Origin of the sequence: Arthrobacter sp. zg-Y769, assembly GCF_020907405.1 — a bacterium.
In the GTDB taxonomy this organism is placed as follows: Bacteria; Actinomycetota; Actinomycetes; order Actinomycetales; family Micrococcaceae; genus Arthrobacter_B.
In genome coordinates, this window is sequence record NZ_JAJJOE010000016.1 from 1 (window position 1) to 56,373 (window position 56,373).

53 protein-coding genes (1 of these 53 only partly in view) are annotated in these 56,373 nt (G+C 66.2%); 30 read left to right on the top strand and 23 right to left on the bottom strand.

Annotation, left to right across the window (positions count from 1 at the left end):
* Nucleotides 1-13 precede the first annotated feature (13 nt).
* From mmsB to LOC60_RS14490, 4 genes are all read right to left on the bottom strand, one after another.
* Nucleotides 14-1,192, bottom strand: coding sequence for a multiple monosaccharide ABC transporter permease (gene mmsB / locus LOC60_RS14475; RefSeq protein ID WP_230026506.1), 1,179 nt, complete (start codon nt 1,190-1,192; stop codon nt 14-16).
* A 23-nt stretch (nt 1,193-1,215) separates the two neighbouring features.
* Nucleotides 1,216-2,763 (bottom strand): multiple monosaccharide ABC transporter ATP-binding protein, encoded by a 1,548-nt coding sequence (mmsA, locus tag LOC60_RS14480; RefSeq protein WP_230026329.1) that lies wholly within the window; start codon nt 2,761-2,763, stop codon nt 1,216-1,218.
* A 67-nt stretch (nt 2,764-2,830) separates the two neighbouring features.
* Nucleotides 2,831-3,946 carry a multiple monosaccharide ABC transporter substrate-binding protein gene (gene chvE / locus LOC60_RS14485; RefSeq protein ID WP_230026330.1) on the bottom strand — a complete coding sequence of 372 codons (1,116 nt, stop codon included), beginning with the start codon at nt 3,944-3,946 and terminating at the stop codon, nt 2,831-2,833.
* Between the two features lie 249 nt (nt 3,947-4,195).
* Entirely contained in the window at nt 4,196-4,999 is an 804-nt protein-coding gene (locus LOC60_RS14490; protein WP_230026331.1) for an AraC family transcriptional regulator, read from the bottom strand.
* Nucleotides 5,000-5,102: 103 nt separating this feature from the next.
* Between LOC60_RS14490 and LOC60_RS14495 the strand changes: the two genes are divergently transcribed.
* Complete coding sequence (locus LOC60_RS14495) at nt 5,103-5,636, top strand: VOC family protein (protein WP_230026332.1); 534 nt, start codon at nt 5,103-5,105, stop codon at nt 5,634-5,636.
* Between the two features lie 62 nt (nt 5,637-5,698).
* Here LOC60_RS14495 and LOC60_RS14500 read toward each other — a convergent pair whose 3' ends face one another.
* Entirely contained in the window at nt 5,699-6,133 is a 435-nt protein-coding gene (locus tag LOC60_RS14500) for a VOC family protein (protein WP_230026333.1), read from the bottom strand.
* Nucleotides 6,134-6,264: 131 nt separating this feature from the next.
* A complete protein-coding gene (locus LOC60_RS14505; protein WP_230026334.1) occupies nt 6,265-6,654 on the bottom strand; it encodes a hypothetical protein in 390 nt (129 codons plus the stop codon).
* Nucleotides 6,655-7,074: 420 nt separating this feature from the next.
* Between LOC60_RS14505 and LOC60_RS14510 the strand changes: the two genes are divergently transcribed.
* On the top strand, nt 7,075-8,469 hold the full coding sequence (locus tag LOC60_RS14510; RefSeq protein ID WP_230026336.1) for an FAD-binding oxidoreductase: 1,395 nt from the start codon (nt 7,075-7,077) through the stop codon (nt 8,467-8,469).
* A gap of 4 nt (nt 8,470-8,473) precedes the next feature.
* Here LOC60_RS14510 and LOC60_RS14515 read toward each other — a convergent pair whose 3' ends face one another.
* Entirely contained in the window at nt 8,474-8,677 is a 204-nt protein-coding gene (locus LOC60_RS14515; RefSeq protein WP_230026337.1) for a hypothetical protein, read from the bottom strand.
* 233 nt (nt 8,678-8,910) lie between these two features.
* On the opposite strand from LOC60_RS14515, the gene LOC60_RS14520 reads away from it, so the two are divergent.
* The 4 genes from LOC60_RS14520 to LOC60_RS14535 all read left to right on the top strand — a co-directional run bounded on the left by LOC60_RS14520 (nt 8,911) and on the right by LOC60_RS14535 (nt 15,129).
* A complete protein-coding gene (locus LOC60_RS14520) occupies nt 8,911-9,669 on the top strand; it encodes a LamB/YcsF family protein (RefSeq protein ID WP_230026338.1) in 759 nt (252 codons plus the stop codon).
* The gene (locus LOC60_RS14525) at nt 9,666-11,348 is read left to right on the top strand and encodes a 5-oxoprolinase/urea amidolyase family protein (protein ID WP_230026339.1); all 1,683 of its coding nucleotides are present in this window, start codon (nt 9,666-9,668) and stop codon (nt 11,346-11,348) included. The genes LOC60_RS14520 and LOC60_RS14525 overlap by 4 nt, the downstream gene beginning before the upstream one ends.
* Nucleotides 11,345-13,156, top strand: coding sequence for an acetyl/propionyl/methylcrotonyl-CoA carboxylase subunit alpha (locus LOC60_RS14530; protein WP_230026340.1), 1,812 nt, complete (start codon nt 11,345-11,347; stop codon nt 13,154-13,156). The genes LOC60_RS14525 and LOC60_RS14530 overlap by 4 nt, the downstream gene beginning before the upstream one ends.
* Nucleotides 13,157-13,548: 392 nt before the next feature.
* Nucleotides 13,549-15,129 carry an HNH endonuclease signature motif containing protein gene (locus LOC60_RS14535; protein WP_230026341.1) on the top strand — a complete coding sequence of 527 codons (1,581 nt, stop codon included), beginning with the start codon at nt 13,549-13,551 and terminating at the stop codon, nt 15,127-15,129.
* 109 nt (nt 15,130-15,238) lie between these two features.
* Here LOC60_RS14535 and LOC60_RS14540 read toward each other — a convergent pair whose 3' ends face one another.
* Together LOC60_RS14540 and LOC60_RS14545 are read right to left on the bottom strand one after the other, a co-directional pair.
* Nucleotides 15,239-16,540 (bottom strand): NRAMP family divalent metal transporter, encoded by a 1,302-nt coding sequence (locus LOC60_RS14540; RefSeq protein ID WP_442860425.1) that lies wholly within the window; start codon nt 16,538-16,540, stop codon nt 15,239-15,241.
* 161 nt (nt 16,541-16,701) lie between these two features.
* Nucleotides 16,702-17,136 (bottom strand): hypothetical protein, encoded by a 435-nt coding sequence (locus LOC60_RS14545; protein ID WP_230026343.1) that lies wholly within the window; start codon nt 17,134-17,136, stop codon nt 16,702-16,704.
* 262 nt (nt 17,137-17,398) lie between these two features.
* Between LOC60_RS14545 and LOC60_RS14550 the strand changes: the two genes are divergently transcribed.
* The 8 genes from LOC60_RS14550 (at nt 17,399) to LOC60_RS14585 (ending at nt 24,383) form a co-directional block, all read left to right on the top strand.
* The gene (locus LOC60_RS14550) at nt 17,399-17,767 is read left to right on the top strand and encodes an ArsR/SmtB family transcription factor (RefSeq protein WP_230026344.1); all 369 of its coding nucleotides are present in this window, start codon (nt 17,399-17,401) and stop codon (nt 17,765-17,767) included.
* A complete protein-coding gene (locus tag LOC60_RS14555; RefSeq protein WP_230026345.1) occupies nt 17,764-18,270 on the top strand; it encodes an SRPBCC family protein in 507 nt (168 codons plus the stop codon). Before LOC60_RS14550 ends, LOC60_RS14555 begins: the two co-directional genes overlap by 4 nt.
* Nucleotides 18,270-18,761, top strand: coding sequence for an SRPBCC family protein (locus LOC60_RS14560; RefSeq protein ID WP_230026346.1), 492 nt, complete (start codon nt 18,270-18,272; stop codon nt 18,759-18,761). Before LOC60_RS14555 ends, LOC60_RS14560 begins: the two co-directional genes overlap by 1 nt.
* Before the next feature lie 9 nt (nt 18,762-18,770).
* Nucleotides 18,771-19,208: a VOC family protein gene (locus LOC60_RS14565; protein WP_230026347.1), complete on the top strand. Its 438-nt coding sequence runs from the start codon at nt 18,771-18,773 to the stop codon at nt 19,206-19,208.
* A 212-nt stretch (nt 19,209-19,420) separates the two neighbouring features.
* Complete coding sequence (locus LOC60_RS14570) at nt 19,421-20,794, top strand: amino acid permease (RefSeq protein ID WP_230026508.1); 1,374 nt, start codon at nt 19,421-19,423, stop codon at nt 20,792-20,794.
* A gap of 452 nt (nt 20,795-21,246) precedes the next feature.
* Entirely contained in the window at nt 21,247-22,185 is a 939-nt protein-coding gene (gene gluQRS, locus LOC60_RS14575) for a tRNA glutamyl-Q(34) synthetase GluQRS (protein ID WP_230026348.1), read from the top strand.
* Nucleotides 22,186-22,194: 9 nt separating this feature from the next.
* Nucleotides 22,195-24,009: a glycoside hydrolase family 15 protein gene (locus tag LOC60_RS14580; protein WP_230026350.1), complete on the top strand. Its 1,815-nt coding sequence runs from the start codon at nt 22,195-22,197 to the stop codon at nt 24,007-24,009.
* A gap of 35 nt (nt 24,010-24,044) precedes the next feature.
* Entirely contained in the window at nt 24,045-24,383 is a 339-nt protein-coding gene (locus LOC60_RS14585) for a CAP domain-containing protein (RefSeq protein ID WP_230026351.1), read from the top strand.
* Between the two features lie 80 nt (nt 24,384-24,463).
* Here LOC60_RS14585 and LOC60_RS14590 read toward each other — a convergent pair whose 3' ends face one another.
* Complete coding sequence (locus LOC60_RS14590; RefSeq protein WP_230026352.1) at nt 24,464-25,471, bottom strand: GmrSD restriction endonuclease domain-containing protein; 1,008 nt, start codon at nt 25,469-25,471, stop codon at nt 24,464-24,466.
* A 164-nt stretch (nt 25,472-25,635) separates the two neighbouring features.
* Here LOC60_RS14590 and ppk2 point away from each other — a divergent pair, with 164 nt between their 5' ends.
* Together ppk2 and LOC60_RS14600 are read left to right on the top strand one after the other, a co-directional pair.
* Entirely contained in the window at nt 25,636-26,673 is a 1,038-nt protein-coding gene (gene ppk2, locus LOC60_RS14595; protein WP_230026353.1) for a polyphosphate kinase 2, read from the top strand.
* Between the two features lie 92 nt (nt 26,674-26,765).
* A complete protein-coding gene (locus LOC60_RS14600) occupies nt 26,766-27,566 on the top strand; it encodes an alpha/beta fold hydrolase (RefSeq protein WP_230026354.1) in 801 nt (266 codons plus the stop codon).
* On the opposite strand, the gene LOC60_RS14605 is transcribed toward LOC60_RS14600, so the two are convergent.
* Nucleotides 27,563-28,138 (bottom strand): GNAT family N-acetyltransferase, encoded by a 576-nt coding sequence (locus LOC60_RS14605; RefSeq protein ID WP_230026355.1) that lies wholly within the window; start codon nt 28,136-28,138, stop codon nt 27,563-27,565. The two genes, LOC60_RS14600 and LOC60_RS14605, sit on opposite strands and share 4 nt — an antisense overlap.
* A gap of 225 nt (nt 28,139-28,363) precedes the next feature.
* On the opposite strand from LOC60_RS14605, the gene LOC60_RS14610 reads away from it, so the two are divergent.
* From LOC60_RS14610 to LOC60_RS14620, 3 genes are all read left to right on the top strand, one after another.
* On the top strand, nt 28,364-31,705 hold the full coding sequence (locus LOC60_RS14610) for a DEAD/DEAH box helicase (RefSeq protein WP_230026357.1): 3,342 nt from the start codon (nt 28,364-28,366) through the stop codon (nt 31,703-31,705).
* A gap of 218 nt (nt 31,706-31,923) precedes the next feature.
* Nucleotides 31,924-32,184: a hypothetical protein gene (locus tag LOC60_RS14615; RefSeq protein WP_230026358.1), complete on the top strand. Its 261-nt coding sequence runs from the start codon at nt 31,924-31,926 to the stop codon at nt 32,182-32,184.
* 124 nt (nt 32,185-32,308) lie between these two features.
* On the top strand, nt 32,309-32,761 hold the full coding sequence (locus LOC60_RS14620) for a MarR family winged helix-turn-helix transcriptional regulator (RefSeq protein WP_230026359.1): 453 nt from the start codon (nt 32,309-32,311) through the stop codon (nt 32,759-32,761).
* Nucleotides 32,762-32,925: 164 nt separating this feature from the next.
* On the opposite strand, the gene LOC60_RS14625 is transcribed toward LOC60_RS14620, so the two are convergent.
* Both LOC60_RS14625 and LOC60_RS14630 read right to left on the bottom strand, forming a co-directional pair.
* Entirely contained in the window at nt 32,926-33,576 is a 651-nt protein-coding gene (locus tag LOC60_RS14625) for an FMN reductase (RefSeq protein WP_442860426.1), read from the bottom strand.
* A gap of 166 nt (nt 33,577-33,742) precedes the next feature.
* Nucleotides 33,743-35,413, bottom strand: a complete 1,671-nt coding sequence (locus tag LOC60_RS14630) for an FAD-binding dehydrogenase (protein WP_230026361.1) — start codon at nt 35,411-35,413, stop codon at nt 33,743-33,745.
* Between the two features lie 194 nt (nt 35,414-35,607).
* On the opposite strand from LOC60_RS14630, the gene LOC60_RS14635 reads away from it, so the two are divergent.
* Entirely contained in the window at nt 35,608-35,751 is a 144-nt protein-coding gene (locus LOC60_RS14635; RefSeq protein ID WP_230026362.1) for a hypothetical protein, read from the top strand.
* A gap of 116 nt (nt 35,752-35,867) precedes the next feature.
* On the opposite strand, the gene LOC60_RS14640 is transcribed toward LOC60_RS14635, so the two are convergent.
* On the bottom strand, nt 35,868-36,104 hold the full coding sequence (locus LOC60_RS14640) for a YegP family protein (protein ID WP_230026364.1): 237 nt from the start codon (nt 36,102-36,104) through the stop codon (nt 35,868-35,870).
* Between the two features lie 126 nt (nt 36,105-36,230).
* Here LOC60_RS14640 and LOC60_RS14645 point away from each other — a divergent pair, with 126 nt between their 5' ends.
* Genes LOC60_RS14645 through LOC60_RS14655 form a run of 3 tightly spaced genes read left to right on the top strand, consistent with a single transcriptional unit; the run spans nt 36,231 to nt 37,694 of the window.
* The gene (locus LOC60_RS14645) at nt 36,231-36,752 is read left to right on the top strand and encodes a very short patch repair endonuclease (protein WP_230026365.1); all 522 of its coding nucleotides are present in this window, start codon (nt 36,231-36,233) and stop codon (nt 36,750-36,752) included.
* An 11-nt stretch (nt 36,753-36,763) separates the two neighbouring features.
* Nucleotides 36,764-37,456 (top strand): HAD family hydrolase, encoded by a 693-nt coding sequence (locus tag LOC60_RS14650; RefSeq protein ID WP_230026366.1) that lies wholly within the window; start codon nt 36,764-36,766, stop codon nt 37,454-37,456.
* A 19-nt stretch (nt 37,457-37,475) separates the two neighbouring features.
* Nucleotides 37,476-37,694, top strand: coding sequence for a hypothetical protein (locus LOC60_RS14655; protein ID WP_230026367.1), 219 nt, complete (start codon nt 37,476-37,478; stop codon nt 37,692-37,694).
* 8 nt (nt 37,695-37,702) lie between these two features.
* Here the strand turns inward: LOC60_RS14655 and LOC60_RS14660 are convergent, their stop codons facing one another.
* Both LOC60_RS14660 and LOC60_RS14665 read right to left on the bottom strand, forming a co-directional pair.
* Nucleotides 37,703-40,168, bottom strand: a complete 2,466-nt coding sequence (locus tag LOC60_RS14660) for a Tex family protein (RefSeq protein WP_230026368.1) — start codon at nt 40,166-40,168, stop codon at nt 37,703-37,705.
* 54 nt (nt 40,169-40,222) lie between these two features.
* A complete protein-coding gene (locus tag LOC60_RS14665) occupies nt 40,223-40,516 on the bottom strand; it encodes a DUF503 domain-containing protein (RefSeq protein ID WP_230026369.1) in 294 nt (97 codons plus the stop codon).
* 78 nt (nt 40,517-40,594) lie between these two features.
* Here LOC60_RS14665 and LOC60_RS14670 point away from each other — a divergent pair, with 78 nt between their 5' ends.
* The 5 genes from LOC60_RS14670 (at nt 40,595) to LOC60_RS14690 (ending at nt 45,061) form a co-directional block, all read left to right on the top strand.
* Nucleotides 40,595-41,083: a DUF2243 domain-containing protein gene (locus LOC60_RS14670; protein ID WP_230026371.1), complete on the top strand. Its 489-nt coding sequence runs from the start codon at nt 40,595-40,597 to the stop codon at nt 41,081-41,083.
* The gene (locus tag LOC60_RS14675; protein ID WP_230026372.1) at nt 41,076-41,861 is read left to right on the top strand and encodes a cytochrome c oxidase assembly protein; all 786 of its coding nucleotides are present in this window, start codon (nt 41,076-41,078) and stop codon (nt 41,859-41,861) included. Before LOC60_RS14670 ends, LOC60_RS14675 begins: the two co-directional genes overlap by 8 nt.
* A 77-nt stretch (nt 41,862-41,938) precedes the next feature.
* Nucleotides 41,939-43,138 carry a type III polyketide synthase gene (locus tag LOC60_RS14680; protein ID WP_230026373.1) on the top strand — a complete coding sequence of 400 codons (1,200 nt, stop codon included), beginning with the start codon at nt 41,939-41,941 and terminating at the stop codon, nt 43,136-43,138.
* Nucleotides 43,139-43,155: 17 nt separating this feature from the next.
* On the top strand, nt 43,156-43,866 hold the full coding sequence (locus LOC60_RS14685; protein ID WP_331460834.1) for a class I SAM-dependent methyltransferase: 711 nt from the start codon (nt 43,156-43,158) through the stop codon (nt 43,864-43,866).
* Nucleotides 43,856-45,061 (top strand): FAD-dependent oxidoreductase, encoded by a 1,206-nt coding sequence (locus LOC60_RS14690; protein ID WP_230026375.1) that lies wholly within the window; start codon nt 43,856-43,858, stop codon nt 45,059-45,061. The genes LOC60_RS14685 and LOC60_RS14690 overlap by 11 nt, the downstream gene beginning before the upstream one ends.
* A 3-nt stretch (nt 45,062-45,064) precedes the next feature.
* On the opposite strand, the gene LOC60_RS14695 is transcribed toward LOC60_RS14690, so the two are convergent.
* The 4 genes from LOC60_RS14695 to speB all read right to left on the bottom strand — a co-directional run bounded on the left by LOC60_RS14695 (nt 45,065) and on the right by speB (nt 50,065).
* A complete protein-coding gene (locus tag LOC60_RS14695) occupies nt 45,065-46,738 on the bottom strand; it encodes an MDR family MFS transporter (protein ID WP_442860427.1) in 1,674 nt (557 codons plus the stop codon).
* A 41-nt stretch (nt 46,739-46,779) separates the two neighbouring features.
* Nucleotides 46,780-47,292 carry a MarR family winged helix-turn-helix transcriptional regulator gene (locus LOC60_RS14700; protein ID WP_230026376.1) on the bottom strand — a complete coding sequence of 171 codons (513 nt, stop codon included), beginning with the start codon at nt 47,290-47,292 and terminating at the stop codon, nt 46,780-46,782.
* 128 nt (nt 47,293-47,420) lie between these two features.
* Complete coding sequence (locus tag LOC60_RS14705) at nt 47,421-49,100, bottom strand: thiamine pyrophosphate-binding protein (protein ID WP_230026378.1); 1,680 nt, start codon at nt 49,098-49,100, stop codon at nt 47,421-47,423.
* Nucleotides 49,097-50,065 (bottom strand): agmatinase, encoded by a 969-nt coding sequence (gene speB / locus LOC60_RS14710; protein WP_230026379.1) that lies wholly within the window; start codon nt 50,063-50,065, stop codon nt 49,097-49,099. Before speB ends, LOC60_RS14705 begins: the two co-directional genes overlap by 4 nt.
* Before the next feature lie 124 nt (nt 50,066-50,189).
* Here speB and LOC60_RS14715 point away from each other — a divergent pair, with 124 nt between their 5' ends.
* Nucleotides 50,190-51,884, top strand: a complete 1,695-nt coding sequence (locus tag LOC60_RS14715) for an FAD-dependent monooxygenase (RefSeq protein ID WP_230026380.1) — start codon at nt 50,190-50,192, stop codon at nt 51,882-51,884.
* An 18-nt stretch (nt 51,885-51,902) separates the two neighbouring features.
* Here LOC60_RS14715 and LOC60_RS14720 read toward each other — a convergent pair whose 3' ends face one another.
* Genes LOC60_RS14720 through LOC60_RS14730 form a run of 3 tightly spaced genes read right to left on the bottom strand, consistent with a single transcriptional unit; the run spans nt 51,903 to nt 55,456 of the window.
* A complete protein-coding gene (locus tag LOC60_RS14720; RefSeq protein WP_230026381.1) occupies nt 51,903-52,478 on the bottom strand; it encodes a helix-turn-helix domain-containing protein in 576 nt (191 codons plus the stop codon).
* Nucleotides 52,479-52,485: 7 nt separating this feature from the next.
* Nucleotides 52,486-53,652, bottom strand: a complete 1,167-nt coding sequence (locus LOC60_RS14725; RefSeq protein WP_230026382.1) for an AI-2E family transporter — start codon at nt 53,650-53,652, stop codon at nt 52,486-52,488.
* Between the two features lie 16 nt (nt 53,653-53,668).
* On the bottom strand, nt 53,669-55,456 hold the full coding sequence (locus LOC60_RS14730; RefSeq protein ID WP_331460835.1) for a long-chain-fatty-acid--CoA ligase: 1,788 nt from the start codon (nt 55,454-55,456) through the stop codon (nt 53,669-53,671).
* A gap of 331 nt (nt 55,457-55,787) precedes the next feature.
* Here LOC60_RS14730 and LOC60_RS14735 point away from each other — a divergent pair, with 331 nt between their 5' ends.
* Nucleotides 55,788-56,373: the 5' portion of a VIT1/CCC1 transporter family protein gene (locus LOC60_RS14735; RefSeq protein ID WP_230026383.1), read on the top strand. 545 nt of this gene lie beyond the right edge of the window; only the first 586 of its 1,131 coding nucleotides appear in the window; it begins with the start codon at nt 55,788-55,790; the stop codon falls past the right edge of the window.

Consider the following 56,373-nt stretch of genomic DNA (forward strand, 5'->3'; position numbering starts at 1 on the left):
CCCCCCCGGGAACCTACCGCGCGTTCCGCCGGCGACTGAACCCGAATGCCACCGCCGCCAGCAGCACCAGGCCCTTGATGATCTGCTGCCACGCGGCGTCGACGGACAGGATGGACAGGCCCTGGTTCAGCACGCCCATCACCAGTCCGCCGATCACGGCACCGACCACCGTACCGACGCCGCCCTGCACCGAGGCACCGCCGATGAACACGGCGGCAATGGCGTCGAGCTCAAACCCTGCGCCGGCCCCGGCCACCGCGCTGCCAGCCCGGGCGGTACTGACCACGGCAGCGAGTCCGGCTAGGAAGCCCATGTTCACAAACACGAGGAAGTTCACCCACTGGGTCTTCACCCCGGACATCATGGCGGCGTTCAGGTTCCCGCCCATGGCGTAGATGTGCCGGCCGAAGACGGTGCGGCCCAGCAGGAACGAGTACCCCAGCACCAGCCCGGCCAGGATGATCAGGATGATCGGCATACCGCGGTTGTAGGCCAGCAGATAGCAGAGGTACATGATCGCGAAGACGGCCACGGCCATCTTGAAGACAAACGACGCCGTACGCTCGCGCGGCAGGTCCAGCCGGCGCAGGTCCGCCCGCCCCTTGAGCTGCTGCGCCACCAGGGCAACCGAGGCCAGGGCACCGATGCCCAGGGTCAGCAGGTCCGGCGTGCCCGTGGAGGGCAGGGTGCCGGAGCCGATCGAGTTGTACGGCCGCGGCAGGCCGCTGATGGTGCCGTCGGAGAGCAGCACCAGCGCGACGCCGCGGAACACCAGCATCCCGGCCAGGGTGACAATGAATGCGGGTATCCCCACAAACGCCACCCAAAACCCCTGCCAGGCGCCGATCAGCGCGCCGACCAGCAGCGAGAGCACCACGGCCGCCCACCAGGGCATCCCCCACTCGTTCATCGCCAGGGCCGCAATGGCACCGACGGTGGCCACCACCGATCCCACGGAGAGGTCGATGTGCCCGGCAATGATTACCATGACCATGCCGATGGCCAGGATCAGCACGTACGCGTTCTGCTGGATGAGGTTGCTGACGTTGCCCGGATACAGCAGCCGTCCTTCGGTGAGCACCTGGAACAGCAGGATGATCACCACCAGTGCGGCGAGGATGCCGTATTGGCGCAGGTCCACCCGGCGTCGTTTTTTGGGCGCTGTGCCCGATGACGGCGGCAGCGGCGCCATCGCCTGTTCTGGAGTAGTGGTGGTCACGTGGCTTGTGCTCCTTGGGTCCTGTCGGCGGTCATGTGGCGCATCAGCTCTTCCTGGGTTGCCTCGGCGCGGGGCACTTCTGCGGTGAGGCGTCCTTCCGCGATGGTGTAGATGCGGTCACAGAGCCCGATCAGTTCGGGCAGTTCGCTGGAAATAACGATCACGGCTTTGCCCTGGGCCGCCAGTTCGTTGATGATTCCGTAAATCTCGTACTTGGCGCCGACGTCGATCCCGCGGGTGGGCTCATCGAGGATCAGCACGTCCGGCCCGGAATAGATCCATTTGCTGAGCACCACTTTCTGCTGGTTCCCGCCGGACAGGTTGCTGACCGTCGAGGTGACGCTCGGGGTGCGGATGTTCATCCGCTGCCGGTACTCGTCCGCCACGGCGTATTCGCGGTGCCGGTCAATGACCCCCAGCCGGGCCAGTTTCCCCAGCGCCGCGGCGGAGACGTTCACCGCGACGCTGCCGATCAGGTTCAGCCCGTACCGCTTGCGGTCCTCGCTGACGTAGGCGAGGCCGTTGCGGATGGCCTCCCCCACCGTCCGCGTGGAGATTGCGACACCGTCCTTGTAGACCCGCCCGGAGATGCCGGTGCCGTAGGAGCGGCCGAAAATGCTCATGGCCAGTTCGGTCCGGCCGGCGCCCATGAGCCCGGCAAACCCGACGATCTCTCCGGCCCGGACGGTGAAGGAGGCGTTCTCCACTACCACGCGGCCCGGATCCACCGGATGATGCACGGTCCAGTTCTCCACCCGGAACTTCTCCTGGCCGATCTTCGGGTCGCGGGGCGGGAACTGGTTATCCAGCGGGCGGCCCACCATGGCACGGATGATGCGGGTTTCAATGGCGTCGGTGTCCTCCACCGGGAAGTCTTCGATGGTGCGCCCGTCGCGGATCACCGTGACGGTATCGGCTATTGCGCGGATTTCCTTGAGCTTGTGGGAAATGACGATCGAGGTGATGCCCTGGCCGCGCAGCTGGTCGATCAGGCCCAGCAGGTGTGCGGAGTCGTCGTCGTTCAGTGCTGCGGTGGGCTCGTCGAGGATCAGGATCTTCACCTCTTTGGAGAGGGCCTTGGCAATCTCCACCAGCTGCTGCTTGCCCACGCCGAGTTCAAGGATCTTCGTGGCCGGGTTTTCGGCCAGCCCCACGCGTTTCAGCAGTGCCGCGGCCTGCAGGTTGGTTTTATTCCAGTCGATCACCCCGCCGCGGGCCACCTCGTTGCCCAGGAAAATGTTCTCGGCAATGGACAGGAACGGACTTAGAGCCAGTTCCTGGTGGATGATCACAATGCCGTCGCGCTCGCTGTCGTTGATCGAGCCGTAGCTGACGGGCCTGCCTTCAAGCGTGATGGTTCCGGAGAAGCTGCCGTGCGGGTACACGCCGCTGAGCACCTTCATCAGGGTGGATTTGCCGGCGCCGTTCTCGCCGCAGATGGCGTGGACTTCGCCGCGATCAACATTGACGGACACCTCGTCCAGGGCACGGATGCCGTTGAACTCCTTCACAATGCCGTCCATGGACAGGATGACGTCTGTCATATGGTTCTCGCTTCAGTGCCGGGGCAGCACGGCGCGGCGGCAGTCCGCCGCCGCGCCTCGCTGCGGATCAGAGACCGACCTCGCCGGCTTCCAGGAAGCCCGAGTCCACCAGCTGGGACTCGACGGTGTCCTTGGTGACCACCACGGGGTCGAGGATGTAGGTGGGAACCACCAACACCCCGTTGTTGTAGGTCTCGGTGTCATTGACCTCCACATCCTCGCCGGCCACGAGCGCGTCGATCATGGTTTCCACCTGCGTGCCGAGCTCACGGGTATCCTTCCAGACGGTCATGGACTGCCGGTCCTCCAGCATCGCCTTCACATTGGCGACGTCGCCGTCCTGGCCGGTGATCAACGGCCAGTCCGATCCGGGCTGGTATCCGGCGGCATCCAGGGAGGCCTCGATGCCCAGCGCCAAGCTGTCATTCGGCGATAGGACGACGTCGACCTTCTCGCCGCCGGTGTAGAAGGACTGCAGGCGGTTATCCATTTCCGCCTGGGCGTCGGCCGATTCCCAGCCGAGGATGCCGATGGATGTCCATTCGTCATTGCTGGCCGGGGACTTGCCGGACGGCACTACGAGCTGGCCGCTCTCCACGTAGGGCAGCAGCACATCCCATGCTCCGGAGAAGAAGAAGGAGGCGTTGTTGTCATCGGGGCTTCCGGCGAAGGGCTCCAGGTTGAACGGGCCCTCACCCTCGGCCAGGCCGAGTTGCTCTTCGATGAACTCGCCCTGGAGCTGGCCTACCTTGTAGTTGTCGAACGTGGCGTAGTAGTCCACGGCTTCGGTGCCGTTGATCAGGCGGTCGTAGGCGATGATCTGCACGTCCTGGCCCTTCGCGTCTTCGAGCGTGGGGCCGAGGGTTTCGCCGTCGATGGCCGCGACCACCAGGATCTTCGCGCCGCCGGCTACCTGGTTCTGGATCTGGCTGATCTGCTGGTCGGTCTTGTTGTCGGCGTACTGCAGGTCAACCGTGCAGTCCTTGGCTTCGAGTTTTTCCTTCAGCCCTTCGCCGTCGTTGATCCAGCGCTCGAGGCTGCGGGTGGGCATGGAGATCCCGACGTTGCAGGAGCTGGCTTCGCCTTCCTCTTCTGAGTTGGAGCCCGCCGGCGCGCAGGCGGACAGGCCTGCCGCCAGGCCAACGGCCAGGAAGACCGCCGAGAGATTCTTAGTTCTGGTCATGCTGGAAACCTTCGAAAAGGATCCTGCCGCTGCGGAGCCGTCCCTTGCTTCCTGCCGCGGCACGCGGCGGGCAGTAATGGATTCATCCTGGGGCTGGATCGAGCGGATACAACGCTGTAGCGCCCTGTTGACGTCGCCATCAACAATTTGCAGGCGATGACAACATGTCCGCCGAACCGCCAACTGACAAGAGAAATTAGGAAACTTTAGCCACAGAACCCGTCCTGGCCCGTACGGAGCTAAACGTGCCTACCGGCCCGCGGAGCGCCGGTAGCCGCTGGGCGTGAAGCCCAAAACCTCCCGGAACGCGTTGGCCAGATGTGCATGGTCGGCGTACCCGAGATCGGCAGCGACATCGGCAATGGAAACTCCAACGTTCTCGCGCAGCCGTTCCGCCGCCTCCTGCAACCGGTAGCGGCGGATCATCGCCAGCGGCGGCAGGCCCACAAACCGGTGCGCCAGACGCTGCAGGGTCCGGACGGAGACGCCAAGCTGTTCAGCTGCCTGGTCAACCCGGGTCAGCTCCCGGTCGGATCGGATCAGGTCCTCCAACCGGTTGGCGGCCTCGGCTTCGGCTGTTGGTACCGGCACGCGCGCTTCCAGCCAGGCGCTGGCTATCGATGCTGCGTGCTCCCGGCGGTGGACACCGTCGTCGTCATTAATTCCGACGCCGCAGCACATGGCGGCCGTCACTGCGGCATGCAGGTCCGGGGCGTGGAACGGGATTTCCGTGTCGCGGAGTCCGCCCGGGTCATCAGTAAAAACCGGTACGGCGGCCGGACGCAGCAGCATCCCGACAGCCCAGCCCCGCCCCGCCAAGTCACGGAAGGAGCGCCGCGTGGCGGGACCGGAAAGACTGACACCGTCCTCCTGCACCACTAGGTTCAAGGCCGGGAACGGCAGGATCTCCTGCCGGGAGACCTTTCCGGGCGCCAGGTCCCATTCCGGAATCCAGATCCAGCCCAAGCGGTCCCGGAGGGCGTCCGGCGGAAGCAGCCGGTGGAACGCAGGCAGCCGGGCGGGATAAAGCAGCCCGCGCCACTGGTCCTCCATAGCCTGCTCATTTCTCCGGGTATTCGGGTGCTGTCGGGGGTCGTGAATCCTATTGTCGCGAATCTCCAAGCGCCACCCTATTGCTGCTGCCTAGCCTTGCAGCATGACATTCACAGACAACACCACTTCAGACGAAACCGCTGCCGGCCTCACCGGTGAACACACCACCGGCGGGATTCCGCACGGCGCCACCAGCCTGACCCCGTTCCTGGCCGTCCCGGACGCCCGAAACGCCATCACGTTTTACCGCGACGTGTTCGACGCGCGGGTGGTGGACGTAACCGAGATGGACGGCGTGGTGGTGCACGCCGATCTCGACTTTGGAATGGGCCGGCTGCAGTTGGGCGAGCCCAATCCGGCTTTCGGGCTGGTGCTCCCCCCGGAAGGGGACAACGACTGCTACTCGCTCGGGCTCTACTGCGCCGATGTGGACAAGACCGTCGCGCGCGCGGCGGCGGCCGGTGCCGTTATCCGCGAACCAGTGACAACCTTTGTCTCGGGAGACCGCTTCGCCAGTATCCGTGACCCGTTCGGGGTCCGCTGGTCAGTGATGTCAAGGGTGGAGGACCTTTCCGAAGAGGAAAGCGCCCGCCGCGTCGCAGAGTGGGCGGCGCAGCAGTCCGGCGGGGGCAGCTGAGCCGCCGCCGTGCGGGCGGCGGCCCCTGTGCGCGGCGGCGCGCACGCCAGACGGGTCGGGTTCTAGGAGTCCTCAGTCTCGATGCTGATCATCCAGCTGGTTCCGAACCGGTCCGTCACCATGCCGAACACGTCACCCCAGGGTGCCTTTTCCAGCGGCAGGGTCATCTGGCCGCCGTCGAGCAGCTTGTCCCAGTAGCCGCGCAGCTCGTCACTGTTGTCACCGCTCAGGGCAATGGCGTAGCCGTTGCTGGAATCAGGGGCCACGCTTTCCGGCCCGGCCATGGCGTTGGGCGTATCCGAGGCCATCAGCACAAAGCCGCTGTCCGTGGTGAGCGTCGAGTGCATGATTTTGTTTGCCTCGGACGGATCATCGGACATGTTCATTTCCGCAAACGTGGAGCTTTCCAGGGTGCCGCCGAAGACCTCCTGGTAGAAGGACATCGCTTCCGCAGCGTTGTCCCGGAAGTTGAGGTAGGGGTTCATGTTCGAGGACATAGCGGTCTCCTTACGGGGAACGGATCGAATGCTCCCGAGTATGCGCCGACGGCCATCCCTGCGGAAGCCGCCGGGCCTAATTCCGCCCTGCGCGGTCCGGCCCGGCGGCTTCCCTGCCTTACTTCCCTGCCTTACTTCCCTGTCGGCCGCCCTCGCACGGCAGACCATTCGCTGCTGAGCACGGTGTCGCCCACCGGCTCCCAGTCGTTCGTTTCGAAAAGGGAAGCCACCGTGTCCCGGTTCAGATCCGGGGCACCGCCGTCGACCTCCGCCGTCGGATAGCAGACCCAGAGGGATCCGCCGGGCTCGACGGCGGCAGCGGCTGTGGCCAGCTCATGTGCCAGGTCGGCAGCGGAGGCTACGAACAGCAGCACGACGTCGGCCGGGAAGCGCCCGTCATCCTCGGCGAGGAACGCGGAGGCCGGCAGCAGCCCGGCCACCTCGGGAAAGTTCTTCGCGCCGTAGACGGTGACGCGGTCCGCAGCAGAGATTTCAAACGGCTGGGCTGATTCGGAAGGCACTTCGGGGGGCTCCATTCACGGGCATGAGACTCTGGCGGTACGGGCGGCCCAAACAACTAAGGCGCCTTCCCTATTATTTCAGTTCCCTACTTCGGATTACCCCGGTTTTGGCCGGCCCGAGGCACCAACTGTGTAACGACGGAACCTCCCGAGTGACGCCCGGCACTTTCCTGTCTGCGACCCACAGACAAAAGGCACCTCCCACCGGAACGGCCGAAGCCGTCTGGGGCAACCAAGGTTGGCGGTATCGGTTTCGCGGGGACGGAATTTGTTCCGCGCACCTATCGCCTGCAGCGGCCCGGACCCTTGTTTCCCCCGGGCGGCAGGCGAAGAATTTTCTCCTAGGGGCGGCGGGACGACCTCAAGGACCGGGCACCATCCGGGCGTCCGGCGGCTGCCGTCCGAAGGCGGTGTAATCCCATGGATCCCCAGCTTCCCCCGGATGCCGTAGCGGACCTGCGGGCGTCCCTGACCGGTTCCGTCATCCTGCCGCAGGACGAGGGCTACGACGGCGCCCGCCGCGTCTGGAATGGCATGATCGATGTTCTGCCGGCGATGGTGGTGCGTGTTGCTTCCGTCGACGACATTGCCCAGGTGCTCACCTGTGCCCAGCTGTGGAACCTGCCGCTGGCGGTCCGCGGCGGCGGGCATAACGTGGCGGGGAACGGGACGGTTGCGGACGGGATCGTACTGGATATGGGTGGCCTGCGGGACGTCAGCGTAGACGTGGACAGCGGTACCGTTACGGTGCAGGCGGGAGCCACCATGGGCGACGTCGACGCCGCCACCGAACCCTATGGCCTGGCGGTTCCCATGGGCGTCGTTTCCGGCACGGGGGTGGCCGGGCTGACCCTCGGCGGGGGTGTCGGCTGGCTGACCCGCGCGCATGGACTGAGCATCGACAATCTGGAGGCTGCCGACGTCGTCACCTCTGACGGCGAGTCGGTCCACGCATCCGCCGATGACCATTCGGAACTGTTCTGGGGGCTGCGCGGCGGGGGCGGGAACTTCGGCGTCGTTTCTTCCTTTACCTTCCGGGCGCATCCGCTGCCCGCGCAGGTCCTCACCGGGAACCTGGCGTACGGCAACATGCACTGGCACCAGGCGCTCGCCGCCTATGACGCGTGGGCGGCCGATCTGCCCGATGAGATGACCACCATCATCAGCTGCCTGGTACCGATCGAGGAATGGGACATGGGGGACCAACCGCTGATGGTGATCGGACTCGCCTGGGCGGACCCGGATCAGGAGGCCGGGGCCGCGCTGATCCGGCAGCTTACCGCGGCAGCTCCGCCTGACATGGAGGCAGTGCAAGCGGTGCAGTGGTCGGACTGGCAGACGGCCATGGACTCAACATTCCCGCCAGGCTCACGCGCCTACTGGAAAAACGCCTCCATCGACCGACTGGATGACGCCGCCATCGACACTCTGGTCCGCGCCGGGTGTGAGCAGACCTGGCGCGGGACCGGCTTTGACATCCACCATCTGGGTGGCGCCTACGGCCGGGTGGCGGACGACGCCACCGCCTTTCCCACCAGGGATGCCCCCTACTGGCTGAACATTTACGGCTACTGGCAGGACCCGGCGGACGACGCCGCCCGTACGGCTTTTGTCCGCGGGCTGGCGAAGGCTGTGGAACCGTTTTCCTCCGGCGCGCAATACGTGAACTTCATGGGCGCCGAGGATCCGGTGGCGCAGGGCACCGCCCCGTCCGTCTACGGGACGGACAAGCTGGCCCGGCTCACGGCGCTGAAGACCGCCTACGATCCGCAGAATCTCTTCCGGCGGAACCACAACATCGTGCCGACCGGTTAGCGGATTAGGGCGTATCCCGGGAGACTTTGTTCTGCATGGACGGATGTGCGGAGCACTCTCCGTGCAGGGTTATTCCCCGGTGGGTCGAGCTGGTGGCATAGATGATTTTGAGCCCGCTTCCTCCCCGTCCGGTGGCATCCCAGGCCACACCCTCGGGATAGGACGGATCCCCGAAGACCCCGCTGATCTCCAGCCCCTGGTCTTCCATGTACCGGATCACAGCATCCCGGTCGGCTTGGGGGTCATCCGTGCCCGGCCCAAACAGATGCAGGGATATCTGATTCGGAGAAACGCAATGCATTAAGCCCCGTCGGCATAAAAGACGGCAGGGTCCGCCTGTCCGCCTGATTATTGAACACGCTGATCGAACCGGGCACACTGTTACCGGACGCTCCCACCACGTTCCCCATCCGGCGTCCCCATCAGCACGGAGGTTCCACCATGCCTGTCATCGATCTGAACAGTGACGTAGGCGAATCCTTCGGCAACTGGACCATGGGCGACGACGCCGCGATCTTCGAGTCCGTTTCCAGCGCCAACGTGGCCTGCGGCTTCCATGCCGGAGATCCGTCCACCATCGCGCAGACCTGCCGCGACGCGGTGGCGGCAGGAGTCACCATCGGCGCGCACGTGGCCTACCGGGATCTGGCCGGGTTCGGCCGCCGGTTCCTGGATTGCTCCTACACCGAGCTGCTCGACGACGTGCTGTACCAGCTCGGCGCACTGCAGGGCCTGGCCCGCGCGGCAGGGTCCGAGGTCCGCTACGTGAAACCGCACGGTGCCCTCTACAACACCATCGTCCGCCACGAGGTGCACGCCCGCGCCGTCGTCGACGCGGTCCGGGCCTTCGACAAGGACCTGCCCGTCCTGCTGCTGCCCGGCGCCGTCGCCCTGGAGATAGCCGCCGACTCCGGCCTGCGCGGCGTGGCCGAAGCCTTCGCGGACCGCAACTACAACCCCGACGGCACACTCGTCTCCCGCCGCGAGCCCAACGCGGTGATCTCCGACGCCGGTACGGTCACCGCGAACATGGTCCGGCTGGCTACGCAGGGCACCATCACCGCCGTTGACGGCACGGAGATTCCGATGCAGGCCGAATCCATCTGCGTCCACGGCGACACTCCGGGTGCCGTCGCCATGGCGAAGGCGGTACGTGCGGGGCTGGAAAACGCCGGCGTAAGTATCTCGAGTTTCGTGTGAGCCCACACGTCACTTCCATCCGGCCAGCCGGGACGCGCGCACTGCTGGTCGAACTCGAGTCACTGTCCGACGTCGTCGCCCTCCACGCCGAGCTCCTCGCCCGGCCGCTGCCCGGGCAGGTGGATGTGCTGGCCGCCGCCGCAACCGTCCTCGTCGGGTTTGTCGGCCGGCGGGAAACAGTTGCTGCGGCAGGGCTCATCGAGGCGCTGAATCTAACCCACGGCGAGCTTCCGGATGCGCGGACGGTCACCATCGAGACCGTGTACGACGGCGGGGACCTGGCCGAGGTAGCCCGACTCACCGGCCTGTCCGAAGATGCGGTGGTCAAGGCGCATACCGGCACTGCGTGGACCGGAGGGTTCGGTGGATTTGCGCCCGGTTTCACCTATCTGGTGGGCGGCGACCCGGTACTGAACGTACCCCGGCGGAGCAGTCCCCGGACCGCGGTGCCGTCCGGCTCCGTGGCACTCGCCGGGGACTACTCCGCTGTCTATCCGCGCCAGTCCCCCGGCGGCTGGCAACTGATCGGCCACACCAACGCCGTGATGTGGGACCTCTCCCGGGACTCCCCGGCACTGATCCGGCCCGGGGATACGGTCTGGTTCAAGCCGGTCCGGGAACTCATCACCGCTAGATCTCCAAAGGATGGGGCCGAGGCCGGCGAAGCCATAGAGGAGGCGACGGATGAGGTGCCCTCGCCCACCCAGGGCGGGCAAAACGCACTCGAAGTCAAAGCGCCAGGACTGCAGTCCCTGGTCCAGGACCTCGGCCGTCCCGGTTTCGCCGACCTTGGCGTCTCCGTGTCCGGCGCCGCGGATCCCCGGTCCGCCCGGCAGGCCAACCGGCTGGTCGGAAACCCGTCCGACGCTGCCGTGATCGAGAACCTCTTCGGCGGACTGGAACTGATTGCCCGCGGCGATGCGGTCGTGGCCCTGGCGGGCGCGGAGCTGCCGGCCGCGGTCGCCTCCCCTGACGGCGCGCGGGACCGTCCCGCACCGCTGAATGCGCCCTTTGCCCTGCTCGACGGGGAATCCCTGGTTCTTGGCTCCCCCTTCCGCGGAGTACGCAGCTATGTGGCGGTGCGCGGCGGGATTGCCGTGGAGCCGGTCCTGGGCAGCCGGAGTACAGACACGATGAGCGGCATTGGTCCGGCGGCGTTGGAGGCCGGGACGCGGCTACCCGTTGGCACCGTGTCCGGGGCGGCTCCCGTCGGGGCCCCGGAGCCGTCGTCGTTGGGCGACGGCAACGTGCCGACACAGCTGCGGATCACCGCCGGCCCGCGGCAGGACTGGTTCGGGCCCGACGCCGCTGCATCCCTGACTCGCTCCACGTGGGTTACCACCAACGAGTCCAACCGGATCGGCGTGCGGCTTGCGGCCGATCCCGAAGACGCGGCAGCCCAGCCCCTGCGCCGCGTCGGGGACGGGGAACTGCCCAGCGAAGGCGTGGTTGCCGGCTCGCTGCAGGTGCCGCCGTCGGGCCTGCCCGTCCTCTTTCTGGCCGATCACCCGGTCACCGGCGGCTACCCGGTGATCGCCGTCGTCGTTCCGCAGGACCTGCCCCTGGCCGCACAGCTGCCGCCCGGGCACCCCGTACGCTTTGTCCTTGTCGATGCCGATACCCTGGCGCCGCTCGCGCCCGGTGACGCGGCGGCGCAGTTTCCGGAAGGAACCCCATGAAAAAGGTCCTGATCGCCAACCGCGGTGAAATTGCCGTGCGTGTGGCCCGTGCCTGCTCGGACGCCGGCATCGCCTCGGCGGCGGTGTATTCGGAGCCCGACGCCGACGCGCTGCACGTGCGGGTGGCCGATGAGGCCTATGCGCTGGGCGGATCCTCCGGTGCGGACACCTATCTGAACATGCCCAAGCTGATCGACGCCGCGAAGCGGGCCGGGGCCGACGCCGTGCATCCCGGTTACGGTTTCCTTTCGGAGAACGCCGACTTTGCGCAGTCGGTGCTCGACGCCGGACTCACCTGGATCGGTCCGTCACCGCAGGCCATCCGCGATCTGGGAAACAAGGTCACCGCGCGGGAGATCGCCGTCCGGGCCGGAGCTCCGCTGGTGCCGGGCACGGCAGGACCTGCGCAAAGTGCCGACGAGGTCCGCACCTTCGCCGAGGAGCATGGGCTGCCTGTGGCGATCAAGGCGGCGTTCGGCGGCGGTGGACGCGGCATGAAGATCGCGCGGCGGATGGAGGATGTGGAGGACGCATTCGAATCCGCCGTGCGTGAAGCTGTCTCAGCTTTCGGCCGCGGCGAGTGCTTTGCGGAACGGTTCCTGGATAAACCCCGGCATGTGGAAGCGCAGGTGCTGGCGGATACGCACGGGAACGTCGTCGTCGTCGGCACCCGCGACTGTTCGCTGCAGCGGCGGAACCAGAAACTCGTGGAGGAGGCTCCCGCGCCGTTCCTGAGTTCCGAGCAGCGGGCGACCATCCACGAATCGGCCAAGGCCATCTGCCGGGAGGCCGGCTATACCGGTGCAGGGACTGTCGAATACTTGGTCTCCCCCGACGGGCTGATCAGTTTTCTGGAAGTCAACACCCGGTTGCAGGTTGAGCATCCGGTCACTGAGGAGACCACCGGCGTTGACCTGGTCCGGGAACAGTTCCGGATTGCCGATGGGCTGCCGCTGTCACTGACTGAGGATCCGGTGCCGTACGGGCATGCGTTCGAGTTCCGGCTCAACGCCGAGGATCCGGCACGGGGTTTCCTGCCCGGTCCGGGTCCTGTGGAAGCGTTCGAGCCGCCGACCGGTCCCGGGATCCGCATGGATTCGGGTGTGCGGTCCGGCTCTGTGGTGCCTGCCGAGTACGACTCGTTGATGGCCAAGCTGATTGTCTGGGGCGAGGACCGGCCGCAGGCATTGCGCCGTGCCCGGGCTGCCCTGGACGAGCTGGTAATCCGCGGGGTGCCGACGGTTGTGCCCTTTCACCGGGCTGTTGTCCGGTCCGAGGCGTTCACCCGTGCCGATCGGCTGGGGGTCTACACCACGTGGATCGAGTCGGAATTTGGGGAACCTTTGGCTGCTTCGCCCGAAATTGCTGCGTCGTTGCCCGGCGCCGAGCGGGAAAGCCTCACAATCGACGTCGACGGCCGGGCGGTGCGCGTGGGGGTTCCGGCAGCGCTTTTGAACGCGTTGCGGGCGGGTGGTGCCGGTGCTGCGAGCGCTGGGGGTGGGGCTGCGGGGGCTGGCACTGCGGGGGCCGGGTCAGCGGGGGCCGGGTCAGCCGGGGCCGCCGACGCCGGGGCCGGGTCAGCCGGGGCCGACGACGCCGTGCTCGCCTCACCCATGGCCGGGAACCTGGTGAAGTGGGTGGCAGACGACGGCGCTGAGCTCGCGGAAGGCGATCCCGTGGCGGTACTGGAGGCCATGAAGATGGAGACCACTGTCCGGGCTCATCGTGCCGGGACCTTCTCCCGTGCCGCGATTGAGCCGGGGAGTGCTGTCGGCCGCGGTGACGCACTGGGCGAAATTCGTTCCTGAGCCTAGGTTCGGGGGGCGGCGGTCCGTTCCTTCACTGCCCCACGGCCTGATCGTGCCAGCGGCACCGTTCGCTCCCCCGACCCACCGCCACCCCGTCGCTCCCCGGTTCGTGTCACTGCCCCACGGCCTGATCGTGCCAGCGGCACCGTTCGCTCCCCCGTTCGTGTCACCGCCACTCCATCGCTCGCCCGGTTCGTGTCACCGCCACCCGAGCGCTCCCCCCGGTTCGTGTCACCGGCACCCGAACACTTTCCGTTCCGGATTCTCCTCGCCGGGGCCCACCGCCGGCACTTTTCCTCCACAGCTGACCTCCCCTGAGTGTCTCCGTCGTGTTCTCCACAACGGGCCCTCCTGCGGGTGCCGGTCGCCCCTCACCTTGATGGAATCAATCCATGCAGTCATACGAGTTCCACGTGTCGGAGACCGGAGCAGCGAGCGCCGGCAATGACGCCTGTGCGGACACAGCTGCAGACGCCTCTGTTTCCAACGGACTCAGCGGACGCCTGCGGTTACAGAACGTCCAGTCCCTTGGACAGGAAGACATCCTCAGAACCATAGAAAGTCTTGAGGCTCTTATGGGGTGGGCACAGGCACAGCAGGCTCGTGCCGTGACCCGGCTCGAAGCACTGGTTAGCCGCGAGCTGGATCCGGAGGACGGCAGCCTGGACGGCGTTCCCGATCAGACCGCTTTCCGGCTCACGGCCTCTGAGATAGGGGCGCTTTTGTCCCTTCCGCCCATGACTGCTCAGCGCCTGGTTGTCGATTCCTCCACCCTTTGCTCCGAATGCCCCTCGGTTCTGGCCGAGCTGGAAGCGGGCAGGCTCAGCTACCGCAAAGCTCAGATCATCTGCTCCACCGTCGTTTCCCTGCCGGAGCCCACACGCATCAAGCTGGAGAACCGGCTGTTGCGCGAAGCGGATGGCCTCACGGCCGCCCAGCTGGAACGGCGGGCCCGGAGACTGTACGAGGGCATCGTGCCGGAATCCGAATTGGTCATCCGCCACCGGCAAGCCCGGAATGACCGGCGGGTCTGTCTGGAACCCCAGCTTGACGGGATGTGTTTCCTGTCGGCTCGCCTTCCTGCCCCCGTTGGCCAAGCCGTCTTCACCGGGCTGACAACCTGCGCCCGGTCGGAACAAGCGGCTGGCGATCCCCGCACTGTCGACCAGTTGCGGGCAGACATATTCACCTCCCTGCTGCTCGGCAGCGGCGGCACTACGGTCGACGAGCGTACAACCTCTGGATCACCCCGTCGTGAACACCCTGGCTTCCGCACCGTCGGCGAGCGCGCAACCTCCGGTTCTGCCTCGTCGGACGACACCTCCGCTGGCCCGACAAACGCGTCGTCCAGCCGACCCTCCCGCCGACCGGCCGGTCCCCTTGGTCCGCTGGTAAAGGCTGAAGTGATGGTCCTTATCAATGCAGAAACCCTTCTCGGCCTGGACAACCGCCCGGCGGAGCTACACGGATATGGTCCCATCAGCGCCGAATCCGCTAGGGAATTGGTCCGCAGCATCGGACATTGGACCGGACTGCTCCAGGACGGACGTGGTGAAATCCTTCAGGTCGGCCGGCAGCGGCGTGTTCCTCCTGGACTCCGCCGGTGGCTGCAGGCGCGGGATGCAACCTGCCGTTTCCCGGGCTGCTCGGCGAACGCGCTCACGGCCGAAATCGACCACACCGTTCCCTGGGCCAGAGGTGGACCAACTGAGCACGGGAACCTTGAATGCCTTTGCCGAAAGCACCATGCCCTCAAGACGGCGGGTTTCTGGACTGCGCGGCAACCCCAGCCAGGTGTCATCGAGTGGATGTCGCCAGCCGGCCGAAAGTACCGGACACGGGCACACCTCGACCTCAGTGGAAACATGTCTGCATCCCCGGAGGAAACAGTACTCACCGCGGCAACAGCTGCATCCGAGGGCAGCTCAGCAGCCGGACCCTTGGTAGGGGTTGATGTCCCTCCGCCCTTCTGAGCGAGTCACCCCGCGGATGTCCCGGGGTCACCCACCGGGTACATACACCGGCGGCGCAGCGGCTCAGCGGCACCTGCCCGACTTACTGACCGAAAACGGGTCCGTCCGGCTACGTCCAGAGAGCCTGCAGCCCGGCAAGCGAATTCCACCCCAGGTACAGGGTCAGCAGCCAGGCCAGCACCCCCACCAGCAGCAGCCAACGCGGATACCGGTACCCGGCGAGCAGGTCGCTGCGCCGCCAGGCGGCCCAGAGCAGGATCGCGAATCCGAGCGGCAAAATGAGTCCATTGAAGGCACCGGCAAAGACCAGCAGGGTCTGTGGCGGCTGGCCGGCAAGCAGATAGGCGGCAGCACAGACGGCAATAAAGGCAACCGTAAGCAGGTTCCGGACCCGGTCGCTGCCGGAGAGCTTGGTGATGAACGAAACCGAGGTGTAGGAAGCGCCAATCACCGAGGTCAGGGCGGCGGCCCAGAAAACAATCCCGAAAAGCCGGATTCCGAGTTCACCAGCTGCGATCCGGAAGGCATCGGCAGCGAGGTTCTCGCCGGAGAGCACAGCTCCGCCGGCAACCACGCCCAGAACGGCAAGGAACAGCAGTACCCGCATGACACCGGTAACGATCACCCCCAACAGGGCGGCCCGCGTGATGGGGCGAATGTTCTCCAGACCGGAGTTTCCCGAATCAACCATCCGGTGTGCCCCGGCATAGGTGATGTACCCGCCGACCGTCCCGCCGATCAGGGTGGTGATGGCCAGGAAATCCACCTGCTCCGGCAGCACCGTGTTCTTCAGGGCACTGCCGACCGGCGGGTTGGCGACGATGGCCACGTAAAGCATCAGCAGGATCATCACGGCGCCAAGGACCACCACCACCCGGTCCAGTGCCAGCCCGGCCCGCTTCGAAAGGAAGATCAGAATCGCCAGGACGGCGGATATCGCGGACCCGATCTTCGGGTCCAGCCCGAGCATGGCGTTCAGGCCCAGTCCGGTACCGGCCACATTGCCGACGTTGAACACCAGCCCACCGATGAACACCAGGATCGCCAGTACCAATCCGGCGCCGGGAAGGACCTTGTTTCCCAGCACCTGCGCCCGCAGCCCCGAAATGCCGATGATCCGCCATACGTTCAACTGCACGGCAATGTCCACCAGGATCGACACCAGAATGGCAAAGGCGAAGGCGGCACCGAGCTGAACTGTAAACACCGTGGTCTGGGTAATGAACCCCGGTCCGATAGCACTGGTGGCCATAAGGAACATGGCGCCCAGGATGGCCGAACGTTTCGGATCCGCTTTCCTGCGCGGTCTCCGTCCGGATGCCGCTGAAGCTCCTACGGCACCGGACTCCCCCGAGACCTCCGAAGGTTCCTTTAACGGTTCCTTTGACGGATCAGGCGACTTCTCGTCCATGCGTTCATCCCTTTCACGCGGGCGGTGGGGATAAATCGCCGTCAGTTTACGGGCGTGGTGAAGGAACCTGAAGCACTAGATACAGGCACCTTCCCCTTTCCGGTGAACAGCGGAACCTCTCCCGCCCGGCAGTGCTGGTCCGGCACCTCGCGTGCCGGTTCTTACGCGAACGCGAACAGAGACAGCAGAGACGTTCCACACCAGAAGAAGAAGATTCCGAGGAATACCACGGCGCCTCGTCGGCCCGCCCCGTCGCGGTAAAGCCAAACGAAGGCAGCCCAGCCGGCGGCGAACGAGATCAGCCACCCCACACTCGCCCAGAAGGTAAGCGGGTCCAACTGCGATTCCTCGAGCAGCTGTGTCGCGAGCGCAAAGATGGCGTAGGCGGGAAAGGCCGTCAATAGATAGAGGATGTTGCCCACTACCATCAACGTCGTCCCCAGCGCGCCCAACGGCGGCAAATCGCCAGTACCACCGGCTGCACCGTTCGTCCCGTTCCCGGCAGGATCAACCGTCGATTCCGGGTTCACAACAGGCGGTGGCGGAGACGACGACGGCGTCGGCTCATCTCCGTTGTACGGATACTGGTATTCCATGGGTCCCCCGTTTGTCCACGACCTTAGGCGTCGTGCCCCGCAGGCATTAGGCCTGCGCGACAACCCTAACGCAGACTCTGCCCGCACCTTCCGCACGCGCGCGCATGGCCCCGTCCTGCCGCCGCATCGCACGATCAACCTTCAGTCGGAAAATCTTCGCCACACCCCTTGACCCTCCCCCGGCGCCGTCGTACCTTCGTAATCAACCGAAAGGTTGAACAACCGGCACCTTGATTACACATCGACAGAAGCTGACCACAGCATGGAATCCCCCAGCGACGAACCCCTTCTGGACAAGGCCTTCCTGGCCCTGGCAGATCCGGCCCGCCGCCAGATCATCGCCCGGCTTTCCCGGGGCCCTGCCACGGTCAACGAATTGGCGGAACCCTTCGAGATCTCGAAACAGGCCATCTCGAAGCACATCCAGGTCCTCGAGCAGGCCCAGCTGGTCACGCGCAGCCGTGACGCCCAGCGCCGGCCCGTCCACCTGAATCCCGCACGGCTGGAGGCGCTCACCGCCTGGATCGGCCAGTACCGGCTGGTCCGAGAGGAGCAGTTCCGCAGCCTAGACGCCGTGCTCAACGCACAGGCCGCAGCGAAAGGCGGCCCGCAGGCAAAGGATTCATCATGACGAACGCACTGCAGCTCACCGTCCCGGACGGTGTCCCCTTCATCGATTTCAGCCGCGAAGTGGACTACCCCGTGGACCAGGTCTTCCGGGCCTATGCCGAACCGGACCTGTTGGTCCAGTGGCTCGGCCCGCGCGGGATGAAGATGGACATCAACCACTATGACTTCCGCACCGGAGGCTCCTACAGCTACATCCATACCGGTCCGGAGGGAGTTCCCTATGAATTCCGGGGCATCTTCCACACCGTGCGGGAGAACGAGTCCGCAATCCAGACCTTCGAGTTCTCCGGCTATCCCGACGTCACCAGCCTGGAGTTCATGACCCTCGAGGCGCTCGACGGCGGCCGCACCCGGATCAGCGCCCATGCCGTCTACCCTTCCATGGAGGCGCGGAACGGCATGGCCGCCTCGGGCATGGAGTCCGGCGTCGCCGAGGGCTTCGACCGGATGGACGAGCTCCTCGCCCAGCTCCAGCCGGAGGCGCTGCAGGGAAGGGGCGTGTGATGAGCAAAAATCCCCTGACGTTGAGTGCCCCCACGGGAAAACCCTTCCTGGAGTATCAACGCGACTTCGATTTCCCGGTCAGCGCTGTGTTCCAGGGACACACGGATCCGGACCTGTATGTCCAATGGATCGGCCCGGCGGACCTGAGCACTCGGACGGACGTGTTCGAGCCGCGGTCCGGCGGTGCCTACCGGGTCGTCCAGTCCGCAGGCGACGACGCGGAATATGCCTTCCACGGCATATTCCACAGCGTGCGGCAGGACGAATTTCTACTGCAGACCTTCGAGTTCGAGGGCTACCCGGATATTGTGACGCTCGAATACAGCACCTTCACGGAGCTGCCCGACGGCAGGAGCCGGGTGACGGGCCGTTCCCTGTACCCATCGGTTGAATCCCGGGACGAGTTCCTGGGCAACGGCATGGAAGAGGGCATGTCTGACGGCTACAACCAGCTCGATGAGCTGCTCGTATCCGTCGCGGCCGGAAGGTAGGGGCTGATCATGGACTGGACCCTCGAGGTGATAATCGTGCCGGTCAGCGATCAGGACCGGTCGATTGCCTTCTACCGCGACCAGGTGGGTTTCAACCTGGATCACCGCACGTCGACCGGGCAGATGGACTTTGCGCAGCTCACTCCGCCGGGCTCCGGCTGCTCGATTGTGCTCGGCGATCCGGGTTCCCAGCAGGGCATGGTGCCCGGCTCCCTGCGGGGACTGCAGCTGGTGGTTGCCGATGCACAGGCCGCAAGGCAGGAGCTGCTGGACCACGGCGTCGACGTCGGCGACGTCACCGTCTTTGACGAGCGCGACGGCGGGACCTTCTTCAGCTTTGCGGATCCGGACGGCAACGCCTGGACAGTGCAGGAAATGAAGGTCCGAGCGGACAAACCACTGATTCCGCACGAGGCGCGCATCGGCTATCCGATGGAGCAGCACTAGAGAAATTCAGCAGAACAACACACATCGGTGGGGATCCCTGATTGGGGTCCCCACCGTTGCCGGTCCCCGAAAACGAACGTCCCGCCCGTGGGCGTAATATGGATTGGCCCCTGAACTGGGCCTACCTCCCCCACATTCCAAGGTGCGTTTACTTGAAGTCCTCCTTTACCCAGGCGTTGGCCCGCGGGCTGAATGTCCGGCACATCCGCTTCATGGCGCTCGGCTCGGCCATCGGCACCGGCCTCTTCTACGGGTCCGCATCGGCCATCCAGTCCGCCGGACCCTCCGTCCTGCTGGCCTACATGATCGGTGGAGCCGCTGTCTTTCTGGTCATGCGGGCCCTAGGCGAAATGGCAGTCCGGCATCCGGTGACAGGTTCCTTCGGCCATTACGCCAGCCGCTACCTGGGCCCGTTCGCCGGGTTCATCACCGGCTGGACGTTCGCCTTCGAAATGGCCATCGTCGCCATTGCCGACGTCACCGCCTTCGGCATCTATATGGGTTTCTGGTTCGAAGACGTCCCGCGCTGGATCTGGATCCTCGCCGTCATCCTGCTGATTGCCGCCCTGAACCTGATGCGGGTGAAGGTCTTCGGAGAGACGGAGTTCTGGCTCTCGCTGATCAAGGTTGCCGCGATCATCGCCATGATCGTAGGCGGAGCCGTCATTGTGGTGTTCGGGTTCGGACTGCCCGACGCCGCGAACCCGGGCCTGGATACGATGCTGGGCTCCGGAGGGTTCTTCGCCAACGGGTTCTGGGGCCTGCTGGCATCCTTCTCGATTGTGATGTTCGCCTTCGGCGGCATCGAAACCATCGGCATCACCGCCGGCGAAGCGGACAACCCCAAGAAGGCCATCCCCGCCGCGGTAAACACCGTGCCGGTGCGCATCCTGCTGTTCTACGTCTGCGCCCTGGGCATACTGATGATGATCTTCCCGTGGCAGGACATCAACGGCGAAACCAGTCCGTTTGTGCAGATCTTCGACACGCTGGGCATTCCGGCCGCAGCACACATCCTCAACGCCGTGGTCATCACGGCCGCGCTCTCGGCCATCAACTCCGACATTTTCGGTGCCGGCCGTGTCCTTTACGGGCTTGCACAGGAGGGCCAGGCGCCGGCGTCGTTCGCGAAGATTTCCCGGCACGGGGTGCCGTGGATGACCGTGGCAACCATGGCGGGGGTGCTGCTGGTCGGCGTTGTGCTCAATGCACTGCTGCCGGAGTCCCTGTTTACGATCATTGCCTCGATTGCCACCTTCGCCACTGTGTGGGTGTGGCTGATGATCCTGCTTTCGCACATCGCAATGAAGCGGGAAATCAAGCGCCGGAACCTGCCGGCGTCGGAATTCGGCGTGCCGTTCTGGCCGGTAGCGTCCTACGCGGCACTGGCCTTCATGGTGTTCATCGTGGTGCTGCTCGGCATCATGCCCGACACCCGGGTGGCCCTGATTGTGGGTGCCGTATGGATTGTCCTGTTGTTCGCGGCGTACCGGCTCTGGGTCCGCGGCGACGGCCTGGTGCGTGCGGAACTGGCAGACGAAACGGGCGACGCCGGGGCGCAGGGAGCAGCGGAAAGCCGGGTCTGATCTCCCCCGGTTTTTCGCATGACGCCCCGGACGCCCCCGGTTAGCCGGGAAGCAGTCCGGACGTCCCTCGTGAGGCCATACCTGCGGCGGGCAACCGAACGGTACGGAACAGAGCCAGGCTAAACCGGCCCAGGCGGAGCGTGATCAGCGGCCAATCGGTCTGGGCGCGCCCCTGCCCGGCGTCCGGCTGGTTCCGCTCCTGCAGAGTTCGCCGGAGGTTGTTCCGCCGCTCCGTCTCCGCTGTCCGTAAGCGGTATTCCATCTGGGCAACTTGGAGCTCCATAAGTCCCATAGCCGTAACGGTAGGCACCGCTCGGGGGACGAGACCACGGCTTTGCGGACACCCTTGGTCCGCAACCTTCGTCCCGGTGAAACCCGCGCTGCAAAACCTCCCGCGCCCCGGAACCGGAAGGGCATCCGCGGGCACCACGGCACCCGAATAGACTGGTGTTGTGCCTATTTCCTCCGCCGCCGGCCGCTTCGCTCCCAGTCCCACCGGTGAGCTGCACGTCGGAAACCTGCGCACCGCCCTGCTGTCCTGGCTCTTTGCCCGCAGCACGGAGCGCCGGTTCCTCCTGCGGATGGAGGACCTCGACCGGGTGCGCTCTGGAGCCGAGGCAGCACAGCTGCGCGACCTTGCCGCCGTCGGCCTGGATTGGGACGGCGACATCATCCGGCAGTCCGAACGCACCGAAATCTATCTGGATGCCATCGCGGGACTGCGCCGGGCGGGACTGGTTTACGAGTGCTTCTGCACCCGCCGGGAAGTGGCCGAAGCGGCGTCGGCGCCGCACGCACCGCCAGGCGCCTACCCCGGAACCTGCCGCAACCTCACCGAGGAGCAACGCGTACGACGCCGGCGGGAACGTCCGGCGGCGCTGCGCCTGCGGGCGGAGGCCGCCGAGTTCACGGTGACCGACGAACTGCACGGCCGCTACACCTCCGCCGTCGATGACCTGGTGCTGCTGCGCAACGACGGCGTGCCCTCCTACAATCTCGCAGTGGTGCTGGACGACGCGCTGCAGGGCATTGACCAGGTGGTGCGCGGGGACGACCTGTTGAGTTCGGCACCCCGGCAGGCCTACCTCGGTTCCCTCCTCGGCCTTCCTCCCGTCAGCTATGCCCACGTTCCGCTCGCATTGAACACCGCCGGGCAGCGGCTGGCCAAGCGCGACGGTGCCGTGACCCTCCCGGATCTGGCCGCCGCCGGGCTGGACGCCGGCGATGTCCGGACCCTGATCCTGGGCTCGCTGGGCCTGCCCGGAGACCTGGACCAAGCGCTGGCCGTCTTCTCACCCGGCAATATCCCGCTGGACCCCTGGATCTTTGACACCGCCCTGGACCCTCGAACCAGTTCCGATCCCCCGTCATTGGGGAGCCCTCGACACTAGGAGTTCTGCATGAGCCTGCCGCAACCCGACCGCAGGGACGGCTACGTGGACCTGCGATCCTACGGTGCAATCGGCGACGGCCGGACAGTGGCACTCGTAGCCCTGGACGGATCCATCGACTGGTACCCCACCCCGGATCTGGACTCCACTCCCGCGTTCGCCCGGCTGCTTGATGCGGCGCACGGCGGGCAGATCGAGCTGCGTCCCGTCGCGGACTTCACCGTTGAGCGTTCCTATGTGGAGGGCACCAACGTCCTCGCCACCACGTTTTCCACTGCCACCGGACGCGTCCGGATCACCGACTCGCTGAATACGGGCGTGGCCGGCCGGCTTCCGTGGGGCGAACTGGCACGGCGGATCGAGGGCCTTGAAGGGGAAGTCCCCATGCGCTGGGCGGTTACCCCGGGCAGCAGCTTCAACACCGCCTCACCGTGGGTGCAGCATTCCGTGCACGGTCCCGTCCTACAGGTGCAGGGCACTACGATGGCGGTGCGCGGCCGGGGCATCGGCACTGAGGGAACCGGCGCTGAAAATCCCGCAACACAGCACGTTTCGGACCGCGGCATCAGCGGACGTTTCACTGCCAAGGCCGGATCGCGGCACCTGCTGGCCGTCATCTCGACCCATGAAGAGCCGTTGCCGCTGCCGGAGCTGGACACCATCGATGACGGCGTGGACCGCACTATCGCCAACTGGCAGGCCTGGTCCCGGGAGTTCCAGTACGACGGTCCGTGGGCCGACGCCGTCGAGCGCAGCGCCCTGGCCCTGAAACTGCTCCTGCACAGCCCCACCGGCGCCATCGCCGCCGCAGCGACGACGTCGCTGCCGGAGAACCTGAACGGCGGCAAGAACTGGGACTACCGCTACGCCTGGGTGCGGGATACGGCGTATACCCTGCACGCCATGATCCGGTTCGGCCTGCGCGAGGAAGTCCACGCGGCCGTGTCGGGAATGCTCAAGAGCGTGCGCCGGCAGGGCGACGAGCTACAGGTCTTCACCCGGCTGAACGGCAACCGGGCCGAGGGCGTGGAAATCCTCGATATGCCCGGCTGGCGAGGCATCGGGCCGGTGGTCAACGGCAATGACGCCGCCACGCAGCTGCAGATGGGGGTCTTCGGCGACCTGTTCAACATTGTCCAGATGTATGTGGACGCCGGGCATGTCCTGGATACCGGCACGGGCCGTTACCTCGCAGACCTCGCTGACCTCGCCTGCGATGTGTGGCAGCGGAAGGATTCGGGCATGTGGGAGCTGGACGAGGAACGGCATTACACCACCTCCAAGCTTGGCTGCTGGCATGCGCTGAGCTGCGCCTCGCATCTGGCCGACCTTGGGCAGATCCCGGGAAACCCCGAACGCTGGCGCGCCGAGCAGGAACGCATCCGCGACTGGGTGGCAACCAACTGCTGGTCCGAGGAGCGGGGCAGCTACGTTTGGTATCCCGGCACGGACCAGCTGGACGCTTCGATCCTGCTGCACGCCATCAGCGGCTTTGACCGCGGCGAACGGATGTCCTCGACCCTGGACGCCCTGCGGAGCGAACTTGGCAGGGGACCGCTGCTGTACCGCTTCAGCGGAGCCGAGAAGGAGGAGGGGACCTTTGTCGCGTGTGCGTTCTGGATGGCTGCGGCATTGGACCGGGTGGGGCGGCGGGAGGAAGCCGCGGCGCTGATGGATGAGCTGGTTCCGCTGGCCAACGACGTCGGCCTGTTCACCGAGATGATCGCGGAGGACCATTCCTTCCTCGGCAATTTCCCGCAGGGACTCTCCCACCTGGCGTTGATTACCGCTGCTCTGACGCTGGCGGAGGAGCTCGGGAAATAGCTGCTGCGGCAGCCCGCGATTCCAACAAGCAGACCGTGGCCGATATCTTCGCCGGAATCAATGCGTTCCGTGCCACGAAGGGCCTGAAACCGGTGAAGTGCAACCCGAACTATGCTGCCTCCCCCACCCTGGCGGGGCGGACGAGGGCCGGTGAGGTGATCGCATCCCGCTATGACCGGAGCGGCGCCGCCATGGTGCAGCAGTGGATCAACTCGCCCGGCCACAACGCGATCCTGAGCGATCCGAGGCTGAACACCATTGGTATCGGCATCACCTATACCAACGGCAGCCAGGCAATGTACGACGTGGTCAACTTCTTCCGGTACTCGCCGGACCATGCCGCGACGGTAGCTTCGCCTGCTGCCGTGCGGTAACTGCGCCAACTCGTTTTACGCAGCAGGCCCCTCCCCGGCAGCATTTTTGCTTGGGGAGGGGCCTGCTGCGTTGCGGTGGCTCAGGACGTGCATCCCACGCCGTCGCCGTCGCGGTCGAACTTCGGATCCCAGCCGGCGTCACCGGCGCGGATCGGGGCAACGCCGGCTGCCTTGACGGCGGTGCAGTTGGCGTAGCTGGTTCCGGCGGGTGCAGCAGGGGCCGGTGCAGCAGGGGCCGGTTCCACGGCGGGTGCGGGGGCCGGTGCTGCAGCAGGTGCCGCCTCAGCCGCCGCGTCAGCCGCGGTTCCGTCCCGGGCGGGAACCGGTTCATCAGGGCAGCCGGCGAGCACGGCGGCAATGGCATCGTGCTCGGCCTGCGTCATCCAGAGCCGGTATTCGGCCTTGACCGCGGTCTGCCGGGCGACATACTCGCAGCGGAACCCCTTGTTGGCCGGCAGCCAGGTGGCGGCGTCGCTGTCGGACTTCGAGCCGTTGGCCGGGCCGTCGGCAGCCATGAGGTTCAGCGGGTCGTTCGCCAGCTGCCGGCGTTCCTCGGCGGACAGCTGCTGTGCCCCCTTTTGCCAGGCGTCCGAGAGCGCCACCACATGGTCGATCTGGACGGCAGTGCTGGTGGTGTTGCCGCGGACAAACGCAATGGTGGTTCCCGTGTAGGGATCCAGGAACGTGCCCGAGGCAACGACGCACTCCCTGGTTCCGTCCTTGTACACCACGTCCACGAGGTCCCTCGCGAGAATGTCGTTGCGGGTGTCGCAGCCGTTGCGGTCCGTATCGGCCCAGGCCGGACCGAACTGATCGCGGTCGTAGCCGGTCTTCGGCGCGCGGCCCTTGATCGGGATGCCGGCCAGCTGGTCCAGCGCCGTGCCGGCCGCGGCGGGGGCGGCGGGCGCAGCGGATGCCGGCGGTGCGGGCTCGACGTCGGCCGGCCGGGTCGCGGAGGGGTGGGCGGTTGCCGATTCTGCTGTGCCGGAGGACGGGGCCGTGCCGGAATCGGTAACCGGGGTGCAGCCGACGGCAGCGAGTGCGAGCAGGGCAACGAGGGACAGAGCTTTGGTGCGTAGTGAAGTCATCGCCAACCATTATCTGCGGCAGGGCACCGGCTCCCGTTCAGGCGCGCCGCCCATGCTGCCCGCCGCCGTTGTGCACAGAGACCCGTTCCCTCTTCCAACGGTCGGCAGTGCCGCGTAAATTCGGAAAAACGGATCCTGCAGCGAAAAATGTCAGCGGAGATGTCATGGCAAACAATAAGAACGGCACCAAGGAAGTTTCGACCCAGCAGCCGGCAGCAGCAAACGGACTGGAGCCGGACGGGCAAAGTCTTGACGGGCAGCGGGTGGCAGTCGCTGAGGACTACGCGCAGGAACTCGATGAGCTGCAGGAGCTGAAAAAGAAGGGCAAAAAGCTCAAGATCCAAGTGGACGACGACGCGTGGCGGCAGAACTACCCCTACGACACCAAGCTCAGCCGGCGCACCTATGACCGGCAGAAGCGCCGCCTCCAGATTGAACTGCTGAAGATGCAGCTCTGGGTCAAGGAAACCGGCCAGAAAATGCTCATCATCTTTGAGGGCCGCGACGCCGCCGGCAAAGGCGGAGCGATCAAGCGGTTCGATGAGCACCTGAACCCCCGCGGCGCACGGGTGGTGGCGCTGGAGAAGCCCACCTCCGAGGAGCAGACCCAGTGGTACTTCCAGCGGTATATCCGGACCCTGCCCAGCGGCGGGGAGATCGTGATGATGGACCGCTCCTGGTACAACCGTGCCGGCGTCGAACGCGTGATGGGGTACTGCACCCCGGCGCAGTATCTGGAATTCATGCGGGAGGTTCCGGAGCTCGAACGGATGCTCGTTAATTCCGGCACCCTGCTGCACAAGCTGTGGTTTTCGGTGGGCCGTGCCGAACAGATGGCCCGGTTCGCTGCCCGGGAAACCGATCCCGTGAAGCAATGGAAGCTCTCCCCTACCGACCTGGCCAGCCTGGACAAGTGGGACGCCTACACCGAGGCGAAGGAAGCCATGTTCTTCTACACGGACACCGGGGACGCCCCCTGGACCGCGGTGAAATCCAATGACAAGAAACGCGCCCGGCTCGAAGCGATGCGGCATGTGCTCAGCACCGTGGAGTACCCGAACAAGGACCGCTCCATTGCGCATGCACCGGATCCGCTGATTGTGGGACGGGCCTACAACCATTTCGAAGAGGACGATGAACCGCATGGCAGTTTCCCGGTGGTGAAGCCACAGGGCAACGCTGCAGCACAGGCAGCGGGGTAGCTGCTGTCCGGGCCGTACTGCTGACGGCTTAGGCAGATTCCTCCGGCCAGTCGCTCCGTCTGCCAGACCGGGAGCACGCATAGGATCGCGGGGTGATAGCCCGCGAGATAGGACACGGCAGACCCCTGGTACTGGTGCACGGGTTCGAGGTGGACCACCGCATCATGCTGCCCCTGGAAGGCGCCCTCGACGGGCTCGGCTGGCGGCGGATCTATCTCGACCTTCCCTGGACCGAGTTGGCATCTCCGACTGCCGCCGGCACCCAGGAGGTGGCCGACGGCGTCGTGCAGGAGATCCGGCAGCATCTTGGCGAGGAACCGTTCGCACTGGTCGGGAATTCTTTCGGCGGCATGATCGTCCGGCATGTTGCCCATGCCCTGAAGGACCAGGTGCTCGGACTTGCGACGCTTGTGTCGGTGGTCACCGCGAGCCACGAGGACCGGATACTGCCGGACCGGCGGATCATCTCCCGGGACCCGGCACTGCCGACGGATACCGCCACGGAGGATTTCCGGGAGATGGCAGTCCTGCAGAGCGCCGATACGCTGGCTGCGTTTTCCCGCTACGTCCTGCCGGGCCTCCGGGGCGCGGACCAGGCACTGATCGAACGGATTGCCGCGGATTACGCGCTCGACGCCGAGCCGGAGGCAGCCTATCCGGAACCGTTTGAAGCACCATCCCTGCATATCTTTGGCCGGCAGGACCACGTCACAGGGTATGAAGACGGCTGGGCGCTGCGGGAGCACTACCCGCGTGGAACCTTCACCGTGCTGGACGCCGCCGGGCACAACCTCCATTTGGAACGCCCCGCACTGGTCGCGGCCCTCCTGCGGGATTGGGTTGCCCGGATGGATGCCGACCTCAATACCGGTGCCGGGAGTGAATCGGGCTAGTCCGCAGCGCCCCGGTACTCTTCCTCCAGCATCCCCAGCAGCACCTGGTCGTGGAACTCTCGGCGGTGGAACACGGCCGCGCGGCGTCGTCCCTCTTCCCGGAACCCCAGCGACCGATACAGGTGGATCGCCCGCTGGTTATAGGACCATGTCTGCAGCTCGGCTTTATGCGCGCCCATTTCCTCAAAGACAATCCGCAGTCCGAGCTGTAGGGATTCCCGCCCCAGGCCCTGGTCCTGGTATTCCGGGCTGAGGACAATCGCCATGGTGGCAATCCGTTCCGGGACGGAAATGCCCCAGGCAGTGATGTGTCCGATCAGCTTTTCGGCAGGATTGACAATGCTGTAACCGAAGCCCGACGGTGACTCGTTCTTGCTCCAGGTCCGGAACATCGCTGCCGCTGTCTCCTGCGGACGGACGGTGACCCGGTTCTGCTGAAGGATCGCCTGGGACGGGTCATTCCACCACTCGGCCAGGTGTGCGAGGTCCTGTTCACGAAGCTCCCGGAAGCGGACCCGCTCACCGGCAAGCAGGGCAGAAGACCATTCCTGGAGACCAGCAGCATCATTCATGCGGCGATAATAGCGCAACGCGAAAACGGAAGGCCGGCGGGACCCTCGACCTGCAGGAGCGCGGAACCCGTGTCCCCGGCGGAAAACATACGCGCAGATCACGCCGTTGTGACCCGCGCTACTAACATCCTAAACAGGACACCCCGGCGCCCGCCAAATCCCCCGCCGGAACGGGCGCCGGAACCGGCGGCGGAAACCGTCAGTGCTGCGTGAGACGATAAAACCATGCTCGAAACCCCTCCGCTCGTAGACGTTACCGACGTCATCCGCGTGGTCGGCGGGTCGGCGTTTCAGCGGGGCCAGACCTATGCCAAGGGCGGCGCCGTGGAAGCCCTGGAGTGGGATGCCCAAGGGGAGGTGCTGCGCGCCTCCGTCCGCGGCAGCGCCGCGGTCCCCTACCGGACCATGCTGCAGCTCGGCGCCAAACGCCAAGGCGACTACCGCCTGTTGGATAACCACTGCAGCTGCCCCCTGGGCTTCGACTGCAAGCACGTCGCCGCGGCAGCACTGCAAAGCAACACCGAGCATCTGATTTCCCGGCAGGAGCTCTCCGCCCCCGCCATCCGGTCAACCGTGCCCGCCTGGCAGCAGTCGCTGCAGACCCTGATCGATGCGGATCTGGCAGACAGCACCAAGCCCGTTGAAACCACTCCCCTGGCACTGCAGTTCGAACTGCGGAACATCGTCGCCGCCGCCGCGTCCCGGTGGGGCGCCGCCCCCGCCCCGCGCAGCCGGCACCGGGCCACGCCCTTCCGCCTGGGCGTGCGTCCGGTGGTGCGCAACTCCAAGGGCAACTGGGTCAAGAACAACCTGGCCTGGAGCAACATCAGCTACCAGACCTACGGGCTGCGGCTGGATCCGGACCAGCACCGCTGGTTCTCCCAGTTCCCGGCGCTGCACCGCTCCAACGGCGTGAGCTACTTCGGTCAGAACGATTCCTGGCTGTATCTCGACGACTTCGCCAACCCCCTGCTCTGGCAGTTGCTGGATGAAGCGGTCCGTCTGGGCATTCCGTTTGTCGGCACCAAGAAGGACACCGCGGTCCGGGTGGGCAAACTGGCCACCCTGTCCCTGGATGTCCGTGCCGCCGGCGGGGAGACTCCGGCGCCGCTGCAGCTGCTGCCGACGCTCGAAGTGGACGGCTCACCGGTGCCGCTGGAGGATGCCGGCATCATCGGCAGCCACGGCATTTACCTCCGGTCACCGCAGAACACCATCACGCTGGCACCCACCGCCAAGACCCTGACCGAACAGGACAAGGGCCTGCTGCTGCAGGGCGCTCCCGTGATGGTGCCGAAGGCGGATGCCCCGGTCTTCCTCGAGAAGTTCTACCCGCGGCTGCGGCAGGTCCTGCCGGTCACCAGCAGTGATGACTCCGTGGAGTTCCCCGAGATCGAGCCGCCCGCCCTGGTCCTCACCGCCGCGTTCGGCCCCGAGGACCAGCTCACCCTGTCCTGGAACTGGTCCTACCGGCATGGCAGCTCCGAGACCCGGCTGCCGCTCACCCGGGTACCGCACAGCGGCAAGCCGGCGGACGACGACGATGCCTCCTACCGCGATGTCCCCGCCGAGGCAGCACTCCTGGCCACCGTGGGGAAAACGCTGCGGGCCGTACCCCGCAACCGGACCCTTCGCGAGATAGAGGCCGCAGAGTTCACCGAGCATGTCCTGCCGGAGCTGGAGAAGCTCGACGGCGTGCGGGTGGAGATCTCCGGGACACGGCCCGATTACCGGGAACTGCTTGAGGCACCGAAACTGAAGATCACCACGGTGGAGACCGAACGCCGCGACTGGTTCGACCTGGCCGTCATGGTCACCGTCGAGGGCCGGCTGGTGCCGTTCGCGGACATCTTCAAGGCCATTGCGCAGGGCAAAACCAAGCTGCTGCTGGTGGACCGCACGTACCTTTCCCTCGACCGTCCGGAGTTCGAGCATCTGCACGCCCTGATCAATGAAGCGCAGGGCCTGCAGGAATGGGACACCGGAGAACTGTCCATCAGCCGTTACCAGGCCGGACTGTGGTCCGAACTGGAGGAACTGGCCGAGGAAACCGAGGAAGCCGTCGCCTGGCGGGAGTCCGTCTCTGCCCTGCTGGATCTGGAGTCCGTGGACCCGGTGCCGCTGCCGGCCGGGCTGCAGGCGAGCCTGCGGCCCTACCAGCACGAAGGCTTCACCTGGCTGGCCTTCCTGTGGGACCACGGCCTGGGCGGGATCCTGGCGGACGATATGGGGCTGGGCAAGACCCTGCAGACCCTGGCCCTGCTCGCCCATGCCCGTGAGAAGCAGGCCGAATCGACTCCGGAATCACCGGAGACCCCGCCGGCCCGTAAACCGTTCCTGGTGGTGGCCCCCACCTCGGTGGTCCCGAACTGGGCGTCCGAGGCGGCACGCTTCACTCCCGGACTAAAGGTGGTAACGGTCTCCGACACCAGCGGCAAGTCCCGCGTACCGCTGTCCGAGGTGGTGGCCGGTGCCGACGTCGTCCTCACCTCCTACGCCGTGTTCCGGCTGGATTTCGCCTCCTACCGGAAGCTGGAGTGGGACGGCCTGATCCTGGACGAGGCACAGTTCGTCAAGAACCGGGTGACGCGCGTGCACCAGTGCGCCCGGGACCTGCCTGCACCGTTCAAGCTGGCCATCACCGGCACCCCGATGGAAAACAACCTGATGGAGCTCTGGGGCCTGTTCGCCATCGTGGCCCCCGGATTGTTCCCTTCCGCCCGCAAGTTTACCGATGAGTACCAGCGGCCCATCGAACGCGGCGACAGCCCGGATCTGCTGGCCCGGCTGCGTCGGCGTATCCGTCCGCTGCTGATGCGCCGCACCAAGGAAGCCGTGGCCAAGGACCTGCCGGAAAAGCAGGAGCAGGTCCTCGAGGTGGAGCTGCATCCCAAGCACCGCAAGATCTACGAGACCCACCTGCAGCGCGAGCGCCAGAAGCTCATGGGCCTGATCCAGGATATGGACCGGAACCGGATGATCGTTTTCCGTTCCCTCACCCTGTTGCGCATGCTCAGCCTGGATGCGTCACTCGTTGAGCCGGAGGAGTACGACGGCGTGCCGTCCGCGAAGCTGGACGTGCTTTTTGACCAGCTCGAAGACGTTACCGCCGAAGGCCACCGCGCCCTGATCTTCAGCCAGTTCACCTCGTTCCTGAAGAAGGCCGCGCAGCGCCTGGATGAACAGGGCATCAAGTACGCCTACCTCGACGGCTCCACCCGCAACCGGGCCGAGGTGATCGCCTCCTTCAAGGACGGCGTTGTCCCCGTGTTCCTGATCAGCCTCAAGGCCGGCGGATTCGGCCTAAACCTGACCGAGGCGGACTATGTCTTCCTGCTGGATCCGTGGTGGAACCCGGCCGCCGAATCGCAGGCCGTGGACCGTACGCACCGGATCGGGCAGAAAAACAACGTGATGGTCTACCGCATGGTTGCCAAGGACACCATCGAGGAAAAGGTCATGGCGCTCAAGGAGCAAAAAGCGAAGCTCTTCGCGTCCGTTATGGACGACGACGCCGTCTTCAGTTCCGCGCTCACGGCCGACGACATCCGGTCACTGCTGCAGTAACGGACCTGCGTCGGAGCTGCCGCCGTAACGGAACTGCGTCGGCAGCGGATCCCGACGTGAATTCGGGCACCCTGCGTCTGCCGACACCCGCTCAATCCCGCGCCGGCGCCGGGATCGGCCAAATTCTGCGGCGCATGGAACCGGTTACCTTGGAAGCAAGGCCCGCTTCCGCCGTCGGACGGCCGCGGGTCGAGCAACATGCGTACCAAGGAAAGGCAATGAGCGTCCAGGAATCAACGTTGGTCCGGCCGGTCGGGACTCGCCCCAAGGATGAAGACGACCTGGTGCACGTTTTCTGCACCCCCTGCAAGCGGCGGGCACGCAGCCGTGCACGCCGCCCGGTCCCCTACTGCGGTAAACAGATGCCCAACCGTCCGCTGCAGGACGACACCGGTGACCTTCCCGTCTGTGCGGTCTGCCTGGACCTGGCCCGGTCCGCCCCCTGTCCCCGGTGCGGTACCCAGGCCCGCTTCGACTGAGCAGGACCCCGCCCCCCGGTCACCTGAACCCGGCGCGGCGCCCAAGCCCGCTTCAACTGCCACCGGCTCGGCTGCCTGCACTGCTGCCATTCCCTGCACAGGGTTTGATTTGTACAGTGGAGTGATGGCGAATCAGGAGCGTCCCATCGGATTCTGGCTCAAGCTCGTCGACCAGCTGGTCGATGACCAGTTTGGCGCCAGCTTCGAAGAACACGGCGTCACCCGCCGGCAGTGGCAAATGATGAACCTGCTGGTGGACGGCCCCGCTACCCAAAAGCAGCTGTCGGACGGCCTGCGCCCCTTCTTTCCCGCGGTGGAGACCGGCACCTCCGCCGAACTCATTGAGGAACTGCGGGAATCCGGGTGGGTACTCCTGGAAGACGGCCAGTACCAGCTCACCGATCTCGGCAGCCGCAGCCTGGAAAACCTGCGCGGTGCGGTGGACCGTATCCGCCAACTCATGACGGACAACATCACCGAAGAGGAATACGGGGCCCTGCTGGCCGTACTGCAACGGATGGCCAGCAATCTGGGCTGGGACGGCGACGTCGCGTCCGGTCCCCGCGTCGATACTTAGCAGTTCGCACTGCGCCAATTGGGTCCGGATGGCCGGCCTGAGAATCGAGTCCGCACAATTTACCGATGTCAGCCCGGAAAACGGTAAATTGTGCGGACTCGATCCGGAAAACGGTAAGTCGTGCAGACTCGATCCGGAAAACGCTCGGGGTTCGCCGTCCCGGGTTACTTCCGCTGCGTTTGGGCGAGCAGCTCTTCGAACGAAAGCGACTGCGCCGGATCCCGGCGCTTTTGCACGGGAGCATCACCCAGCAGGGCTCCAAGTTCTCCAGCGGCACGGCGGACCCGCTCGTCCAGGGAGCCGGTACCGGTTTCACCTGTTCCCCAGTCACCGGGTGCGGCATAGACGGCGGTGGGAGCCACCCGTGCCCGCAGGTAGCTGAACATCGGCCGCAGGGAGTAGTCCAGCACCATCGAGTGCCGGGCGCTGCCGCCGGTGGCACCGAGCAGGACGGGCTTGCCATCCAGTGCGGTGTTGTCGACCACGTCGAAGAAGGACTTGAACAACCCGCTCATGGACGCCGTGAAGACCGGGGTGACGGCAACCAGGGCATCGGCGGCAATAAGTTCGTTGATCGCCGCTTCCAACCGCGGCGCGGCGTATCCGGTCACCATGTTGTTGGCGATATCCACCGCGTATTCGCGCAGTTCGAAGGTGCTGACGCTGGCGCTCAGCCCAAGTCCCTCAATCTCGGCCTTGGCCGCAGTGGCAAGGGCATCGGCAAGCATTCGGGACGACGACGGAACACCCAATCCGCCCGAAACCACGACAATCCTGCGATCCACCATCTTGGACTCCTCAACATGCTTTTGCATGTTCATCTCAACTCCGGCGAGGGCGGCGTTATTCCGGCGTGTACCGCCAGGCGAAGTCCCTGGGCTACACCGGCTAAAGCCGCTACACCGCAAAACTAAAACCCTCCGCTGGCCGGGACACCTCCAAAAAGGTGTCCCGGCCAGCGGTCCGTGACAGACCCGTCGCCTAGCCGGCCGCAGCCCGACCGGCAGCTCGTCCGCTGAACAGGCACCCGCCGAGGAACGTCCCCTCCAGCGAGCGGTAGCCGTGCATTCCACCGCCGCCGAAGCCGGCGGCCTCTCCGGCTGCGAAAAGGCCGGGGACCGGTGTGCCGTCGTCGGCCAGGACGCGGGACTGCAGATCCGTCTCCAACCCGCCCAGGGTCTTACGGGTCAGTACGGACAAGCGGACGGCGATCAGGGGTCCGGCCTTCGGATCCAGGATGCGGTGCGGCGCAGCGGTGCGGATCAACCGGTCCCCCAAATAAGTCCGTGCCCCGCGGATGGCGGTCACCTGCGAATCCTTCGTGAACGGATTGCGGATCTCCCGGTCCCGGGACTCCAGCTCATGCCGCACCGATTCAGCGGATAGTACGGGCGCGTCCCCCTGCTCCGACGAGCGTTTGGCCAGCAGGTTCATGCCGGCAACCAGTTCCTCGACCGAATTGGCGGTAATGAAATCCTCGCCGTGGTCCAGGAAGGCCTGCACCGGTGCCGGCACACCCGCAGTGGCCCGCTTCAGCACATCCCGGAGTGACTTCCCGGTGAGGTCCGGATTCTGTTCCGAGCCCGACAACGCAAATTCCTTGCGGATGATTGCCTTGTTCAAAATAAACCAGCTGTAGTCGGAGCCGCCGCGGCGCAGGTGCTCCAGCGTTCCCAAGGTGTCGAACCCGGGGAACAACGGCACCGGCAACCGGTTTCCGGCAGCGTCGAGCCACAGCGAGGACGGGCCGGGCAGGATGCGGATCCCGTGGTTCTTCCAGACCGGGTCCCAATTACGGATTCCTTCCACGTAATGCCACATACGGTCCGGGTTGATCACCCGCCCGCCGGCGGCCTGGGCAATTCCGATGCCCCGTCCGTCCACATGCTCGGGCACCCCGCTGAGCATGTTCGTGGGTGCAGGGCCCATTCGCGCGGGCCAGGCCTCCCGGACCGCGTCGTGGTCCCCGCCGATACCTCCGGTGGTTATTACTACTGCCGAGGCACTGAACTCGAAGTCCCCGACTACGGTGCGGCTGGAAGCAGTGCCGCGCGGCGCCGTCGTCGGCTCCAGGACGCTGCCGCGCACACCGGTCACGGCACCGCCCGCCAGGACCAGGTCATCGAGGCGGTGGCGGAACGCGAAACGCACCAGGCCGCGTTCGACGCCGTCGCGCACCTTGGCCTCGAAGGGCGCGGTGATCCCGGGGCCGGTGCCCCAGGTGATGTGGAAGCGTGGAACGGAATTGCCTGGACCGTTGGCGCCGTATCCACCGCGCTCCGCCCAGCCCACTACCGGGAAGATCCGGTGCCCCATTTGCTGCAGCCAGGCGCGCTTCTCCCCCGCGGCGAAGTGCACATAGGCCTCGGCCCACTGTCGCGGCCAGAAATCCTCGTCGCGGTCAAAACCCGCGGTACCCAGCCAGTCCTGCCAGGCAAGGTCCACGGAGTCCTTCACCCGCAGCCTGCGCTGCTCGGGGGAATCCACGAGGAAAAGCCCGCCGAAGGACCACCAGGCCTGGCCGCCCAGACTCTGGGCGCCCTCCTGTTCAACCAGGATCACCGAACGCCCGGCATCCACCAGTTCGGCCGTGGCTACCAACCCGGCAAGCCCGGCTCCTACAACAATGACATCTGCGTCTTTAGGCTGCATCCGGCTCACGCTACCGGCGACGGCGGATACTGGCCAGCAGTTCGATGCAGGCGTGTCACAGCCGTTCCCCCGGTGCGTGTGAAGCGCTTGGGGGTTCTAGACTCGGGCAGAGGTTTCTAGACTGGATTGTAGGGCCGCTCTCGAGGAGAACCGGTGGATGCCGGTGTCGGCTGGAAACGAATCGGAGAAATCGCATGAGCGAACAAAGTGCCAACGAGGAAAAGGACTCCAACCGGACACATCCGCAGGAGCCGTCCGAAGGGGATACCAACGACGACAAGAACGAGCAGCGGGAGCACACCCAGGAACCGGCCGAAGGCGGCGAAGACCAGACCTGAGTTTTTGGTGCCGGGCTAGTGTCGATCCCTAGTGCAACCAAACAGGAGTGCAACCGAACAGGCCTCCGGCTCCCGTATCAGGGAGCCGGAGGCCTGTTTCCTGGATGGTCGACTCGTCAGCTGGCAGCCGCCTTGGGGGCTGATTTCCTTGCTTCGCCCAGTACGTCCGAATCCCGGCTCTGGTCAACTACAGGACCTGTTCCTGCAATCTCCCGCAGCTGAGCGATTCCAGCTGCCGCCTCCTGCTTGGTATCGAAAGTAGTGGACACTGCCATCAGCGTTCCGTCGCCGGCAATGAGCTTAATGCGGAAACTTCCCTCGTGGGCGTCCACCAGCTTGAAGTAGCCCGACATCACTTACCTCCTTGTAAGGGGTCTATCAGTGCATCCAGCGTAAGTCACCTTAGGAGTCTGGGGATCCCCTCTGCACTAAAACGAGTAGCGGGAAATGCAATCGTGATCCGTTCCTAGACTGGAACCATGACCGATACCGTTAGTCCGGAACAGCGCAGCCGCAACATGGCGCGCATACGCGGCAAGGACACCAAACCCGAACTCCTGATCCGCGGCATCCTCCACGCCGCGGGGTACCGGTTCCGGCTGCACGGCTCCTTTGGAAAGGTTCGGCTTCCGGGAAAACCTGACCTGGTTTTTGCCGGCCGCAGGAAGGTCCTCTTCGTCAACGGTTGTTTCTGGCACTTCCACTCCTGCCGTGCCGGACAGCATGCACCAAAGACCAACAGCGAGTTCTGGGCAGCGAAACGGAAACGGACGGTCGAACGGGACGCAGCAGCCCGGGAACGGCTGGCAGCCCTGGGCTGGGATGTCCTGGTGGTTTGGGAGTGTGAACTTCGGGACCGCAGCATCCTCGAAGAACAGCTGCGCGTCTTCCTGGGTCCGCCCGGACGGACGCCTGCCGCAGCGGCGGGGGCTGCAGGGGCAGCGGCCTTGCCGGTACCGCCGTTAGACTCGAAACCAGACATCAGCATCCAGCAAAACTGAGGCGGCACGGCATGAGCAGTTCGAGCAACGGCAAGCGCGGAGTTCTTTTCGATGTAGACGGCACCCTGGTGGATTCCAACTATCTGCACGCGGTTGCCTGGTGGCAGGCATTTCGTCGGATGGAGCACGATGTTCCGATGTCCGCCATCCACCGTGCCATCGGCATGGGCGGCGACAAGCTCGTGGAGCACCTGCTGGGCGAAGACCGTAACAAGGACGAGGACGAGCAGCTCGACGCCACGCACGGCGCCATCTTCTCCACCTGGTGGCCGTCGCTGCGGTCCTTCGACGGAGCCAGCGAGCTCTTGAACGCCTGCTCGGACAAGGACCTCACCGTGGTCCTTGCATCCTCAGCCTCCGCCGCCGAACTGAAATTCCTGCGCACGGTGATCGAGGCCGACTCAGCCATCACCGGTGCCACAAGTTCGGGCGACGCCGAGGCCAGCAAGCCGTCGCCGGATATCCTCGAAGCTGCCCTGGAAGCCGGCGGGCTCGAGGCTGCAAACACCGTCTTCGTGGGCGATTCGGTGTGGGACGTGAAGGCAGCCGGGAAGCTCTCCATCCCCACCATCGGCCTGACCTGCGGCGGCACAAGTGAAGCCGAGCTGCGCGAGGCCGGCGCCCAGGAAGTGTATGAAAACCCCCGGGCCCTGCTGAACGCCCTGAAGACGAGCCTGCTGGGCAGCATCATCACCCAGAGCTAGCCAGCACCGAGAGGACACCATGACTACTGAACCCACCGGACCAGCAAACGACGCCGAGGATCCCCTCGGCCCCAGCGCTCCGCAGCCCGGGCCCACGGGCGAACCCCGGACACCGGGCAGCGCCTCGCATTCGGCCGGCAACATCCGCGACGATCAGGGAACCTCGGCCGCCGGCGCCGTGCCTGCCGCCCAGGACAAGGCCGACGAAGCAGCCGAAGCCGAGGCACCCTCGGAGTAGCCCCCTGGCTACTTAAGCAGCCCGGCGGCCCGCAGGGCGTCCGCCATCGCTCCGGTCGGTGCGCTGGTTTTAGGTGCGCTGGCTTTCGGCGTGTTGGCTTTAGGTGCGCTGGCTATAGGTGTGCCGGCCTTCGGGATGTTGGCTTTCGGGGTGTTGGCCCGAGGCGCCCCGGTCTTGGGGGTGTTCGCTTTCGGCGCGCCGGCCTTCGGAGTGCCGGTCCGAGGTGCCCCGGCCTTGGCATTCCCGGCCCGCCCGCCCGGCTCGGCGTCGTCGTCGAGACGCAGGCTCAGCGAAATCCGTTTCCGCTCCGGGTCCGCCTCCATCACCTTGACCTTCACCACCTGACCGGACCGGACCACCTCGCGGGGGTCCGAAATGAAGGTGTGCGACATTGCGGAGATGTGCACCAGCCCATCCTGATGCACTCCGACGTCCACGAATGCCCCGAAGGCCGCAACATTGGTGACCACGCCGTCGAGGACCATCCCCGGCCGCAGGTCGGAAATCTTCTCGATCCCTTCCGAGAAGCTGGCGGTTTCGAAGGCCGGCCGCGGGTCCCGCCCGGGTTTCCGCAGCTCGGCAATGATGTCCAAAACCGTTGGAAGACCTACCTTCTCGTCCACAAAAGCAGCAGGATTCACCCCCTCCAGATCCGCTCCCGAGGCGCTCATGGTGGCCCCGGCCGCGGCAAGGACCTTCCGGGCAATCGGGTAGGACTCCGGGTGGACGCTGGTACCGTCCAACGGCTCGGTTCCCCCGCTGACGCGCAGGAACCCGGCGCATTGTTCAAAGGCCTTCGCTCCGAGCCGAGGTACCTTCAGCAGGTCCTGCCGGCGGGCAAAGCGACCGTTGGCGTTACGGTAAGCCACAATGTTTTCGCTCAGCAGCGGCCCGACGCCGGCCACCCGGGCCAGCAGCGACGGGGAGGCGGTGTTAACGTCCACTCCCACCGCGTTAACGCAGTCCTCAATCACCGCATCCAGGGAACGCTCCAGCTTCGCCGGCGTTACGTCGTGCTGGTACTGGCCCACACCGATGGATTTCGGATCGATCTTCACCAGTTCCGCCAGCGGATCCTGCAGCCGCCGGGCAATGGAAACGGCACCGCGCAGGGACACGTCCATACCGGGCAGCTCGGCCGAGGCAAGGGCGGACGCCGAGTAGACCGAGGCACCGGCTTCGGACACCACCAGCTTGCGTACCGACCCGCCGGGCACCAGCCGGATCAACTCGGCGGCGAGCCGATCCGTTTCCCGGGACGCAGTTCCGTTGCCGATGGCGATCAGGTCCACCCCGTGCTGCTTCACCAACCCGGCAAGGGTGGCCAGGGCGTCATCCCAGCGGCGCATCGGGGCGTGCGGATAGACGGTATCGGTGGCCACCACCTTGCCGGTGCCGTCCACCACGGCCACCTTCACGCCGGTGCGCAGTCCGGGATCGAGCCCCAGCGTGGTCCGGTTTCCGGCCGGGGCGGCGAGCAGCACGTCCCGCAGGTTGGCGGCGAACACCCGCACCGCCTCGGTTTCCGCTTCGGTGAAGAGCCGGACGCGCAGGTCCACCGAGAGCTTGGCCAGGATCCGCCGCCAGGCCAGCTGCACGGTCTGGAGCAGCCAGGCATCGGCGGGACGCCCCCGGTCCGCTACGCCAAGGCGGGCGGCGACGGAGCGTTCGTAACGGGCCCGGGCGGCTGCCAGCGCCTCAGCGTCCGAGGGGTCCCCCTCGGTCAAGGCCAGTTCCAGGATCCCTTCCTTCTCACCGCGCAGCAGGGCAAGCACGCGGTGTGAGGGCATGCCGGAGGGCGACTGGGAAAAGTCGTAGTAGTCGGTGAACTTGCGCCCTTCGGCTTCCTTTCCCGGGCGTACCTGCGAGCGCATCCGTCCCTGCCGCCAGAGCTTTTCGCGCTGTTCGGTCAGCAGGTCCGCGTCCTGGGAGACCCGTTCGATCAGGATGGCCCGCGCTCCGGCGAGCGCCTCGGCGGCATCGGGGATCCCCTCGCGCACGTACCGCGCCGCTTCCGCGTCCGGGGTCCGCCGGGGATCAGCCAGCAGCGCCTGGGCCAACGGTTCCAGTCCTGCTTCGCGGGCTATCTGCGCCTTGGTCCGCCGCTTACTGCGGTAGGGCAGGTAAATGTCTTCCAGCCGCGACTTGGTTTCGGCGCCGACGACGGCGGCCCGCAGCTCATCGGTCAGCTTCCCCTGGGCGTCAATCGCGTCGAGGATTACCCGGCGACGGTCCTGCAGTTCGCGCAGGTACCGCAGCCGCTCGTCCAGGTCCCGCAGCTGGGTGTCATCCAGGGTGCCGGTGGCCTCTTTGCGGTACCGGGCGATAAACGGAACCGTGGCGCCGCCGTCGAGCAGTTCCACCGCCGCCCGGACCTGCCAGGGCGCAACCCCCAGCTCGGCGGCCAGTTGGGCGATCACCTGCTCATCGGTGGATCGGGAAACGTTGACGGGTTCTACGGCGCTAAGACTCACCCGGCCAATTGTTCCCCATTTGTGCTGCGGATGGGCGGATGCCGGGCGTAGCGCCTAATCCTGCCCAGTGAACAGTTGACGCCGCGCGCTCAGCAGCTCCACCTCGGGCCGGCCCGCGACCAGCCGTTCCGCGGCATCCAGCACGTCCACCACATGGGAGCGGTCCGCTGCCACGATTCCGACGCCGATCCCGGACCTGCGGTGCAGGTCCAGGGAGCCGACCTCGGCGGCGGAGACGTCGAACCTGCGCCGCAGTTCGGCAAGGATCGGCCGGACCACCGATCGTTTCCCCTTGAGGGAATGCACGTCTCCCAGCAGCAGGTCCAGTTCAAGGGCTCCAATCCACATGCATCCCATCCTTGCCGGAGAGTGGATGCATGTCACGCGCGCCTGCGGGCGGTGCGGGGCCGGTGTTATGTTCGAAGCATGAGTTCCACCCACCGCACGCGCCGCTCTCCGCGCCTGCGCAACTTGGTTTCCGGCCTGCTTTTCGGGATCGGGCTGGCTGGCTTCGTTGATGAAGTCGTGTTCCACCAACTCCTTCAGTGGCACCATTTCTACGACCGGTCCACCACGTCCGTCGGGCTGTTTTCGGACGGGCTGTTCCACGCCTTCGGCTGGTTCGCGGTAGTGGCCGGCCTCTTCCTGTTCGCTGATCTGCGCCGATGGCACGAGACCCTCCTGCAGCGGTGGATCGGCGGGGTACTGCTGGGTGCGGGCGTCTTCCAGCTTTACGACGGCACGGTGCAGCACAAGCTGATGGGGCTTCACCAGATCCGCTACGAGGTGGACCTGCTGGTGTACGACACGGTCTGGAACGTCATTGCCGTGTTGCTGATCCTTGCCGGGGCGTGGCTCACCTACCGTACCCGGGCTGCCGTTCCGCGGGAACCGACGGCCTCACCCAATGCATAGCCATGGCGGCGGCGGAGCGGAGTCACTGTTCTTCATCCCGGCAGTGACCGCCCTGGTTGCGTATTGGGCGGGCGCATTGTCGCCGCGTTCGGGCCGCTGGCCCTGGTACCGGACCGCCTTTTTCACGATGGGCGTTGCCGCCGTCCTGGTCACGGTGCTGAACCCGTTGGCCGATCTCGCCCATGAAGATTTCGCCGTGCTGAGCCTTTCCCACCTCCTGGCCGGAATGCTCTCGCCGCTGCTGCTGGTGCTTTCCCGGCCGTTCACCCTGGCGCTGCGTACCCTCGATGTTTTCCCTGCCCGGCGCCTCTCCCGGCTGCTGCGCAGCAGGTTCGCCCGGTTCCTGTCCTTCCCGGTCACTGCCGCAGTGCTGAATACGGGCGGCATGATCCTGATGTTCCGCACCGGGCTGCTGCAGGCGATGCGGGAGTCCATGCCGGTGCACTGGCTGGTGACCTTCCACCTGCTGGCAGCCGGCTACCTGTTTACTGCGGCCATGATCGGACGGGACCCCTCCCCCCACCGGGCCGGTTATCGGCTCCGCGCGATTGTCCTGGTCCTTTCGATCGCCGCACACAACGTCCTCGCCAAAAGCATCTATGCCGATCCGCCTCCCGGCATTTCGGCCGCGGCAGCCGAACAGGGCGCGCTGGTGATGTACTACGGCGGAGGGATCCTCGAACTGGTGCTGATCGTGCTGTTGTGCCGGCAGTGGTATGCGTCGGCGCGCCCGCGGGGCCGGGTCGTACCCGCCACCCATCCGCGCCGAAACCAGTAGCCAAACCAGTAGCCAACGGCAACTTTCCCGGGACCGCTGCCATTGTGCAGAGCATCACCATCCCTTAACAATGGACTATGACGGTTACCCTCAGGTCCCTGGAAACTGCAATTCCGCCCACCGTTCTGGTGCAGTCCGAAGTCCGTGATGCTTTCGCGACCCAGCCGGGCCTGACCCGGCTCGGCGAGCGCCTGGTACGCACCTGCTTCGATTCCGCGGCCATCGACACCCGCCGCACCGCCCTGGCCGAACTCTCGCTCACCGACACCTCCGAGAATCCCCAGTTCTACGATGCCCGCAGCGGCCTGCTGCTGCGGCCCAGCACCAAGACCCGGAACGACATCTTCGTGGTGCAGGCCACGAAACTCTTTATTGAAGCCGCAGCCAAGGCGCTGGATTCCTGCGCGGGCATTGCGGCGGCAGATATCACCCACGTCATCACCGTGTCCTGCACGGGCTTCTTTAATCCCGGCCCGGATTACAAGGTCACACGGGCCCTGGGACTGAACCCGTCCGTGGAGCGCTACCACTTGGGTTTTATGGGCTGCTATGCGGCCTTCCCAGCCATGCGCGCCGCCAAATCCTTCTGCGAGTCCAATCCGGATGCCGTGGTGCTGGTGGTCAGCGCGGAGCTCTGCTCCCTGCACGTACGTACGTCCAATGACCCGGACGCCATCATGGGATCCTCGCTCTTCGGCGACGGTGCCGCCGCCGCGGTCATCACCGCCCGTGAAGACCTGCCCGACGCCGGGCCCGCCATCCAGCTTGACCACTTTGAAACCATCCTCACCCCGGTGGGCGAGGAAGCCATGGCCTGGAACATCGGCGACGAAGGCTTCGAGATGGTGCTGGGGACCTACGTCCCGCACATCATCGACGACCACATTGTCGGCGCCCTAAAACCCCTGCTGGCCCATGACGAAACAGTCAGTGTCCGCCCCTACCGCGAGATCGGGCACTGGGCCATCCATCCCGGCGGCCGCAGCATCCTGGACAAAGTCGAGGCGAAGCTCGGGCTGAGCGAGCAACAACTGATACCGGCCCGGGAAACACTGCGCACCATGGGCAACATGAGCAGCGCCACCGTCCTGTTTGTCCTCAAGTACATCCTGGAGCAGCCCTTCACCGGCGGCAACGAGCGGATCTGCTCCATGGCCTTCGGTCCGGGCCTCACCGTCGAGACCGGATTGTTCACGCGGGTCGGCGGGCCGGTCTCGCCAGCCGCCCCGGCGGAGCAGGCAGTACCGGCGGGGGTCCCCGCCCCCGCGGCGGTATGACAGCTGGGCTTCCCTCCTTGGCCAGCCGGGCTGTGGACGCGGTGGAGGAGATGGACCGGCCCGACGCGGACCGGCGGCGCCTCGAGCGGACCTACGCCCAGTTCTGGCTGATCAATGCGGTGGTGTCCGGGTGGCGGCGCAACTACGTCCGGTACCTTCGTCCGATATTTGCACCAAGCGGCGGCGGCACACTGTTGGATATCGGTTCCGGCGGAGGCGATGTTCCCCGCTGCATCGCACGCTGGGCCCGCCGGGACGGGTTCGCCCTGGAGATCACCGCCATTGACCCGGACCCGCGGGCCCATGCTTTCGCCTCCGCGCTGCCGGCGCTGCCGGGACTGTCCTTCCGGCGGGCCTACAGCAGTGAACTGGTTACGGAAGGGCTGTCCTACGACGTCGTCATCTCCAACCACATGCTGCACCATCTGACACCGGCTCAGTTGCAGGCGCTGCTGGGGGACTCGGAGCGCCTGGGCCGGAAGTTGTGCCTGCACAGCGACATAGAGCGCAGCCGCTGGGCCTACGCCCTGTTCTCGCTCGGAACCCTGCCGTTCTTCCCCGGCTCCTTCATCCGCGCCGACGGCCTGACCTCGATCCGGCGCAGTTTCACTGCGGCGGAACTCGCCGCCGTCACGCCGCCGGGCTGGCAGAGCCTGCAGCAGCGGCCGTGGCAGAACCTGCTGGTTCATTCCCCGCGTGCCCATGGAGGTGACTTCCATGCGGGCTGAGCTGCCATCCGCTGAACCGCCGGCAGCCGCGGTGACCGCTGCGCGCCGGGTTCCCCGCCGCTGTGCCGATGTGGTGGTGGCCGGTGGCGGGCCGGTCGGCATGTATCTGGCGATCCTGCTGCTGCAGGAGGGGGTGTCCGTCCAGGTCCTGGAACAGCGGCCGGACCGCAGCAGGCATTCACGGGCCATCGGAGTCCATCCTCCAGCCTTGGAATCCCTGGACCGGGCCGGCATAGCCGCCACGATGGCCCGGGAGGGCGTCCGGATCACCCACGGAGAAGCCCGCAGCGCCGGGCGGACCGTGGCCCGCCTCGACTTCGCCGCAGCGTCGGGCCGGTACCCCTTTGTGCTTACCCTGCCGCAGATCCGCACCGAACAGCTGCTTGAGGAACGCCTGCTGGCCCTGGACCCCGATGCGCTGGTCCGCGGGGCTCGGGTTGATTCCTTCATCGACCACGGTGCCGCGGTTCGGGTGAACGGTACCGGCGGCGGCGGGCCGTTCACCGTAGAGGCGTCCCTCCTTGTGGCGGCCGACGGCGCCCGGTCCCCGATCCGGACGGCGCTCGGGACGCGCTGGTCAGCTCGTGAGCTGCCGGACACCTACCTGATGGGCGATTTCCCGGACGGCACCGATGACGGGACGCTCGGCGTGCTCTACCTCGAGCCGGAGGGGATTGTGGAGTCCTTCCCGCTGCCCGGCGGCCTGCGCCGCTGGGTGGTCCATACCGACGCGCTGCAGCAGGATCCGACCCCCGCAGGGCTTGCCTGGCTGGTCCGCCGGAGGACCGGGCACCGGCTGGACGCGGCGGGAAATTCCATGCTGAGCGCGTTCGGCGTCCGGATCGGCCGGGCGCACCGGCTGGTTTCCGGACGCACTGTCCTGATCGGAGATGCGGCCCACCAGATCAGTCCGATCGGCGGGCAGGGAATGAACCTGGGCTGGCTGGACGCCGCCGCCGTGGCACCGGTCATTGCCGCGTCGCTGCACGGCAACCCGGTGGGCACGGCACTGCGGTCCTTCGAACGACGCCGCCGCCGCGACGCCGTCGTCGCCTCCGCCCAGGCGCAGGCCAACATGGTGCTGGGCCGACCGCTCCCCGCAGGGGCGATGGCCCTGCGCAACGCCGGGCTGGAACGGTTGTTCCAGTTCCCGGCGCTGGGCGGGGCCGTTGCACGGCGTTTCACCATGCAGTAGGGGCTACCGCCGGGCGGTGCCGCCCTTTTCCGTGGCGTCGGTCCGCGGTGCGGCGTCCGGTTCCGTCGCCGATGCAGCGGCGTCCGGTGCGGCAGCGGGTTCGACGGCGGACATGGCACCGGTATGCAGCATTTCCGCACCGCCTGCCAACCCGGGCTCAACCGGGTTGGAGGAGGTGGGCTTGATGTCCAGGGTCCGGCGCAGTGCCTTCTCCTTGATGAACAGCACCGCCACCAGGGCGATGACGGCAACCGCCGCGGCGATCTTGAAGATATCCGCCGTTCCTTCCGCATAGGCGATCCGGAAGAATTCCTGAACCTGGGCCGGGAGCCCAGCGAGGTCCAGGGTGGCAGTGGTGCCGCCGACGTCGGCCGGCATGCCCGCCTTGTCCAGTTCCTCCGCCACGCGTCGGCTGACCGAGCTGGAAAGCACCGCACCCAGCACCGAGACGCCGATTGCGCCGCCGACGGTGCGGAAGAAGGCAACCGAAGCGCTGGCGGAGCCAACGTCGGTGACCTTGACCGTGTTCTGCACGGCCAGCACCAGGTTCTGCATCAGCAGGCCCATGCCCACGCCCAAGATGAAAATGAACAGGCTGACCAGGACCATGTCGGTTTCGTGGTTGATGAAACCGGCCAGGGCCGTTCCTGCGATCACCATGATGGTGCCAATGACCAGGTAGCGCTTCCATTTGCCGAAGCGGGTGATCAGCTGGCCGGATCCCACGGAGCCGAGCAGGTTGCCGGCGATCATGGGGAGCATCAGCAGCCCGGCTTCGGTGGGGCTGAAGCCGCGGGCCAGCTGGAAGTACTGGCCCAGGAAGGTAGTGGAGCCGAACATCGCAATGCCCACGGCCACGGATGCCAGGATGGCCAGGGCGGTGGTCCGCTCGCTGATGATCTTCAGCGGAATGATCGGTTCGGAGACCTTGGCCTCCACCAGCACCAGCAGGGCCAGCAGGATCACGGATCCACCCACCATGGCAGCGGTTTCCCAGGACCACCAGTCGTAGTAGTCCGGCTTGCCCGCGAAGGAGACCCAGATCAGGAGCAGGGAGACGCCCGCGGTGAGCAGGATCGAGCCGAGCCAGTCGATCTTGGCCGGACGGCGTACATGCTGCAGGTGCAGGGTGACCTGCAGCAGGAAGAGGGCGACGACGGCGAGCGGAACGCAGAGGAAGAAGGTCCAGCGCCAGCCCAGCGGGCTGTCCACGATGAACCCGCCCAGCAGCGGGCCGCCGGCCGTGGCCACCGCCATGACGGCACCCATGTAGCCGGAGTACCGGCCGCGCTCCCGCGGCGGAATGATGGAGCCGATGATGGCCTGGGCCAGCGCGGTCAGGCCACCCATGCCCAGGCCCTGGACCACGCGTGCCGCGAGCAGCAGGTCCATGGACTGGGAGAAGCCGGCCAGGACGGAGCCTGCGACGAAGATGACGATGCTCAGCTGCACCAGCAGCTTCTTGTTGAACAGGTCCGCGAGTTTCCCCCAGATAGGGGTGCTCACCGCGTTGGCCAGCAGGGCAGCCGTGACCACCCAGGCGAAGTCGGTCTGGGTGCCGTGCAGGTCCGCCATGATCGTGGGCAGTGCGTTGGCCACGATGGTGGTGCTCAGCATTGCCGTGAACAGCGCGGCAAGCAGGCCGGTCAGGGCCTGCAGGATCTGTCGGTGGCTCATCTCGCCGGGGACGTGTTTCTTCCGGACGGTCTTGGTTTCGGTCACTTAGCTGTTTGCTCCTGCGGATAGGATTCGGGGGTTTGCGGAGTCGGCCCGGCGGTGCCGGGCGCTCGGCGGATTGAGGTGAAGAGCGAGTCTGACAACGTTCCAAGGGTGTCGGAGGCAAGCTGGGCCTGCTCCTCGGACCAGCCGGCAAGGGCCTCCTGCAGCAGCACGGCCCGGCCCTTGAGTGCTTCGCGGAGAACCGACTCCCCCAGCTCGGTCAGGCTGATCAGGTAGGCGCGGCGGTCCTGCGGGTGCGGGCGACGGCGGACGTAGCCGAGTTCTTCCAGTTCAGCGACGTGGCGGCTGAGGCCGGCGGGGCCGACGCCGAGCTTGGCGGCAAGCTCGGTTGCCCGCAGCTCGCCGTCTTCGCCGATCATCCGCATTACGCCCTGCAGTGCCACACCGGGTCCGCCGATGTCGGCGCTGCGCTGGGTCACGCACCGCAGGGAACGCTGCAGGGCGAAGATCTTCCGGATCAGGTCATCCGCCGTTTCCTGTTGCATAGGCATGGGGATGGGTCTCCGGGGTCGGTACTGATAGTTGACTTAGGCAACTATACAAGGAAATTTGCCTAGGTCAACTAACTAAACCGAAAGGTTTCACTTTCCGGTCCGCTGCGGCAGGGAGCAGCGAAGGCCTAGGCCAAATGGGTGGGCGCAAACAGCGCGATGCGGGCCTCGACCACCACCACGTTGGGTCCTTCGGCCGTGAAGGATTCCGCCAAGACGGCGCGGATATCTTCGGGAGCGCAGCGGCGGGCGGGAACCCCGAAGGATTCCGCGAGCTTCACGAAGTCCGGGCGGGCCAGTTCGGTGGCGGTGGCCTTGCCGAAGGCCTCCTCCATGTATTCGCGCAGGATCCCATAGCCGCCGTCGTCGACAATCAGCCAGGTCACCGGAAGGCGATGCTGCCGCGCGGTGGCCAGTTCCGCGATGGAATACATGGCCGAGCCGTCTCCGGACACGGCAAGCACCCGCTCCCCCAGGCCCACCGCCCCGCCAATCGCGCCCGGATAGCCGTAGCCCAGCCCGCCCGCGCCCTGGGCGGAGTGGAACTGGCCGGATTTCGCATCCCAGCAGCTCCAGGCCCAGTAGGCGGAGATGGTCATGTCCCAGTAGGTCTGCATATCGTCCGGGACGGCGGCGCGGATGTCCGCCAAAAACCGGCGTTCCATGCCGAGCCCCTGGGAATCCAGCCGCTCCTGCACCCGGGCCAGGGCGCCGGCGACCAGCTCCTCGGCACTTTCGCCGTGCCAGTCGGGACGGTGGTTTGCCGGCGCAAGGGCGGCGTCCAGGGCATCCAGCGCCTGCCCAGCGTCGGCACGGATGCCCAGCGCAGGACCGTTGGACTCGAGCACCCGGGGTTCGGCGTCGATCTGGATGATCCTGCCGCGGGGCGCCATGGTGAAGTAGTTGGACGTAACTTCGCCCAGCGAGGAGCCGATGACCAGCAGTACGTCGGCGTCCTCGAGCACCTCCGTCATATACCTGTCCTCCATCCAGGACTGCAGGGAGAGCGGATGGTTCCAGGGAAAGGCGCCGTTGCCGCCGGGTGTGCAGATCACCGGGGCATGCAGCTTTTGGGCAATGGAGAGCAGTGCGGCCTCGGCGGCGCTGCGGCGCACCCCGCCGCCGGCAATGACGGCGGGCCGGCGGGCGGCCGCGAGCCAGCGCACCGCTTCCTGAACCAGTTCGCTGCGCGGCGGATTGTCGAACGGCTCCGCGAGCGCATCTTCCACGGCAGGGACCATCACAGGGTTGAGCAGCACGTTCTGCGGAATCTCGATCCAGACCGGTCCCGCGGGCGAGGAAATGGCTTCCGTCCACGCGTCCTGGATAGCGGACGGGATGCCGGAGGCGTGCTGGATCAGCCGCTGGCTCTTGGTGACATTGGCTGCGGAAGCCTTCTGGTCGTCGAGCTGGTGCAGCATTCCCCGGCGCCGGGCGCCGAGGCCCTCGATGGGGATCTGGCTGGCCACCACGATCATCGGCACGCCGGTGGCATAGGCCTCCTGCAGTCCTGCCAGCGAGGTCAGGGCACCTGGACCGGTGGAGAGGAACAGCACCCCTACCTGTCCGGTGGCCCGGGAGAAACCGTCGGCGGCAAACGCGGAGTTGTTTTCCACGCGGGAGGAGATGAATTCCAGCCGTGAGCGGGAGAGTGCATCGAAGAGCCCCAGGGCGTGCTGGCCGGGAATGCCGAACACCTTGCTGGCGCCCAGGGCTTCGAGGGTTTCCACCACCAGGTCTCCGCCGTTGCGGACGGGACCGGAACCGGCATTGGTGCCGGCGTCGGGGACAGCGGGCTCGGTGTTCATGCGGTCAGTCCCATCAGGGTGATCAGGTCATAGGCGACGTGCGAGGCAGCCACTGCGGTGACGTCGGCGTGGTCGTAGGCCGGGGCGACCTCGACGACGTCGGCGCCCACCAGGTTGAGTCCGCGCAGCCCGCGGAGGATTTCCAGCAGTTCACGGCTGGTGAGGCCGCCGGCCTCGGGCGTGCCGGTACCCGGGGCGTGGGCCGGGTCCAGGACATCGATGTCTACGGAGACATACAGCGGCCGGTTGCCGATGCGGTCCCGCAGTTTCGCCACCACCTCGTCCACGCCCTGCCGGAAGACGTCCGGGGAGGTCAGGATGCCGAAGCCGAAGCGGCGGTCATCCTCGAGGTCCTTCCTGCCGTACAAGGGACCGCGGGTTCCCACGTGGGAGATGGCGTCGGTATCCAGGATGCCTTCCTCGACCGCGCGCCGGAACGGGGTGCCGTGCGTGTATTCGGCGCCGAAGTAGGTGTCCCAGGTGTCCAGATGTGCGTCAAAGTGCAGCATGGCCACCGGGGAGCCGGCGCGCTCGGCGGCTGCGCGCAGCAGCGGCAGCGCGATGGTGTGGTCCCCGCCCAGCGTCAGCAGCTTGGTGCCGTGCTCGGTCAGGTCCAGGGCATTCTGCTGGACGGTCTCAATGGCTTCGTTGATGTTGAAGGGATTTACGGCCATGTCCCCGGCATCCGCCACCTGCAGGTTCTCGAACGGCGAGGCGTCCAGCTCCGGGTGATACGGGCGCAGCAGCCTGCTCGCTTCCCGTATGTGGTTGCTGCCGAACCGTGCTCCGGGGCGGTAGGACACTCCGCTGTCGAAGGGCACACCCACCACCGCGACCTCGGCGCGCTCCACCTGGTCCAGGCGGGGCAGCCGAGCGAAAGTGGCCGCCCCGGCGTAGCGCGGGACCTGCGCTGCGTCCACGGGTCCGATGCGGCCATTGGCGTTGACGCGGGGAAGGTTATCCATAGGTGCTGTCTCCGGATCGGGAGGGGCGTCGTCGCCCGGGGGCCGTGCGTTACCTGAGGGTAACCAAAAGTTTACCCAAAAGCTAAAGTGGAACTGCGGTTGGGGTCAAGACTAGGCTGAGAGCATGGCGGCTCACGATAACAGCGAAGACCCGAACTACGACGTCGATGTCCTGATTGTGGGTGCCGGACCTACGGGTCTTGCCCTGGCCGCCCAACTGGCCGCTTTCGGTGCGAGTTTCCGCATCATTGACCGGCGGCAGTCCCCCGGGACCGAATCGCGGGCCATCGCCATCCAGCCGCGCACCTTGGAAGCGCTCCGGCCGTTCGGTGTCAGCGGCGAACTGGTGGCCGCCGGGCGTCCCGCCCGCGAGCTGCACCTCCATCTGCCGGAGGAAACGCTGGAAGTGGACCTGTTCGACACGGGGTTGGAGGATTCAGCCTTCCAGCAGCTGCTGTTCCTGTCCCAGACGGACACCGAACGCATCCTTACCCAGCACCTGCTTTCCCGCCGGGTACGTATCGAGCGCGGCGTGGAGCTGCAGGACCTGGAACGCCTGGATCCCGAGGACCCGTTTGCCGGCATGGAAGCCAAGATCCAGCGGATGGACCGCGGCATCGAGCGCGTCCGTGCCCGCTATGTTGTTGGTGCCGACGGCGCGGAGAGCACGGTCCGCGCCAAGGCGGGCATGGACTGGCGCGGGGGCGCCTACCCCGACACCTTCATCCTGGCCGACGTCGAAATCGACGGTGCGGAAGCGGACGCCGTGCATTCCTACCCCACCGAGGACGGTTTCCTTTTCCTCTTCCCGCTCGGCGGTTCGGCCACCTGGCGGATGATTGCCATCAAGCCGCCGCACCGGCCGGCCACCCTGGAAACACTGCAGGGGCTGGCGGACACCTTTACGCACGGCGCATTGCAGGTGCGGGATCCGAAGTGGATCAGCACCTTCCGCCTTTCGCATCAGATGGCCGAGTTCTTCCAGCGGGGATCGGTGTTCCTGGCCGGCGACGCCGCCCATGTCCACTCCCCCGTTGCCGCCCAGGGCATGAACACCGGCATCCAGGATGCCCTGAATCTGGGCTGGAAACTGGCGCTGGGTGCACGCGGCCTCGCTAGCGATGAACTGATCGACAGCTACGACGCCGAGCGGCGGCCCGTTGGCCAGGAAGTCGTGTCCACGACGGACCGCATCTTCAAGCTGGCCACCAGCCGTAACGGGCTGAAGAAGCTCCCCCGCACCAAGCTCCTGCCCGCACTGGCCCCGAAGGCCATGGGCTGGGACGGACTGCGCTCACGGCTCTTCCGGACCATGGCCCAGCTGAACGTCAACTACCGCGGCAGCAGCATGGTCGACGGCGGGGACTCCCGCCGCCCGGCCCTTCTGGCCCGCGGCCCGCGGCCCGGCGACCGCCTGCCCGATGCCGATGTGTTTTACCAGGACCGGGAACGGCGCCTGCAGGATCTGGTGGCCACGCCCGGCTTCTCCGTCCTGCTCAGCGGACCCGGCTGGCCGCAGGACACACCGCACCAGGTCCGGGCAGCACTGCCGCACCTCACCGGATTGCTGAATATCCAGTACCTGACCGTCGGCAGCAGCCTCATTGCCGATGCTCCCGGGATCATCAAGGACGTCAGCGGGCTGGCCTTCCACCGCCTGGGCTTGAGCGCCCGGCGGCCCGAGCTGCTCATCATCCGTCCCGACGGCTACGTGGGCTACCGGTCAGAGGGCCGGGACATTACCGGTGCGGTTGACTATCTGCAGCGGTTGACCGGCCAGCCGGCCGGCCTGGAGGCGGGCGGAGCCCTGTCAGCCTAGCCGCCCCCGGGCAGCAGCCTAGCTGCCGCCCGGGCTGACGAGGGTCCAGAGCACAATTGCCTCCTCGTCCGAAGGGTTGTGCCATGAATGCGGTTCCCGCCCGGGGAACGTGACCGTGTCCCCCGTGGTGAGTTCAATCCGCTCACTGCCGAGGATGAGTTCGAAGCTGCCCTGGGCAACGTGCAGCACCTCCACCTCGCAGTCCACGGAATAGAGATCGGCTTCGCCGGATCCGCCGGGCGCCACCACCGAGCGGACCACCTGGACGCGCCGTTCGGTCCGGGCTGTGACCAGACGTTCCACAATCCCCTCGCCGCCCAGGCTGATACGCGGGGCATCCGCCCAGCGGGTCACATTGGTTTCCGGCGCGGCGAAGAGGTCGCCGATGGAAATGGACAGCACCTGGCACAAGGTGAGCAGCGAGGCCACCGACGGAGAGGTCAGGTCCCGCTCCACGCGGCTGAGGAACCCCTTGGTGAGGCCGGTGGCCGCGGCCACCTGTTCAATGGTCAGGTGCCGGGCCTGGCGGGCAGAGCGGATCCGCACACCGATGGCCACCGGGGCGTTGGTTGGTTCTACGGGCAGGGCCTTCATGCCGGAGCTACTTTTCCGCAGATTCCATTTCCGGCTGGTCCTTCGGATCCGGGATCTCCTTCGCGTCGAGATCCTCGCCGTCGTCTTCTCCGGTCCAGACCTTGATCACGGCCCAGCCCACGGCCGCGATCGGGACGGCCAGGATGGCGCCGACAATGCCGGCCAGGATGGTTCCGGCGGTCAGGGCAAGCAGGATCACCAGGGCGTGGATGCTCAAAGACTTGCCCATCACCACCGGCTGCAGGAAGTTTCCCTCCAGCTGGTTCACCGCAATGATCACCACAACGACGATCAGGGCAACAACCGGCCCGTTGGCCACCAGCGCGATCAGGGCTGCGAAGACACCGGCTGCGGTGGCGCCGACCAGCGGGATGAACGAGCCGACAAAGACAATCACGGTCAGCGGCAAGGCCAGCGGAACCTGCAGGATGAACAGTGCCGCGCCAATGCACACCGAATCGACCAGCGCCACAATGGCGGTGCCGCGGATGTACCCGCCGAGGACCTCCATCACGCGGAACCCGGAGAGCCGTGCTTTGTCCCGGCGGTCCCCTTCGGGGAACATGCGCAGGAAGAAGGCCCAGATCCGGTCCCCGTCCTTGAGGAAGTAGAACAGCACCACGGCCATCAGCAGGAACCCGGTGGCAAAGGTCGTGGCCGCCGAAATACCGGCAATGGCTCCGCTGCTGACCGTGCTGCTGGTAGCGAAGTCGATGACGGCGTCGCGCGCGGTGGCGAGCATCTCCTGGTCGATCGGGAGCGGGCCGTTAAGTACAAAGTCGTAGAGCTGGTCGAAGCCTGCAACGGCCTGGTCCACCAGGTCGCCCCACTCGCTGCGGATGGCGAACACGATTCCGGTGACCAACCCGCCGAAGATGCCGAGCAGCAGCAGGAAGGACAGTCCTGTTGCCAGGGCGCTGGGCCAGCCCTTCCGGCGCAGCCAGTTTACGAACGGAGCAATTGCCGCACCGAGGATCAGCGCCAGCAGCACGGGGATCACCACCAGCGTGACCTGAAGCAACCCGTAGACGGTGACGGAAACCAGCAGCAGGATCAGCAGGATCTGGGCGGAGCGCTGCCCGGCATGGCCGAGGGCACCGCTCCAGTACCGGCCGGGCCGTGCGTGGTCCGGCTGGGGATCCCGGTCAACCCTGTTCTGGCTTGATGCGCTCATGTTCGCTTCTTCCTGGTCACGGCTTGGTCTGGAGGTCGGTGGGGGAATTCGTTTCTGCGGTGTCGGCGGCGGGCACGGAACCGGCGTCGTCGTTCTGCAGGCTGTCACGGACGTGCCGGCGCAGGACCTTGCCGATCAGGGACTTGGGCAGCTCCTGGATCTCCACGATCCGGCGGGGCACCTTATAGGCTGCCAGCTCCTTGCGCACGAATGCCCGCAGTTCCTCGGCGTTGAAGCGGGAACCTGCCTTGGGCACCACCGCTGCCACCACTTCCTCACCGCCGCCGGAACTGAGCAGGCCGACGACGGCGACGTCGTCAACGGATTCGTGGCGCTTCAGGGCGTTTTCCACTTCCGAGGGGGACACATTGAAGCCGCCGGTAATGATCAGCTCCTTGATCCGGTCCACGATGGTAACAAAGTGGTCCTCGTCCACGGTGACAATGTCCCCGGTACGGAACCAGCCGCCGTCGAGCAGTACCGCCTCGGTTTCCCGGGGCTTGTTCCAGTAGCCGGCAAAGACCTGCGGGCCCCTGATCAGCAGTTCACCCCGGTGGCCCTGGGGCACGTCGACCGAGGGATGCTCGGGGTCCACCACCCGGATGTCGGTGAGCGGGAAGGGAACGCCCACCGTTCCCGGTTTCCGCGACTTGGCGAACGGGTTGCCCAGCGCGATAGGAGACGTTTCAGTCAGGCCGTAGCCCTCGATCAGGAGTCCCCCGGTGGCCTCTTCCCAGATTTCGACCGTCCGAGGCGGGAGGTTCATGGCACCGGAAATGGCGGAACGGACACCTTTGAGGGAAATATTCTGTTCCTTGGCGCCCTCTGCCAACCGCTCGTAAATCGGCGGCACCGCGGGAAGGAAGGTGGCCGGGGTCTTTTTCATGGCCTTGAGGGTCATATCGACGTCGAACTTGGGGAACAGCACCACCCGGGCACCCAGGCTCATGGCTGTGGTAAGGCACAGGGTCAGTCCGTACGCATGGAACATGGGCAGGACGGCGTAGAAGGTTTCATTGCCGGGCTTCAGCCCGGGAACCCACGCCCGTCCCTGTGCCGCATTGGCCACGAGGTTGGCGTGCGTCAGCATTGCACCCTTGGGGTCTGCGGTGGTTCCGCTGGTGTACTGGATCGCTGCCAGATCCGTCGGCTCCGGGCGCGGATGGCGTTTGCGCAGCGGGCGGTTGTCCAGCAGTTCCCGCCAGCCGACCACTCGCCGCGGCCCACGGGGCGGACGCTTGGAAGGGGAAAGGGCGGCCCGCGCCTCGCGGAGGGCTGGAACGGGGAGCTTCAACGCCAGCCGGTTGATCAGCGGCATGGCCGGGATAAGTTCCACCGAGACGATGCTGCGCACCGGAATATCTGCCGGCAGCTTCTGGATGTTCTCTACAACCTTGTCCCAGACGACAGCCACGGTGGCGCCGTGATCCTCGAACTGGTGCCGCAGTTCGCGGTCCGTATAGAGCGGGTTGTGTTCCACCACTACTGCGCCCAGCCGAAGTACCGCGTAGAACGCGACCACGTGCTGCGGTGAGTTGGGCAGCACCAGGGCCACCCTGTCTCCCTTGCGCACGCCGAGCTTCATCAGCCCCGTCGCAGCACGACGGATCTGGTCACCCAGTTCCTCATAGGACGTGGTGGCACCAAAGAACTGCAGGGCGGTCTTGGACCGGTATTTGCGGACCGAAGTCTCCACCACGTCAACGAGGGATTCATCCGGGAGGGTGAAGCCTTCCAGGACTCCCTCGCTGTAGTGGCGCGTCCAAGGCCGGGCAGGATCCGTAAGAGGGAAGTTTTTGCTCACAATCCGACTGTAGCGCCTGCCCGTCACGGACAAGAAGTCAGGGTGCTTAGGGGCGAAACCGGGCTCGGGCGTATCCCGGAGTTCCGTCCGGCCCGGACGGCGGATTCGACTACACTTGGACACGCGAAGGGGAGTAGCTCCGGTGCGGACTTGATGGGTCTTCCCAGATGGTTCATTTTCCGCCGAGGCCTGTCGACATACTGGACGCCGCGGCGTCCCGGCAGTCCACCCGCCGGCACCTGCCGCGGGCGAGCGAGACCTTCGGTCAGAAGAGTTGTCTTTAACTTTGAAACTGACCGGATCCCCGTTTCCGGTCCCTGTCAGGAGCACCGTGAATTCCCAATCCCCGCCGGATCCCGCCTTCGGCGATTCCAGCGTTCCTTCCAACGCGGATAAAAAGCGCTGGCGGCAATATCTGGCCGATGAGCAGGCCGAGGCAGCAACCTACCGGTACCTGGCGGAACGCCGGGACGGTGAGGAACGCGACATCCTGCTGGCGCTGGCCGAGGCCGAGGGGCGCCATGAAGAGCACTGGCGCACGCTATTGGGCGACGACGCCGGGCGCAGGGCACGCGCGTCCTTCCGCAACCGCGTCCTCGGCCTGCTGGCCCGCCGCTTCGGCTCGGTGTTCGTGCTGGCCCTGGCACAGCGTGCCGAGGGCCGCTCCCCCTATGCGCAGGATCCCAATGCGACCAGTGCGATGGCCGCCGATGAACAGATTCACGAGGAGGTGATCCGCGGGCTGGCCACCCGGGGACGGACCCGGTTGTCCGGGAACTTCCGGGCGGCGGTGTTCGGCGCGAATGACGGCCTGGTCAGCAACCTTGCCCTCATCATGGGCATCGGCGCCACCGGGGTGTCCAGTACGTTCATCCTCATCAGTGGTCTGGCCGGCCTGCTTGCGGGGGCGTTGTCCA

Bases quoted from the DNA above. Each gene is read 5' to 3' on its own strand.
- LOC60_RS14545 (WP_230026343.1), bottom strand. From the start codon at position 17,136: ATGGAATACCAGTATCCGTACAACGGAGATGAGCCGACGCCGTCGTCG.
- mmsA (WP_230026329.1), bottom strand. From the start codon at position 2,763: ATGACAGACGTCATCCTGTCCATGGACGGCATTGTGAAGGAGTTCAAC.
- LOC60_RS14605 (WP_230026355.1), bottom strand. From the start codon at position 28,138: ATGAATGATGCTGCTGGTCTCCAGGAATGGTCTTCTGCCCTGCTTGCC.
- LOC60_RS14560 (WP_230026346.1), top strand. From the start codon at position 18,270: ATGAGCAAAAATCCCCTGACGTTGAGTGCCCCCACGGGAAAACCCTTC.
- LOC60_RS14695 (WP_442860427.1), bottom strand. From the start codon at position 46,738: ATGAGCCACCGACAGATCCTGCAGGCCCTGACCGGCCTGCTTGCCGCG.
- LOC60_RS14550 (WP_230026344.1), top strand. From the start codon at position 17,399: ATGGAATCCCCCAGCGACGAACCCCTTCTGGACAAGGCCTTCCTGGCC.
- LOC60_RS14640 (WP_230026364.1), bottom strand. From the start codon at position 36,104: ATGTCGGGCTACTTCAAGCTGGTGGACGCCCACGAGGGAAGTTTCCGC.
- LOC60_RS14630 (WP_230026361.1), bottom strand. From the start codon at position 35,413: ATGCAGCCTAAAGACGCAGATGTCATTGTTGTAGGAGCCGGGCTTGCC.
- LOC60_RS14715 (WP_230026380.1), top strand. From the start codon at position 50,190: ATGGCGGCTCACGATAACAGCGAAGACCCGAACTACGACGTCGATGTC.
- LOC60_RS14665 (WP_230026369.1), bottom strand. From the start codon at position 40,516: ATGTGGATTGGAGCCCTTGAACTGGACCTGCTGCTGGGAGACGTGCAT.
- chvE (WP_230026330.1), bottom strand. From the start codon at position 3,946: ATGACCAGAACTAAGAATCTCTCGGCGGTCTTCCTGGCCGTTGGCCTG.
- LOC60_RS14580 (WP_230026350.1), top strand. From the start codon at position 22,195: ATGAGCCTGCCGCAACCCGACCGCAGGGACGGCTACGTGGACCTGCGA.
- LOC60_RS14690 (WP_230026375.1), top strand. From the start codon at position 43,856: ATGCGGGCTGAGCTGCCATCCGCTGAACCGCCGGCAGCCGCGGTGACC.
- LOC60_RS14515 (WP_230026337.1), bottom strand. From the start codon at position 8,677: ATGGAAGACCAGGGGCTGGAGATCAGCGGGGTCTTCGGGGATCCGTCC.
- LOC60_RS14535 (WP_230026341.1), top strand. From the start codon at position 13,549: ATGCAGTCATACGAGTTCCACGTGTCGGAGACCGGAGCAGCGAGCGCC.
- LOC60_RS14680 (WP_230026373.1), top strand. From the start codon at position 41,939: ATGACGGTTACCCTCAGGTCCCTGGAAACTGCAATTCCGCCCACCGTT.
- LOC60_RS14490 (WP_230026331.1), bottom strand. From the start codon at position 4,999: ATGGAGGACCAGTGGCGCGGGCTGCTTTATCCCGCCCGGCTGCCTGCG.
- LOC60_RS14700 (WP_230026376.1), bottom strand. From the start codon at position 47,292: ATGCCTATGCAACAGGAAACGGCGGATGACCTGATCCGGAAGATCTTC.
- LOC60_RS14540 (WP_442860425.1), bottom strand. From the start codon at position 16,540: ATGGACGAGAAGTCGCCTGATCCGTCAAAGGAACCGTTAAAGGAACCT.
- LOC60_RS14635 (WP_230026362.1), top strand. From the start codon at position 35,608: ATGAGCGAACAAAGTGCCAACGAGGAAAAGGACTCCAACCGGACACAT.
- LOC60_RS14555 (WP_230026345.1), top strand. From the start codon at position 17,764: ATGACGAACGCACTGCAGCTCACCGTCCCGGACGGTGTCCCCTTCATC.
- LOC60_RS14530 (WP_230026340.1), top strand. From the start codon at position 11,345: ATGAAAAAGGTCCTGATCGCCAACCGCGGTGAAATTGCCGTGCGTGTG.
- LOC60_RS14675 (WP_230026372.1), top strand. From the start codon at position 41,076: ATGCATAGCCATGGCGGCGGCGGAGCGGAGTCACTGTTCTTCATCCCG.
- speB (WP_230026379.1), bottom strand. From the start codon at position 50,065: ATGGATAACCTTCCCCGCGTCAACGCCAATGGCCGCATCGGACCCGTG.
- LOC60_RS14615 (WP_230026358.1), top strand. From the start codon at position 31,924: ATGAGCGTCCAGGAATCAACGTTGGTCCGGCCGGTCGGGACTCGCCCC.
- LOC60_RS14720 (WP_230026381.1), bottom strand. From the start codon at position 52,478: ATGAAGGCCCTGCCCGTAGAACCAACCAACGCCCCGGTGGCCATCGGT.
- LOC60_RS14510 (WP_230026336.1), top strand. From the start codon at position 7,075: ATGGATCCCCAGCTTCCCCCGGATGCCGTAGCGGACCTGCGGGCGTCC.
- LOC60_RS14565 (WP_230026347.1), top strand. From the start codon at position 18,771: ATGGACTGGACCCTCGAGGTGATAATCGTGCCGGTCAGCGATCAGGAC.
- mmsB (WP_230026506.1), bottom strand. From the start codon at position 1,192: ATGGCGCCGCTGCCGCCGTCATCGGGCACAGCGCCCAAAAAACGACGC.
- LOC60_RS14500 (WP_230026333.1), bottom strand. From the start codon at position 6,133: ATGTCCTCGAACATGAACCCCTACCTCAACTTCCGGGACAACGCTGCG.
- LOC60_RS14495 (WP_230026332.1), top strand. From the start codon at position 5,103: ATGACATTCACAGACAACACCACTTCAGACGAAACCGCTGCCGGCCTC.
- LOC60_RS14620 (WP_230026359.1), top strand. From the start codon at position 32,309: ATGGCGAATCAGGAGCGTCCCATCGGATTCTGGCTCAAGCTCGTCGAC.
- LOC60_RS14590 (WP_230026352.1), bottom strand. From the start codon at position 25,471: ATGACTTCACTACGCACCAAAGCTCTGTCCCTCGTTGCCCTGCTCGCA.
- LOC60_RS14645 (WP_230026365.1), top strand. From the start codon at position 36,231: ATGACCGATACCGTTAGTCCGGAACAGCGCAGCCGCAACATGGCGCGC.
- LOC60_RS14610 (WP_230026357.1), top strand. From the start codon at position 28,364: ATGCTCGAAACCCCTCCGCTCGTAGACGTTACCGACGTCATCCGCGTG.
- LOC60_RS14655 (WP_230026367.1), top strand. From the start codon at position 37,476: ATGACTACTGAACCCACCGGACCAGCAAACGACGCCGAGGATCCCCTC.
- LOC60_RS14725 (WP_230026382.1), bottom strand. From the start codon at position 53,652: ATGAGCGCATCAAGCCAGAACAGGGTTGACCGGGATCCCCAGCCGGAC.
- LOC60_RS14570 (WP_230026508.1), top strand. From the start codon at position 19,421: ATGGCGCTCGGCTCGGCCATCGGCACCGGCCTCTTCTACGGGTCCGCA.
- ppk2 (WP_230026353.1), top strand. From the start codon at position 25,636: ATGGCAAACAATAAGAACGGCACCAAGGAAGTTTCGACCCAGCAGCCG.
- LOC60_RS14625 (WP_442860426.1), bottom strand. From the start codon at position 33,576: ATGCAAAAGCATGTTGAGGAGTCCAAGATGGTGGATCGCAGGATTGTC.
- LOC60_RS14705 (WP_230026378.1), bottom strand. From the start codon at position 49,100: ATGAACACCGAGCCCGCTGTCCCCGACGCCGGCACCAATGCCGGTTCC.
- LOC60_RS14520 (WP_230026338.1), top strand. From the start codon at position 8,911: ATGCCTGTCATCGATCTGAACAGTGACGTAGGCGAATCCTTCGGCAAC.
- LOC60_RS14670 (WP_230026371.1), top strand. From the start codon at position 40,595: ATGAGTTCCACCCACCGCACGCGCCGCTCTCCGCGCCTGCGCAACTTG.
- LOC60_RS14650 (WP_230026366.1), top strand. From the start codon at position 36,764: ATGAGCAGTTCGAGCAACGGCAAGCGCGGAGTTCTTTTCGATGTAGAC.